Annotated in this window: 54 protein-coding genes (2 of these 54 only partly in view); 30 read left to right on the top strand and 24 right to left on the bottom strand. The window is 66.2% G+C overall.

Going from position 1 to position 56078, the window contains the following annotated elements:
• Together C6Y53_RS18045 and C6Y53_RS18040 are read left to right on the top strand one after the other, a co-directional pair.
• A protein-coding gene (locus tag C6Y53_RS18045) for an SPFH domain-containing protein (RefSeq protein ID WP_106473690.1) crosses the window boundary here: on the top strand, positions 1 to 408 show its 3' end. It extends 705 nt beyond the left edge of the window; only the last 408 of its 1113 coding nucleotides appear in the window; its start codon lies beyond the left edge, outside the window; the stop codon is at positions 406 to 408.
• A gap of 10 nt (positions 409 to 418) precedes the next feature.
• Positions 419 to 1513, top strand: coding sequence for a TFIIB-type zinc finger domain-containing protein (locus tag C6Y53_RS18040; RefSeq protein ID WP_106473689.1), 1095 nt, complete (start codon positions 419 to 421; stop codon positions 1511 to 1513).
• A gap of 52 nt (positions 1514 to 1565) precedes the next feature.
• On the opposite strand, the gene C6Y53_RS18035 is transcribed toward C6Y53_RS18040, so the two are convergent.
• From C6Y53_RS18035 to C6Y53_RS18025, 3 genes are all read right to left on the bottom strand, one after another.
• Positions 1566 to 2147, bottom strand: coding sequence for a retropepsin-like aspartic protease family protein (locus C6Y53_RS18035; protein ID WP_106473688.1), 582 nt, complete (start codon positions 2145 to 2147; stop codon positions 1566 to 1568).
• A gap of 53 nt (positions 2148 to 2200) precedes the next feature.
• Positions 2201 to 2818: a MarC family protein gene (locus C6Y53_RS18030; protein ID WP_106473687.1), complete on the bottom strand. Its 618-nt coding sequence runs from the start codon at positions 2816 to 2818 to the stop codon at positions 2201 to 2203.
• Between the two features lie 193 nt (positions 2819 to 3011).
• A complete protein-coding gene (locus C6Y53_RS18025) occupies positions 3012 to 4856 on the bottom strand; it encodes an ABC-F family ATP-binding cassette domain-containing protein (protein WP_106473686.1) in 1845 nt (614 codons plus the stop codon).
• A gap of 156 nt (positions 4857 to 5012) precedes the next feature.
• Between C6Y53_RS18025 and ndk the strand changes: the two genes are divergently transcribed.
• The 9 genes from ndk to C6Y53_RS17980 all read left to right on the top strand — a co-directional run bounded on the left by ndk (position 5013) and on the right by C6Y53_RS17980 (position 14240).
• Positions 5013 to 5435, top strand: a complete 423-nt coding sequence (gene ndk / locus C6Y53_RS18020; RefSeq protein WP_106473685.1) for a nucleoside-diphosphate kinase — start codon at positions 5013 to 5015, stop codon at positions 5433 to 5435.
• Between the two features lie 126 nt (positions 5436 to 5561).
• A complete protein-coding gene (locus C6Y53_RS18015; RefSeq protein WP_244614880.1) occupies positions 5562 to 6785 on the top strand; it encodes a cytochrome P450 in 1224 nt (407 codons plus the stop codon).
• A gap of 57 nt (positions 6786 to 6842) precedes the next feature.
• On the top strand, positions 6843 to 7517 hold the full coding sequence (locus C6Y53_RS18010; protein ID WP_106473684.1) for a nitroreductase: 675 nt from the start codon (positions 6843 to 6845) through the stop codon (positions 7515 to 7517).
• Positions 7518 to 7539: 22 nt separating this feature from the next.
• Positions 7540 to 7977, top strand: coding sequence for a D-aminoacyl-tRNA deacylase (gene dtd, locus C6Y53_RS18005; RefSeq protein WP_106473683.1), 438 nt, complete (start codon positions 7540 to 7542; stop codon positions 7975 to 7977).
• Complete coding sequence (locus tag C6Y53_RS18000) at positions 7977 to 9083, top strand: DUF4147 domain-containing protein (RefSeq protein ID WP_106473682.1); 1107 nt, start codon at positions 7977 to 7979, stop codon at positions 9081 to 9083. The genes dtd and C6Y53_RS18000 overlap by 1 nt, the downstream gene beginning before the upstream one ends.
• 147 nt (positions 9084 to 9230) lie before the next feature.
• Complete coding sequence (locus C6Y53_RS17995) at positions 9231 to 10814, top strand: ABC transporter substrate-binding protein (protein ID WP_211299422.1); 1584 nt, start codon at positions 9231 to 9233, stop codon at positions 10812 to 10814.
• Position 10815: 1 nt separating this feature from the next.
• Complete coding sequence (locus C6Y53_RS17990) at positions 10816 to 11772, top strand: ABC transporter permease (RefSeq protein ID WP_106473681.1); 957 nt, start codon at positions 10816 to 10818, stop codon at positions 11770 to 11772.
• Between the two features lie 12 nt (positions 11773 to 11784).
• A complete protein-coding gene (locus tag C6Y53_RS17985; RefSeq protein WP_106473680.1) occupies positions 11785 to 12603 on the top strand; it encodes an ABC transporter permease in 819 nt (272 codons plus the stop codon).
• The gene (locus tag C6Y53_RS17980) at positions 12603 to 14240 is read left to right on the top strand and encodes an ABC transporter ATP-binding protein (RefSeq protein WP_106473679.1); all 1638 of its coding nucleotides are present in this window, start codon (positions 12603 to 12605) and stop codon (positions 14238 to 14240) included. Before C6Y53_RS17985 ends, C6Y53_RS17980 begins: the two co-directional genes overlap by 1 nt.
• A gap of 9 nt (positions 14241 to 14249) precedes the next feature.
• Here the strand turns inward: C6Y53_RS17980 and C6Y53_RS17975 are convergent, their stop codons facing one another.
• Positions 14250 to 14864 (bottom strand): lysozyme inhibitor LprI family protein, encoded by a 615-nt coding sequence (locus C6Y53_RS17975; RefSeq protein ID WP_149615557.1) that lies wholly within the window; start codon positions 14862 to 14864, stop codon positions 14250 to 14252.
• 143 nt (positions 14865 to 15007) lie between these two features.
• On the opposite strand from C6Y53_RS17975, the gene C6Y53_RS17970 reads away from it, so the two are divergent.
• A complete protein-coding gene (locus C6Y53_RS17970; protein WP_106473678.1) occupies positions 15008 to 15844 on the top strand; it encodes an alkaline phosphatase family protein in 837 nt (278 codons plus the stop codon).
• Between the two features lie 6 nt (positions 15845 to 15850).
• Here the strand turns inward: C6Y53_RS17970 and C6Y53_RS17965 are convergent, their stop codons facing one another.
• The 5 genes from C6Y53_RS17965 to C6Y53_RS17945 form a co-directional block, all read right to left on the bottom strand.
• Positions 15851 to 16774: an alpha/beta hydrolase gene (locus C6Y53_RS17965; RefSeq protein WP_106473677.1), complete on the bottom strand. Its 924-nt coding sequence runs from the start codon at positions 16772 to 16774 to the stop codon at positions 15851 to 15853.
• Positions 16775 to 16789: 15 nt separating this feature from the next.
• Positions 16790 to 18685: an acyl-CoA synthetase gene (locus tag C6Y53_RS17960; RefSeq protein WP_106473676.1), complete on the bottom strand. Its 1896-nt coding sequence runs from the start codon at positions 18683 to 18685 to the stop codon at positions 16790 to 16792.
• 139 nt (positions 18686 to 18824) lie between these two features.
• A complete protein-coding gene (locus C6Y53_RS17955) occupies positions 18825 to 20636 on the bottom strand; it encodes an ABC transporter transmembrane domain-containing protein (protein WP_106473675.1) in 1812 nt (603 codons plus the stop codon).
• Positions 20637 to 20779: 143 nt separating this feature from the next.
• Positions 20780 to 24256 (bottom strand): transcription-repair coupling factor, encoded by a 3477-nt coding sequence (mfd, locus tag C6Y53_RS17950; RefSeq protein ID WP_106473674.1) that lies wholly within the window; start codon positions 24254 to 24256, stop codon positions 20780 to 20782.
• A 10-nt stretch (positions 24257 to 24266) separates the two neighbouring features.
• Positions 24267 to 24788: a component of SufBCD complex gene (locus C6Y53_RS17945; RefSeq protein WP_244614879.1), complete on the bottom strand. Its 522-nt coding sequence runs from the start codon at positions 24786 to 24788 to the stop codon at positions 24267 to 24269.
• A gap of 124 nt (positions 24789 to 24912) precedes the next feature.
• Here C6Y53_RS17945 and hemB point away from each other — a divergent pair, with 124 nt between their 5' ends.
• Both hemB and C6Y53_RS17935 read left to right on the top strand, forming a co-directional pair.
• Complete coding sequence (gene hemB, locus C6Y53_RS17940; protein ID WP_106474185.1) at positions 24913 to 25911, top strand: porphobilinogen synthase; 999 nt, start codon at positions 24913 to 24915, stop codon at positions 25909 to 25911.
• Between the two features lie 174 nt (positions 25912 to 26085).
• Positions 26086 to 28389, top strand: a complete 2304-nt coding sequence (locus C6Y53_RS17935) for a M10 family metallopeptidase (RefSeq protein ID WP_149615556.1) — start codon at positions 26086 to 26088, stop codon at positions 28387 to 28389.
• Positions 28390 to 28409: 20 nt separating this feature from the next.
• Here C6Y53_RS17935 and phaR read toward each other — a convergent pair whose 3' ends face one another.
• The 3 genes from phaR to C6Y53_RS17920 form a co-directional block, all read right to left on the bottom strand.
• A complete protein-coding gene (phaR, locus tag C6Y53_RS17930; RefSeq protein ID WP_106473673.1) occupies positions 28410 to 28970 on the bottom strand; it encodes a polyhydroxyalkanoate synthesis repressor PhaR in 561 nt (186 codons plus the stop codon).
• Positions 28971 to 29112: 142 nt separating this feature from the next.
• Positions 29113 to 29556, bottom strand: coding sequence for a phasin, PhaP (locus C6Y53_RS17925; RefSeq protein ID WP_106473672.1), 444 nt, complete (start codon positions 29554 to 29556; stop codon positions 29113 to 29115).
• Between the two features lie 126 nt (positions 29557 to 29682).
• Positions 29683 to 31491 carry a PHA/PHB synthase family protein gene (locus C6Y53_RS17920; protein ID WP_106473671.1) on the bottom strand — a complete coding sequence of 603 codons (1809 nt, stop codon included), beginning with the start codon at positions 31489 to 31491 and terminating at the stop codon, positions 29683 to 29685.
• 118 nt (positions 31492 to 31609) lie between these two features.
• Between C6Y53_RS17920 and phaZ the strand changes: the two genes are divergently transcribed.
• The gene (gene phaZ, locus C6Y53_RS17915; protein WP_106473670.1) at positions 31610 to 32890 is read left to right on the top strand and encodes a polyhydroxyalkanoate depolymerase; all 1281 of its coding nucleotides are present in this window, start codon (positions 31610 to 31612) and stop codon (positions 32888 to 32890) included.
• 4 nt (positions 32891 to 32894) lie between these two features.
• Positions 32895 to 33485, top strand: coding sequence for a DUF6151 family protein (locus tag C6Y53_RS17910; protein ID WP_244614878.1), 591 nt, complete (start codon positions 32895 to 32897; stop codon positions 33483 to 33485).
• 88 nt (positions 33486 to 33573) lie between these two features.
• Here the strand turns inward: C6Y53_RS17910 and C6Y53_RS17905 are convergent, their stop codons facing one another.
• The 3 genes from C6Y53_RS17905 to C6Y53_RS17895 form a co-directional block, all read right to left on the bottom strand.
• A complete protein-coding gene (locus tag C6Y53_RS17905) occupies positions 33574 to 34188 on the bottom strand; it encodes a hypothetical protein (RefSeq protein WP_106474182.1) in 615 nt (204 codons plus the stop codon).
• A 19-nt stretch (positions 34189 to 34207) separates the two neighbouring features.
• The gene (locus tag C6Y53_RS17900; protein WP_106473669.1) at positions 34208 to 34633 is read right to left on the bottom strand and encodes a VOC family protein; all 426 of its coding nucleotides are present in this window, start codon (positions 34631 to 34633) and stop codon (positions 34208 to 34210) included.
• Between the two features lie 69 nt (positions 34634 to 34702).
• Positions 34703 to 35446, bottom strand: coding sequence for an alpha/beta hydrolase (locus tag C6Y53_RS17895; protein ID WP_106473668.1), 744 nt, complete (start codon positions 35444 to 35446; stop codon positions 34703 to 34705).
• Positions 35447 to 35651: 205 nt separating this feature from the next.
• On the opposite strand from C6Y53_RS17895, the gene thrS reads away from it, so the two are divergent.
• From thrS to C6Y53_RS17870, 5 genes are all read left to right on the top strand, one after another.
• Complete coding sequence (thrS, locus tag C6Y53_RS17890; RefSeq protein WP_106473667.1) at positions 35652 to 37631, top strand: threonine--tRNA ligase; 1980 nt, start codon at positions 35652 to 35654, stop codon at positions 37629 to 37631.
• Between the two features lie 217 nt (positions 37632 to 37848).
• A complete protein-coding gene (locus C6Y53_RS17885; protein ID WP_106473666.1) occupies positions 37849 to 38151 on the top strand; it encodes a BufA1 family periplasmic bufferin-type metallophore in 303 nt (100 codons plus the stop codon).
• 90 nt (positions 38152 to 38241) lie between these two features.
• Complete coding sequence (gene bufB / locus C6Y53_RS17880) at positions 38242 to 39099, top strand: MNIO family bufferin maturase (protein WP_106473665.1); 858 nt, start codon at positions 38242 to 38244, stop codon at positions 39097 to 39099.
• A complete protein-coding gene (locus tag C6Y53_RS17875; protein ID WP_106473664.1) occupies positions 39096 to 39875 on the top strand; it encodes an HvfC/BufC N-terminal domain-containing protein in 780 nt (259 codons plus the stop codon). Before bufB ends, C6Y53_RS17875 begins: the two co-directional genes overlap by 4 nt.
• Positions 39872 to 40411, top strand: a complete 540-nt coding sequence (locus C6Y53_RS17870; protein ID WP_106473663.1) for a DoxX family protein — start codon at positions 39872 to 39874, stop codon at positions 40409 to 40411. The genes C6Y53_RS17875 and C6Y53_RS17870 overlap by 4 nt, the downstream gene beginning before the upstream one ends.
• 7 nt (positions 40412 to 40418) lie before the next feature.
• Here the strand turns inward: C6Y53_RS17870 and C6Y53_RS17865 are convergent, their stop codons facing one another.
• From C6Y53_RS17865 to C6Y53_RS17850, 4 genes are all read right to left on the bottom strand, one after another.
• Positions 40419 to 40850: a CAP domain-containing protein gene (locus C6Y53_RS17865; RefSeq protein ID WP_106473662.1), complete on the bottom strand. Its 432-nt coding sequence runs from the start codon at positions 40848 to 40850 to the stop codon at positions 40419 to 40421.
• A complete protein-coding gene (locus C6Y53_RS17860) occupies positions 40850 to 42190 on the bottom strand; it encodes an 8-oxoguanine deaminase (RefSeq protein ID WP_106473661.1) in 1341 nt (446 codons plus the stop codon). Before C6Y53_RS17860 ends, C6Y53_RS17865 begins: the two co-directional genes overlap by 1 nt.
• Before the next feature lie 182 nt (positions 42191 to 42372).
• A complete protein-coding gene (hisN, locus tag C6Y53_RS17855; RefSeq protein WP_106473660.1) occupies positions 42373 to 43164 on the bottom strand; it encodes a histidinol-phosphatase in 792 nt (263 codons plus the stop codon).
• Positions 43165 to 43221: 57 nt separating this feature from the next.
• Entirely contained in the window at positions 43222 to 43605 is a 384-nt protein-coding gene (locus tag C6Y53_RS17850; RefSeq protein WP_106473659.1) for a helix-turn-helix domain-containing protein, read from the bottom strand.
• Positions 43606 to 43947: 342 nt separating this feature from the next.
• Between C6Y53_RS17850 and C6Y53_RS17845 the strand changes: the two genes are divergently transcribed.
• Positions 43948 to 44940, top strand: a complete 993-nt coding sequence (locus C6Y53_RS17845; protein WP_106473658.1) for an NADPH:quinone oxidoreductase family protein — start codon at positions 43948 to 43950, stop codon at positions 44938 to 44940.
• Here the strand turns inward: C6Y53_RS17845 and C6Y53_RS17840 are convergent.
• Positions 44914 to 45801, bottom strand: a complete 888-nt coding sequence (locus C6Y53_RS17840; protein WP_106473657.1) for a LysR family transcriptional regulator — start codon at positions 45799 to 45801, stop codon at positions 44914 to 44916. The two genes, C6Y53_RS17845 and C6Y53_RS17840, sit on opposite strands and share 27 nt — an antisense overlap.
• 121 nt (positions 45802 to 45922) lie before the next feature.
• Here C6Y53_RS17840 and C6Y53_RS17835 point away from each other — a divergent pair, with 121 nt between their 5' ends.
• From C6Y53_RS17835 to C6Y53_RS17825, 3 genes are all read left to right on the top strand, one after another.
• Positions 45923 to 46144, top strand: a complete 222-nt coding sequence (locus C6Y53_RS17835; RefSeq protein ID WP_106473656.1) for a YjiS-like domain-containing protein — start codon at positions 45923 to 45925, stop codon at positions 46142 to 46144.
• A 162-nt stretch (positions 46145 to 46306) separates the two neighbouring features.
• A complete protein-coding gene (locus C6Y53_RS17830) occupies positions 46307 to 47044 on the top strand; it encodes a Bax inhibitor-1/YccA family protein (RefSeq protein WP_106473655.1) in 738 nt (245 codons plus the stop codon).
• A gap of 133 nt (positions 47045 to 47177) precedes the next feature.
• The gene (locus tag C6Y53_RS17825) at positions 47178 to 48944 is read left to right on the top strand and encodes a tetratricopeptide repeat-containing sulfotransferase family protein (RefSeq protein ID WP_106473654.1); all 1767 of its coding nucleotides are present in this window, start codon (positions 47178 to 47180) and stop codon (positions 48942 to 48944) included.
• A gap of 3 nt (positions 48945 to 48947) precedes the next feature.
• On the opposite strand, the gene C6Y53_RS17820 is transcribed toward C6Y53_RS17825, so the two are convergent.
• On the bottom strand, positions 48948 to 50525 hold the full coding sequence (locus tag C6Y53_RS17820; protein ID WP_106473653.1) for a bifunctional metallophosphatase/5'-nucleotidase: 1578 nt from the start codon (positions 50523 to 50525) through the stop codon (positions 48948 to 48950).
• Between the two features lie 131 nt (positions 50526 to 50656).
• On the opposite strand from C6Y53_RS17820, the gene C6Y53_RS17815 reads away from it, so the two are divergent.
• The 4 genes from C6Y53_RS17815 to arsC are packed head-to-tail and all read left to right on the top strand — an operon-like array spanning position 50657 to position 52816.
• Complete coding sequence (locus C6Y53_RS17815; RefSeq protein WP_106473652.1) at positions 50657 to 50995, top strand: DUF952 domain-containing protein; 339 nt, start codon at positions 50657 to 50659, stop codon at positions 50993 to 50995.
• Positions 50992 to 51423 (top strand): DUF1330 domain-containing protein, encoded by a 432-nt coding sequence (locus C6Y53_RS17810; RefSeq protein ID WP_106473651.1) that lies wholly within the window; start codon positions 50992 to 50994, stop codon positions 51421 to 51423. Before C6Y53_RS17815 ends, C6Y53_RS17810 begins: the two co-directional genes overlap by 4 nt.
• Positions 51420 to 52478, top strand: coding sequence for a quinone-dependent dihydroorotate dehydrogenase (locus C6Y53_RS17805; protein ID WP_106473650.1), 1059 nt, complete (start codon positions 51420 to 51422; stop codon positions 52476 to 52478). Before C6Y53_RS17810 ends, C6Y53_RS17805 begins: the two co-directional genes overlap by 4 nt.
• The gene (gene arsC / locus C6Y53_RS17800; protein ID WP_106473649.1) at positions 52475 to 52816 is read left to right on the top strand and encodes an arsenate reductase (glutaredoxin); all 342 of its coding nucleotides are present in this window, start codon (positions 52475 to 52477) and stop codon (positions 52814 to 52816) included. The genes C6Y53_RS17805 and arsC overlap by 4 nt, the downstream gene beginning before the upstream one ends.
• A gap of 71 nt (positions 52817 to 52887) precedes the next feature.
• Here arsC and lpdA read toward each other — a convergent pair whose 3' ends face one another.
• Positions 52888 to 54282 carry a dihydrolipoyl dehydrogenase gene (lpdA, locus tag C6Y53_RS17795; protein WP_106473648.1) on the bottom strand — a complete coding sequence of 465 codons (1395 nt, stop codon included), beginning with the start codon at positions 54280 to 54282 and terminating at the stop codon, positions 52888 to 52890.
• A gap of 196 nt (positions 54283 to 54478) precedes the next feature.
• Here lpdA and C6Y53_RS17790 point away from each other — a divergent pair, with 196 nt between their 5' ends.
• Positions 54479 to 54919, top strand: a complete 441-nt coding sequence (locus tag C6Y53_RS17790; protein WP_106473647.1) for a hypothetical protein — start codon at positions 54479 to 54481, stop codon at positions 54917 to 54919.
• A 32-nt stretch (positions 54920 to 54951) separates the two neighbouring features.
• On the opposite strand, the gene C6Y53_RS17785 is transcribed toward C6Y53_RS17790, so the two are convergent.
• Positions 54952 to 55530: a DUF924 family protein gene (locus tag C6Y53_RS17785; RefSeq protein ID WP_106474181.1), complete on the bottom strand. Its 579-nt coding sequence runs from the start codon at positions 55528 to 55530 to the stop codon at positions 54952 to 54954.
• A 146-nt stretch (positions 55531 to 55676) separates the two neighbouring features.
• Positions 55677 to 56078: the end of an MFS transporter gene (locus tag C6Y53_RS17780; RefSeq protein WP_106473646.1), read on the bottom strand. Its footprint extends 870 nt past the window's final position; 402 of the gene's 1272 nt are visible here — the last part of the coding sequence; the start codon falls outside the window, past its right edge — the gene reads right to left on this strand; its stop codon occupies positions 55677 to 55679.

The following is a 56078-nucleotide window of genomic DNA, read 5'->3' as shown; positions in this document are numbered from 1 at the left end:
CTGGCCGGCGATCTCGGGCGTTTCACGCAATATTCCGCCGCCGAGGCGATGACGGCCGCGGCACGCAACCCGTCGGGCGGCGGAATGGCCGCCGGGCTGGGTGCCGGAATGGGCATGGCGATGGCGCAGCAGATGGCATCGCCCCAGGCCGGCCCCTGGGGCGCCCATCCCGCGCAGGCCGCCCCGCCGCCGCCACCGGTGGTCGAACATGTCTGGCACATCGCGGCGGACGGCCAGTCGCAAGGGCCATTTTCCAAGGCCCGGCTGGGCCGGATGGTCGCCGGAGGCGACGTGACCCGCGACACCTATGTGTGGACGCCGGGACAGGACGGATGGAAACCCGCGGGCGACGTGCAGGAACTGGCCCAGCTCTTTACCATCCTGCCGCCGCCGCCGCCCGGCACATAGTCCGGTCGCCATGCCGGTGACCACCGAGGAACACCGTTTCCCCTGCGACACCTGCGGGGGCGACTACCGGTTCGACCCCGCGCAGGGGGCGCTGGTCTGCGCCCATTGCGGACAGGTCCAGCAGGTGGCCTCCGGCCCGTGGCAGGGCGGCCGGCTGCGCGAGATCGATTTCGACGCCGCCGTCGCCGATCGGCTGCCCGAAACCGAGATCGAGGAAACCCGGGTCATCACCTGCCCCAACTGCGCCGCGCAGGTCGAGTTCGACCCCGACACCCATGCGGCCGAATGCCCGTTCTGCGCGACCCCCGTCGTCACCGACACCGGCACCCACCGCCACATCAAACCGCGCGGCATCCTGCCCTTTGCGCTGACCGAAGCTCACGCGCATGAGGCGATGGGCAACTGGCTGGGCCGATTGTGGTTCGCGCCCTCGGGCCTGAAACGCTATGCCCGCAAGGGGCGCCGGATGCAGGGGATCTATGTTCCCTACTGGACCTTCGATGCGCGCACGCGGTCGAATTATCAGGGCGACCGGGGAACGATCTACTACGAGACCCGCATCGTCATCCAGAACGGCAGGCGCGTGCGCCAGCAGGTTCCAAAGATCAAATGGAGCCGGACCTCCGGGCGGGTCGCGCGTTCCTTCGACGATATTCTGGTGCTGGCCTCGCAGTCGCTGCCAAAGGTCTATACCGACGCGCTGCAGCCCTGGGACCTGCCGGCGCTCGAACCCTACCAACCGGAGTTCCTCGCCGGGTTCCGCGCCGAGGCCTATACGGTCGAGCTTGGCCACGGCTACACCGAGGCGCGCGATGTCATGGGCCGGGTGATCGAACGCGACGTACGGTTCGATATCGGCGGCGACCGCCAGCGCATCCTCGCCATCGACACCGAGGTGAGCAACGTGACCTTCAAGCATATCCTGCTGCCGATCTGGCTGGCCGCCTACAAGTATCGGGGCAAGACCTACCGTTTCGTGGTCAACGGCCGCACCGGGCAGGTTCAGGGCGAACGCCCCTATTCCACCCTGAAGATCGTGCTGGCGATCATCGCCGGGCTGTTCATTGCGGCGATGTTCGGGGCCCTTGCCTCGGGCGGCGGCTGACACCGGCTGCAGGGCGTCTGTGGTCGCGGTTGGCGATCCGCAGCACCCGGTGTCAGCGTGTCAGCACCAGCGCGCCGCCGCCGATCTCGATCCGGCCCCAGCGTTGCAGATAGGACATGCCCAGCAGCGACTCGTCCATCTCGCCTTCGTTCACCGCGGCGGGCACGCCCCGGTCGCGGATCGGACCCAGAGCGATGTCGTCCAGCACCACCGGCGCGGTGCGGACGGTGCCATTGGCCGTGTTGGCCCGCCCGCTATAGGCCAGGTCACCGGGGGCGATCCCGACGCGCTCGGCATCTCGCCGGGTCAGCACCACCTGCGAGGCGCCGGTATCGATCATGAACCTGACCGGCGTGCCATTGACCTCGAGCGTCAGGTAGTAGTGGCCATCGCGGGCGCGCGGCACCTCGACCCGGTTGCCCTCGGTCACGGTCGCCAGGCTGGGTTGCACGGTTCCCCGGATGTCGTCCCACAGACCGATCGCCGCGATCGTGCCCAGGAAGATCAGCCCCCAGGCAATCGCCTGCTGGGCGAGCCTGCCCAGGTTGCGGCGGTTCTGGACAAAGGCCCAGGACAGCAGCACCGCCCCCAGCAGGAGCAGATAGACCAGGTTACCGATTTCGATATTGCTCATGGCGTTCCCGCAGTGCCGACATGGTCCCGATATGGGGCCGCGCGCTGGAAATGTCAGCCCGCAAAGCCATAGGCACGCAGCCCGTCCAGCACGAATTGCACCGCCAGCGCCGCCAGCAACATCCCCAGCAACCGGGTGACGATGTTGATCCCGGTCTTGCCCAGAAGCCGCTCCATCATGCCCGATGCCAGGAACAGCGCCAGCACCAGCACGAGGACGCTCAGCATCACCGCAATGACCAGCGCCAGCCCCTCGATCCCCGGTTTCTGCCCCGACAGCAGCACCATCGACGCAATCGCCCCCGGCCCCGCGATCAGCGGGATCGCCAGCGGAAACACCGATGGATCGGGATGTTCTTCCTCCTCGGCGCGATCCTCGCGCCGCTTGCTGCGCCGGTCGAACAGCATGTCGAGCGCGGTCAGCAGCAACAGGATGCCGCCCGCGACCCGGAACGCGGGCATCGATATCCCGACGAAGTCCAGCACCGCCTCGCCAAAGGCGGCAAAGATGGTCAGCAATATGGCGGCGGTGATACAGGCCCGGATGGCGATGGACCGGCGCAGGGCCGCATCCATGCCATGGGTCAGCGCCAGATACAGCGGCGCCAGCCCCGGCGGGTCGATGACAACGAAGAGCGTCACGAAGGCGGTGATGAAGAACCCGGTATCCATTCCCTGATGACATGCCACGCGCGGCCCGGCGATGCCAGAAATTCCTGCGGATGCAGGCGCAGGGTGACCGATGTCCCTCGAAAATTGCAGATCATCGGCCCTGACGGCCCCGGCAGGGATCGCGCCGTCGCCGATCCAATCCCCAGCCATTTCGAGCCGGATCAACATGGATGGGCAACGGGCCGGACAGTCGTCAGCCCTCGGCGGCCTCGAGCTTTTCCAGCGCCCGCATCCACAGCGTTTCGGCGCGGTCCAGGCCTTCCATCACCTCGGCATACTTGCGCTGCCAGACCTCGGCCTCGGCCTGCCTGCCATCTTCGTAGAGCGCCGGGTCGGCCAGTTTCTCGGCCAGTCGGTCGCGCATGTCGTTGAGTTTCTCGACGCGGGCCTCGCTCTTGCGGACCTCGCCCCGCAGCAGCAGCAACGTATCGCGGGACGGGCGCCGGGGTTTCGGTGTCTCGCGTTTCGGCGCCGGTTTGTCGCGGCTCAGCAACTGGGCGCGATAGGCTTCGAGATCGCCATCGAACGGCCGCACCGTGCCCCCGTCGACCAGCCACAGCCGGTCGGCGACGAGGCTCAGCAGGTGCATGTCGTGGCTGACCAGGATCACCGCGCCGGAATAGGCGGTGAGCGCCTCGACCAGCGCCTCGCGGCTTTCGATATCGAGATGGTTGGTCGGTTCGTCGAGGATCAGCAGATGCGGCGCGTCGATGGTCGCGATCAGCAGCGACAGCCGCGCCTTCTGCCCGCCCGACAGGCTGCCCACCACGGTCTCCGCCTGCGCGGCGCCCAGTCCGAACCCGCCCAGCCGCGCCCGCAGCCGGGCCGGCGCCTCATCGGGCCGCAACCGCCGCAGATGATCGATCGGCGTTTCGTCCACATGCAACTCGTCGACCTGGTGCTGGGCGAAATAGCCGATCCGCAGCTTGCGCGACCGGACCAGTTTGCCCGCCATCAGCGGCAACCGGTCGGACAACAGTTTCGACAGGGTCGATTTGCCCTGCCCGTTCCGCCCCAGGAGCGCGATCCGGTCGTCCTGGTCGATCCGCAGGTTCAGCCGCGCCAGCACCGGCGTGTCGCCATAGCCGGTGACGCCGCCCTCCATGTGGATGATCGGCGGCGACAGTTCCTCGGGTTCGGGGAAACTGAACGCCCGCAGCGCTGCCTCCTGCGGGGTGGTGATCGGCTGCATCCGCGCCAGCGCCTTGATCCGCGACTGGGCCTGTTTGGCCTTGTCAGCCTTGTAGCGGAACCGGTCCACATAGGATTGCAGATGCGCCCGCCGCGCCTCCTGCTTCTTGGCCATCGCCTCGGCCAGCGCCAGTTTCTCGGCACGCGCGCGGGCGAACTGGTCATAGGGCCCCTGGTAGAGCGTCAGCTTGCGATCCTCCAGGTGCAGGATCGCACCCACGGCGCGGTTCAGCAGGCCGCGGTCATGGCTGACGATGATGACCGTATGCGGATAGCGGGCCAGGTAGCTTTCCAGCCACAGTGCGCCTTCGAGGTCGAGATAGTTGGTCGGTTCGTCCAGCAGCAGCAGGTCGGGCTGCGAGAACAGCACCGCCGCCAGCGCCACCCGCATCCGCCAGCCGCCCGAGAAATCAGAACAGGGCCGTGCCTGCGCGGCATCGTCGAATCCCAGCCCCTTGAGGATCGACGCGGCGCGGGCCTCGGCCGACCAGGCGTCGATATCGGCCAGCCGCGTCTGCACCTCGGCGATGCGCGCCGGATCGGTCGCGGTTGCGGCCTCGGCCAGCAGCGCCGCGCGTTCCGTATCGGCCGCCAGCACCGTGTCCAGCAGCGACACATCCGAGGATGGCGCCTCTTGCGCGACGCCGCCGATGCGGGCGCGGCTGGGCAGGGTAACCGACCCGCTTTCCAGCGCCAGTTCGCCCCGGATCAGCCGGAACAGCGTGGTCTTGCCGGTGCCGTTCCGCCCCACCAGGCCAACCTTGTGGCCGGTCGGGATCACCGCCGACGCCGCTTCGAGCAACGGACGGCCGCCGACCGAATAGGTGATGTCATCGATACGCAACATGCGGGCGGTGTGACGCAGGGCCGGGGCACTGTCAATCGGGTCCGAAACGCCCTTCCCAAGCGCCGCCCCCCATGTTACGCGGCGCGCGGCATTGACCGGCGGGGCCGCCCGCCGCCACGAACAACCAGACGCAACCAGCCCCGAAGGAGATACCCCATGGCCCTGGAACGCACCTTTTCGATCATCAAGCCCGACGCCACCCGCCGCAACCTGACCGGTGCGATCAACGCCAAGCTGGAAGAAGCCGGCCTGCGCATCGTCGCCCAGAAGCGGATCCACATGACCAAGGCACAGGCCGGCAAGTTCTACGAGGTCCACGCCGAACGTCCGTTCTATGACGAACTGTGCGATTTCATGTCCTCGGCCCCGGTCGTGGTGCAGGTTCTCGAAGGCGACAACGCCATCGCGCGCAACCGCGAAGTGATGGGCGCGACCAACCCCGCCGACGCGGCACCGGGCACCATCCGCGCCGAGTTCGCGGAATCGGTCGGCGAAAACTCGGTTCACGGCTCGGACGCGCCGGAAACCGCCGCTGTCGAGATCGCCTATTTCTTCTCGGGCATCGAACTGGTCGGCTGATCCGGCCGATCCTCGCCATTGCCGCAAGGGCCGTCCCGCGACCGGGGCGGCCCTTGTCCTGTGTTGCTCTGCCGTTGACAGCCCGCCCGTCCTGTCCAAACGTGAACGCGGGAGGATGACGATGTGATGAACGGCGAGATGCGCGATATCGCGACGGGGTTCGACCTGGCCGCGCCGCCCGAGGGCTTTGCCGACAACCCGTTCCCGGTCTATGACGCCCTGCTGAACCATGCGCCGGTGCTGCGCCAGCCCGATGGATCGGTGCTGCTCTGCCGTCACGCCGATCTCGACCGGATCTATCGCGACACGACGCTTTATTCGTCGGACAAGACGGCGGCGTTCGGGCCGAAATTCGGGGCGGGCTCGCCGCTCTTCGAGCATCACACCACGTCGCTGGTGTTCAACGACCCGCCCCTGCATACGCGGGTGCGGCGGATCATGACATCGGCGCTGACGCCGCGGGCAATCGCACGGATGGAGCCGGGGCTGGTCGCGGCTGTCGATGCGCTGCTGGACGGGATGCAGGGGCACGGCAGCGTCGATCTGATCGAGGATTTCGCCGCCTCGATCCCGATCCAGATCATCGGCAACCTTCTCGATGTGCCGATGGCCGAACGCGGGCCGCTGCGCGACTGGTCGCTGGCCATTCTGGGCGCGCTTGAACCGGTGCTGAGCGCGGCGCAACTGGCCCGCGGCCATGAGGCGGTGCGGGAATTCACCGCCTATCTGCGGGATCTGGTCCGCCGCCGCCGCGCCGCGCCCGGCGACCCGGAAACCGATGTGCTGACGCGCCTGATCCGGGGTGACGGCGCGGACGGGCAATTGTCGGAAACCGAATTGCTGCAGAACTGCATCTTCATCCTGAATGCCGGCCATGAAACCACCACCAACCTGATCGGCAATGGGCTGGCGCTGCTGCACGACCACCCGGACCAGAGGGCCCGCCTGCTCGCTGATCCGGCGCTGATCACGCTGGCGATCGAGGAATTCCTGCGGTTCCGGTCGCCCAACCAGCTTGGCAACCGCGAAACCACCGCCCGGGTCAATATCGGCGGGCTGGACATCGCGCCCGGCACCAACCTGCATCTGTGCATCGGCGCGGCCAATCGCGATCCCGCGGTGTTCGACGATCCCGCGCGGCTGGATGTCGGGCGCAAGCCCAACCGGCATCTCGCCTTTGCCGCCGGTCCCCATGTCTGTGTCGGGCTGACGCTGGCACGGATGGAGGGGCGGATCGCGATCTCGCGGTTCCTGGACCGGTATCCCGGATTTGCCCTGCGCGACGGCCGCGTGCGCGGCGGGCGCCTGCGGTTTCGCGGCTACGCGGCGCTGCCGGCCGATCTCGGATAGATCCCCTTGCGGCCAGGCCGGAGCCCGGCCATTGTGCGCGGCAATCCGGGAGGCCCCATGAACGACCCACGATCCGAGCTCGACAGGCTGATGTCCCGCCGCTGGTCCTGCCGCGCATTCCGCCCCGATCCGGTGCCGCGCAGCCGGATCGAACGCATCGTGGAAACGGCGCAGAAAGTGCCGTCCTGGTGCAACGCGCAACCCTGGCAGCTGGTGATCACCAGCGGCGCCGAAACCGAACGGTTGCGCGCGGCCCTGATGCACGAGGCCGAAACCGCTGCGCCGTCGCCCGACCTGCCGCACCCGGACCGCTATGCCGGCATCTACCTGGACCGGCGCCGGGAAACGGGCTGGGCGCTTTATGACGCGGTCGGCGTCCGCAAGGGCGACCGCGCCGGGTCGGCCCGGCAGGCAATGCGGAATTTCGCGCTGTTCGACGCCCCCCATTGCGCCATCATCACCGCGCCCCGCGATCTCGGTGCCTATGGCGCGGTGGATTGCGGCGGGTTCGTCACCGCCTTCACCCTGGCCGCCGCGGAATGCGGCGTGGCGACCATCGCGCAGGCGGCCGTGGCGTCCCATGCGCCGTTTCTGCACCGCCATTTCGACATTCCCGATGACCGGCTGATCATCTGCGCGATTTCATTTGGTTACGCCGACGAGGTTCACCCCGCCAACAGGTTCCGCACGACCCGCGCCGATGTGCAGGACGTGGTGGACTGGCGCGGATGAAAGCAGATCGAGGAGCCCCGCCATGCGTGCCCTGATACAACGGGTCAGCGAAGCCTCTGTCACCGTTGACGACCGCATCGTCGGCCGCACCGGGCCGGGCCTGCTGGTTCTGGTTTGCGCCATGCAGAGCGATACCGAGGCCGAGGCCGAACATCTCGCCGCCAGGATCTCGAAGCTGCGCATCTTTCGCGACGATGCCGGCCGCATGAACCGGTCCGTGCTGGACGTGGGTGGCGGGGCGCTGGTGGTCAGCCAGTTCACCCTGGCCGCCGATACATCGCGCGGCAACCGCCCCGGGTTCTCGGCCGCCGCCGCGCCCGAAGATGGCAACCGGCTCTACGAACATTTCGCGGCTGCACTCGCCCGGCTGGGCCTGCCGGTGGCGACCGGCGAATTCGGCGCCGACATGGCGGTGGCGCTGGTCAATGACGGGCCGGTGACGATATGGATCGAAACGTGATGACGGATCTGCGCGACAGCGCCCGCGCCATCTGGCGGGCGGGTGTGGCGGCGGTGGACGGCCATGCCGCGACCGCCGCCGCGCTGGACCGCCAGCCGCGCCCCGACGCGGTGCTGGCGGTGGGCAAGGCAGCCGGAGCAATGGCGCGGGCCGCGCTCGACAGGTTCGGCCCGCTGCCCTGTCTCGTCGTCACCAAGGACGGCCACGGGGCGGGACTGCCCGATGCTGTCGACCTGATCGAAGCCGCCCATCCGGTGCCGGACGCGCGCAGCCTCGCCGCGGGCCGCGCGCTGCGCAAGGCGGTCGCGGCAATGGCACCCGGATCGCAGCTGTTGCTTCTGGTCTCCGGCGGCGCCTCGGCGCTGGCCGAAGACCCGGTGTCGGGCTACGGGCTGGCGGATCTCGACGTGCTGAACCGGCGCCTGCTGGCATCGGGCATGGATATCGGCGCGATGAACACCGAGCGGCGCAAGCTGAGCCGCATCAAGGGCGGCGGGCTGCTGGCGGGGTTTCGCGGGGCGCGGGCGACGGTGCTGGCCATATCGGACGTGCCAGGCGACGATATCGGCGTGATCGGCTCGGGCATCGGCGCAAGTCCCGCGTCGGCGGCCTTCGTCTCGGACCTGCGCATCGTGGCCAGCAACGCCACCGCCCGCGACGCCGCCGGACGCGCCGCCACCGCGGCGGGGTTCCCGGTGCTGAGCAATGCCGAAAGCCTGCATGACGACCTGAACGCGCTGGCACCCGCGATCGGGGCACGGTTGCGCGACATGCCGCGCGGGGCGCTGATCCTGGGAGGGGAACCCACCGTGGTTCTGCCCGACAATCCCGGCCGCGGCGGGCGCAACCAGGCGCTGGCGCTGGCGCTGGCACGCGAAATCGCGGGCATCGGAGACCTGGTGGTCGTCGTCGGCGGCACCGATGGCAGCGACGGGCCGACCGACGCCGCAGGCGGCGTGATCGATGGCGCGACATGGACACCCGGTGCGGAAACGGCGCTGCTGCAAGCCGACAGCGGCCCGTATCTGGAGGCCGCGAACGCGTTGCTGAGAACCGGACCTACCGGCACGAATGTCATGGATCTGATGGTGGCTCTGAGGGGCTGAACCGGGCTCTGCCCGGGCCCGATCCGCCGGCCGGCGCCGCGGACCGCCGGACTTTCCTGCTTGCCCATATGCCGGAAATGCGCGACCCTTTGGGGGATCAAGCAACAAAATTGCGTTCCAAACGCTGTAAGGATACGGGAGATAAGCATGCAAGATCAGATCAAGTTCCTCGCCGGCCATGCCATCGCCGGCAAGATGAGCCGCCGTGAATTCCTGAACCGCGCCGCCGCGCTCGGCATCGGCGCGATGACGGCCAACACCCTTCTGGCGCGGGCCGCCCATGCGCAGGAGCCGGTCAATGGCGGCACCATCCGCATGGCGCTGCAGGGCGGTTCGACCACCGACAGCCTCGACCCGGCGCTGACCACCAACACCGTCGGCCTGATGCTGATCCGCATGTGGGGCGAACCGCTGGTGGAACTGGACGATGACGGCGGCATCACGGGCAAGGTGGCCGAGAGCTTCGAAGGTTCGGAAGACGCCGCCACCTGGCGTTTCCGCCTGCGCAGCGGCATCACCTTTTCCAACGGCCAGGCGGTCACGCCCGAGGACGTTGCCGCCACGCTGGCGCGCCATTCCGACGATGAATCGAAATCCGGCGCGCTCGGGCTGATGCGCGATATCGAGAATATCCGCGTCGACGGGTCCGATATCGTGATCGAGCTCAAGACGCCCAATGCCGACCTTCCCTACCTGATGTCGGACTATCACCTGGTGATCCAGCCCGGCGGCGGCAAGGAGGCACCCGACGCCGCCATCGGCACCGGCCCCTATGTCCTGAAGGACGTGGACATGGGCGTGCGGTTCGTTGCCGAGAAGAACCCGCATTACTGGGGCGACCTCGGTCATGCCGATACGCTCGAACTGCTGGTGATCAACGACGACACCGCGCGGGTCGCGGCGCTGCAGTCCGGCCAGGTGGACCTGATCGACCGGGTGCCGCCGCGCACCGCGGGGCTGGTGGCGCGGGCACCGAATATCGACGTGCACCAGACTTCGGGACCGGGGCATTATGTGTTCATCATGCATTGTGACACCGCGCCCTTCGACAACAAGGACCTGCGGCTGGCGCTGAAATACGGCATCAACCGGCAGGAACTGGTGGACAAGATCCTGTCCGGCTACGGCTCGGTCGGCAACGACACCCCGATCAACGCCTCGTATCCGCTCTATACCGAACTCGAACAGCGCGCATACGATCCCGACAAGGCGGCGTTCCATCTCAAGCAGTCCGGGCATGACGGGCCGATCCTGCTGCGCACCTCGGACAACTCGTTCCCCGGCGCGCCGGATGCGGCGGCGCTGTTCCAGCAAAGCTGTGCCGCCGCCGGCATCAATGTCGAGATCAAGCGCGAGCCCAATGACGGCTACTGGTCCGAGGTCTGGAACAAGCAACCGTTCTGCACCAGCTACTGGGGTGGCCGTCCGACCCAGGACCAGATGTACACCACCGCCTACCTGTCCACCGCGGACTGGAACGACACGCGGTTCAACAACGAACAGTTCGACCAGATGCTGCTCGCCGCCCGCGCCGAGGTCGATCAGGCCAAGCGCAAGCAGATCTATGCCGACATGGGCCAGATCCTGCATGACGAAGGCGGCCTGATCTGCCCGATGTTCAACGATTTCGTCGAAGCCACCAGCACCCGCGTTGCCGGTTTCACACCCGGCATCAAGGGCCAGGTCCTGATGAACGGCTATGCCCCCCATCGGATGTGGGTAACGGGCTGATATGTCCCAGATCGCGAAACTACTGGCTCAGCGCGTCGCGCTGAGCCTGATCCTGTTGTTTTTTGTATCGATCCTGATTTTTGCCGGAACCATCATCCTGCCCGGCGACGTGGCGCAGTCCATTCTCGGCCAATCCGCCACGCCCGAGGCGCTGGCCAACCTGCGCGCCGAACTGGGCCTGAACGAGCCCGCCCTGACACGGTATTTCAGCTGGTTGGGCGGCGTGCTGCACGGCGACCTGGGCACCGCGCTGACCAGCGGCCAGGACATCGCCGAGAACGTGGGCAAGCGGCTCGGAAATACCCTGTTCCTGGCCTTCTGGGCGGCGATGGTATCCGTCCCGCTGGCGATCTTCCTCGGCCTGCTGGCCGTGCGCTATCGCGACCGCTGGCCGGACAAGCTGATTTCGGCGGTCACGCTGACGGCCATATCCATCCCCGAATTCCTGATCGGCTATGTGCTGATGTTCTTCGTCGCGGTGAAACTGGGCTGGTTTTCCTCGGTCGCGATGATCAACGACACGATGACGCTGGGCCAGAAGCTCTATGTCATCGCGCTGCCGGTCGCGGTGCTGACGCTGGTGGTGCTGGCGCACATGATGCGCATGACCCGCGCCGCCATCCTCAACGTGATGCAATCCTCCTATATCGAAACCGCCGAACTCAAGGGGCTGAGCCTGTTCAAGGTGATCTACCGCCACGCCTTTCCCAACGCGATCGCGCCGATCGTCAACGTGGTGATGCTGAACCTCGCCTATCTCGTCGTCGGCGTCGTCGTGGTCGAGGTGGTGTTCGTCTATCCCGGCATGGGCCAATATCTGGTCGATCACGTCGCCAAGCGCGACGTGCCGGTGGTGCAGGCCTGCGGGCTGATCTTTGCCGCCGTCTATATCGGCCTGAACATGGTCGCCGATATCGTGTCGATCCTCGCCAACCCGCGCCTGCGGCACCCGAAATAGGAGGGCGGCGAGATGTTCAGAAACATACCTGTCTCTGCCCTGATCGGGCTCTTCTTCATGGCGCTGTATTTCCTGATGGCGATCTTCGCGCCGCTGCTGGCGCCCTATGGCATGGCCGAGGTGGTCGGCGATGTCTGGGAACCCCGCTCGGCCGAGCACCTGCTGGGCACCGACAGCATCGGACGCGACCTGCTGTCCCGGATGATCTATGGCGGGCGCACGACCATCTGGATCGCGACCGCGGCCACCATCCTGTCCTTTGTCACCGGCTCGGTGCTGGGCCTGCTGGCCGCGGTGCTGGGCGGTTGGGCCGACCAGGCGATCTCCCGCTTCGTGGACCTGATCATGTCGATCCCGACCCTGATCTTTGCGCTGGTGGTCCTGTCGGTGATGCCGGTCACGGTAACCATCCTGATCATCGTCATGGGCCTGCTGGACAGCACCCGCGTCTATAGGCTGGCCCGCGCCGTCGCGGTGGATATCAACGTGATGGATTATGTCGAGGCGGCCAAGTTGCGCGGCGAGGGGCGGCGCTGGATCATCTTCCGTGAAATCCTGCCCAACGCCCTGTCGCCGCTGGTGGCGGAAATGGGGCTGCGCTTCATCTTCGCGGTGCTGTTCGTGTCCACCCTGTCCTTTCTCGGCCTCGGCGTGCAACCGCCCGAGGCCGACTGGGGCGGGATCGTGAAGGAAAACAAGGAAGGCATCGTCTATGGCATTCCGGCGGCGCTGCTGCCCGCCGTGGCCATCGCCACGCTGGCGATTTCGGTCAACCTGGTGGCCGACTGGATCCTGAACCGCACCACCAGCCTGAAGGGAGGACGCGGCTGATGTCCGACATGCTGCTGAACGTCCGCGACCTGAAGATCGGCGCCACCGTCTATCCGCCCGGCGAAACGCCGCGCAGGATCGAGATCGTGCACGGGGTGTCCTTTGATCTGGAAAAGGGCAAGGTGCTTGGCCTGATCGGCGAATCCGGTGCCGGCAAATCCACCATCGGCCTGTCGGCGATGGGCTATGGGCGCGGCGGCGTCGAGATCACCGGCGGCGAGGTCTGGGTCAATGGCCGCGACATCCTGCGCGGCGGCCTGAAAGGGCTGCGCGAATTGCGCGGGGCCGAAGTGACCTATGTGGCGCAATCCGCCGCGGCATCCTTCAACCCCGCCAAGAAGCTGATGGAGCAGGTCACCGAAGCCGCGATCCATCACAGGCGGTTCTCCCGCTCCGAGGCCGAGGCCCGCGCGGTCGAGCTGTTCGACAAGCTCGGCCTGCCCGACCCCGAACATATCGGCAACCGCTATCCGCATCAGGTTTCAGGCGGGCAGCTGCAGCGGGTGATGACCGCGCTGGCACTGTGTCCGCAGCCCGACCTGGTGGTGTTCGACGAACCCACAACCGCGCTGGACGTGACCACGCAGATCGACGTGCTCAAGGCGATCAAGGAAGCGATCAAGGATACCGGCGTCGCCGCGCTCTACATCACCCACGACCTTGCCGTGGTGGCCCAGGTCAGCGACGACATCATGGTGCTGCGGCAGGGCGAAACGGTGGAATACGGATCGGTCCGGCAGATCATCGAAGACCCGCACGAGGACTATACCCGCGCGCTGGTCTCGGTGCGCTCGATCGAGCACGAGGAAAAGCCGCCCTCGCCCGACCCGGTGCTGACCGTGCGCGGCGTCACCGCCCGCTACAAGGGGCTGAGTTTCGATGTCCTGCAGAACGTGAATGTCGAGGTGCATCCGGGCCAGACGCTGGCCGTGGTCGGCGAATCCGGGTCCGGCAAATCGACGCTGGCGCGGGTTATCACCGGTCTGCTGCCTCCGCGCGAAGGCGAGATCGAATTTGCCGGGCGCAGGCTGTCGCCCGGGCTCGACGGGCGCGCGCGCGAGGATCTGCGTGAATTGCAGATGATCTACCAGATGGCCGACGTGGCGATGAACCCGCGCCAGACCGTGGGCACGATCATCGGCCGGCCGCTCGAATTCTATTTCGGCCTGCGCGGCGCCGAGAAACAGACACGCATCCAGGAATTGCTGGACGAGATCGAACTGGGCGACGGTTTCCAGGACCGCTATCCGGCCGAATTGTCAGGCGGACAGAAACAGCGCGTCTGCATCGCCCGCGCCCTGGCCGCCAGGCCGCGGCTGATCATCTGCGACGAGGTGACATCGGCGCTCGACCCGCTGGTGGCGGATGGCATCCTCAAGCTGCTGCTCGACCTGCAGAAGATCGAGGACGTGGCCTATCTGTTCATCACCCATGACCTCGCCACGGTGAAGGCGATCGCGGACAGCATCGCGGTGATGTATCACGGCAAGGTGCAGCGCTACGGCCCCAAGAGCCAGGTGCTGGCGCCGCCTTTCGACGACTATACCGACCTGTTGCTGTCCTCGGTCCCCGAGATGAAACTGGGCTGGCTGGAAGAGGTGCTGGACCACCGCAGGATGGAAAGCGCCGGGCACTGAGCCCGGCGGTCAGTCCCGCTGCGTCAGAACGCAGTCATATTCGGTTCCGTCCGGGTCTGGCTCGCGATAGGTGGCCTCATCGTCCCGGATCCAGATCGAACGGCCGAAATCGCCCTCGTAGCGGGTGCCTGTTTCAGACGGTGACAGCACGCCGGTATCGATACTGTCGCCGCGTTCGAACCGGATACCGGGCAGTTCGGTGTCAAAGAACATCGTGACCACCTCGTTCGACGGGTTTCCGCCACAGGCCCAGAATTCCGTGCCGGTGGGTTCCTGCATCAGCCAGAAGGCGACCAGCCGGGCCTCGCGGCGCAGATAGGCGTCGGCCACGCAGGCGCGTTGATCCGCCGCTTTCCAGCATTCGTCGCGGCCCTTGATCCAGCCGCGCTGCATCGCCTTGAGCTCGGTCACCGCCTCCTCCGCGCCCGCGTCCAGCCCCTGTGCCAGCCCGACCGCATCGGTGAAGCGCCCGGCAAGGCGGCGATCGAGTTCGGCCAGCCCGGCATCCTCGCAGACCAGTTGTTCCGCACCGCTTTGTGCCTTGGCGCAATCGAACGACGGCCCCTCATCCGCCCATGCCAACGGCGCGGCGAGGCACAGCAAGGTGGCGATATACTGGCGCATGGGCTTTCTCCGTCCATAGTCATCCGCGATACCGGCCTCGCGGACAGGAAAAAAATCTTGCGGTCACGGCCCCGGTCGCATTTTCGATTGCCAGCACGCCGTGCCGTGGCTTTGATGCGCCCATTGCATGACGAGAGGCCGCAATGCCGAACAAGCTCCTTCTGATCATACTCGACGGCGTGCCGTGGCGCAATTTCCGCCGTCTGTTCGGCAATCTCGAAGGCTGGGTCGAACGCGGCGAGGCCCGGGTCTGGAAACACCGGTCGGTGCTGCCGTCGATCTCGGCCAGCTGTTATGCGTCGTTGCATACCGGCGTGACACCGCAGGACCATGGCTGCACCGGCAATGGCAACGTGTTCCGGCTGGCGCAGCCGGACGTGTTCTCGCAGGTGCGCGCGGCCGGCGGCGTGACCGGCGCGGTGGCGCATTCCTTCTGGTCCGAGTTCTTCAATCGCCACCCGTTCGATCCGGTCCGCGATATCGAATATGACGAACCGGACAGTTCCACCATCAACCACGGCCGGTTCCACACCATGACTGGCTATGGCCACGACAACCAGATGACGCCCTGCGACCTGGACCTGTTCGCCACGCTGACCAGCCTGTGCGCGCGCCATTCGCTGACCTACGGGCTGCTGCACACATGCACGCTGGACAGCATGGGGCACCGGTTCTTTCACGATTGCCGGGAGATGGACCATGCCTGTTTCGTGATGGATGAAATGCTGGCGCCCTTCATCCCGCGCTGGCGGGCGATGGGCTACGAGGTGATCGTGACCGCAGATCACGGCCAGGACGCGCGCGGGCATCACGGCGGGCGCGACCCGCTGCAACAGGAAACCGCGCTCTATTATTTCGGCCCTGCGGACGGGCCGGCGCCGGAAACGGTGATCGAACAGCTCCAGCTGGCGCCGACGATCCTGTCGCGCCTCGGTGCGCCGGTGGCCGACACGATGCGTGCCGATCCGTTCCTGCGCTAGCGCGGCTCAGTCATAGGGCCAGATCCCCTGCCCCAGCGCCTCGATGGCGATCTCGATCCGCTCGAAGCTGGCATGCGCGCGCGCCACGGTCGTGCGTGCCCGCAGGTAGCCATGCACCAGCCCCACCTCGTTGATCCACTGCGCCTTGCCGCCCGCGGCGATGATCCGGTCGCGATAGCTGCGCCCATCGTCGCGCAGCGGGTCGCAGTCGGCGGTCACGATAACCGTGGGCGGCAGGCCGCTGAAATCGATGTCCTGCAACGGCGCATAGGTCGGGTCGCCCCGGGGTTCGTCGCCGTGATAGCGCATCGCGCGGTAGAATTTCAGATCCGCGACCGTCAGCAGCGGCGCGTTGGCGTGGTCCGCGTAAGATCCGCCCTGCATCGGGCCGCCGAGCCCCGGATAGATCAGCACCTGCCCCAGCACCGACCCGAGCCGGCCACGGGCATGGTGCGACACTGCGGCCGCGAGGTTGCCGCCGGCGCTGTCGCCGGCCAGCACCATCGGCACGCCATATTCCTCCGCCGCCCATTGCGCCGCCATCCACGCATCCTCGAACTGGGCCGGGTGGCGATGTTCCGGGCAGAGCCGGTAATCCACCGACACCACCCGGAACCCGGTCATGGCGCAGATCTCGGCGCAGATATCGTCATGGCTGTCGAGCCCCCCGACGAGGAAGCCGCCGCCGTGGAAATAGACCACGGTCCGGGTGGGATCGCCCGCGGAATAGACCCGGACCGGCACGCTGCCGGCATCGCGATCGCCGGCCGTGACGCCGTCGGGATAACCCTGGTGAAAGGCGCGGCACATCTCGTCATAGACGCGGCGCTGATCCGCGATCGGGAACGCCACCGTGTCGTCGGGGTAATACGCCCCGGTCGCGCGGATGAAATCCCAGGTTTCGGCGTCGATCAGCTGATCGTAGTCCATCGCCGTGCCGCCCCGTCAGGCCACCCATTCCCAGGGCCGCGTGAAATCGCCCAGAACCCTGGCCACGGCATCCTTGTCGGCGCCGTTGTCGGCCACGCGTGCCACCAGCCCGCGTTTCTTGTCGTCGATCACATGGTCGACCCGCGCCGCAAGTCCCGCCTGTTCCAGCGCCGCGTCATAAACGCGGATGATCGCCTGTTTGCGCAGGTCCGGCTTGAACACCTTGCCGACCGCGGTCTTGGGCAGTTCGTCCACGATCGTGATGTGTTTCGGCCGTGCCGCCCGTTCGTGAACGTGGATATTGCAATACTCGATCAGGGCCTCGGGCGTGACGGTGGCGCCATCGACCAGTTCCACGAAGGCGCAGGGCAGTTCGCCGGCACGCGCATCGGGCTGACCGATCGCACCGGCAAAGGCGACCGCGTCATGGCCGAGCAGCGCCTCTTCGATTTCTGCGGGGTCGATATTGTGGCCGCCGCGGATGATCAGGTCCTTGGACCGGCCGGTGATCCACAGGTAGCCGTCGCTGTCGATCCGGCCCAGATCGCCGGTGCGCAGATATTTGTCGTGGTAGAACAGGTTCGCGTTCTTTTCGTCCTCGGTATAGGTGTGACCGGCATAGACGCCGGGGTTGGCGATGCAGATCTCGCCGATCTCGTCGATGGCGCATTCGACCGGCCCGGGCCCGTCGGGCGATCCCTTGTAGATCTTCACATCCGTATAGGGAAACGGAATGCCGATCGAGCCGACCTTCTTTTCGCCATCGACCGGGTTGCCGGAGACGAGACAGGTGGCCTCGGTCAGCCCGTAGCCTTCGATGATGGTCACGCCGGTCGCTTCCTCGAAACGGCGGAACAGTTCCAGCGGCAGCGGGGCCGATCCGGAAAACGCCTTTTTCACCGTCGAGATATCGGCATCGACCGGGCGCTGCATCGTGGCCGCGATGGCGGTGGGCACGGTGGCGATGAAGGTCGTCTTCCAGCGTTCGTTCAGTTTCCAGAAATTGTCGAACACCCCCTCGCCGCGATAGCCCTGCGGGGTGGGAAAGATCACATGGCACCCGCAATAGACCGCCGCCATCAGCATGACATGGCAGGCCATGACGTGGAACAGCGGCAGCGGACACATGATGTTGTCCTCGGCGGTCAGCAGCAATTCGCCCCCGACCCACCCGTTATAGACCATGCCGGAATAGAGGTGCTGCGCGACCTTCGGCATCCCGGTGGTGCCGCCGGTATGGAAACAGAACGCAACCCGGTCGCCCGGCGAATCCTCGAAATTCAGTGCCTTGGGCTGCTTTTCCAGTTCCTTGTTGAAGTTCAGGTAATCCGCATGGGCCAGGTGTTCGCGATCCTCGAACTTTGGCCGGATCAGCGGCACGATCCAGCTTTTGGGCGGGGTGAGATAACGGTTCAGGTCCACCTCGAGCACGGTGGTGACCTTGGGCGCGTGCCGCACCGCCTCGGCCACTTTCTGGGCCACGTCGGTTTTCGGGAACGGCTTGAGCGTCACCACCACCTTTGCCCCCGTTTCCCGCAGGATCGACGCGATCTGTTCGGGTTCCAGCAACGGGTTGATCGGGTTGACGATCCCGGCCACGGCGCCGCCCAGCAGCGCCAGGATGGTTTCGTTGCAGTTGGGCAGCACATAGGCGACCACGTCCTTTTCGCCGACGCCCAGCGACCGGAACAGGTTGGCGGCCTGACTCACCTTGTCCTTGAGCGTCGCCCATTTCAGCGTTTCCGCCTTGTCCGTCGGGCCCGAGAGTATCTGGAAGCTGAAGGCGTCATAGTCGGGAAAGCGCGCGGCGGTGTTCGACAACATCTGGTAGAGCGTCCGGGGAACGTCTCGCGCCTCCCAGGGCATTTCGTTCTCGATGGCGTCACGGTCAGCCACGGTTGCGATCGACATGTTCAGATTCTCCCCTCATCGCCCATTTTTCGGGCGGGCCTTGATTTCAGCCAAGATGAAAGGAATTGCGCGTTCGCGCAAGCACGCGAACCATGATAGCGCGTGTCAACGTCAAGGTGACGTTGCGCCAGCCCCGGCGCTATTCGGCGGCGACGCCTTCGGTGAACTGCATCCGCGCCAGCCGGGCATAAAGACCGCCCTCGGCCACGAGCTGGTCATGAGGTCCGGTGGCCACGATGCGGCCCTGGTCCATCACCACGATGCGGTCGGCCTTTTTCACCGTCGCCAGCCGGTGCGCCACGATCAGCGTGGTGCGCCCCCGCGCCAGCCCGTCGACCGCGTTCTGCACCGCGCGTTCGCTTTCGGCGTCCAGCGCGCTGGTCGCCTCGTCCAGCAGCAGGACCGGCGCGTCGCGCAGTATGGCCCGCGCAATCGCGATCCGCTGTTTCTGACCGCCCGACAGCATCACGCCGCGTTCGCCCAGCGGGCTGTCATAGCCATCGGGCAGCGCCGCGATGAACTCATGCGCGGCGGCGGCACGGGCGGCGGCCTCGACCTGTTCATCGGTGGCGTCGGGCTGCCCGAACCGGATATTGTCGCGGGCCGAGGCGGCAAAGATCACCGGATCCTGCGGCACCAGCGCGATCTCGCGGCGGAAATCGTCGCGCGCGAGCGCGGTCAGCGCCTGACCGTCCAGCCGCACCTGCCCACTGTCGGGGTCGTAAAACCGCAGGATCATCTGGATGATCGTGGTCTTGCCCGCCCCGGACGGGCCGACAAAGGCCACGGTTTCCCCCGGCGCGACGGTCAGCGACACGTCGTTCAGCGCCGCCGTGTCGGGCCGCGACGGGTAGTGGAAGAACACGCCGTCAAAGGTGATCTCGCCCCGGACCGGGCGCGGCAACGCGGCGGGTGTTTCCGGGTCGCGCACGCTGTCGCTGGCCTGCAGCAGCTCGACCAGCCGTTCGGTCGCACCGGCGGCGCGCTGCAATTCGCCCCAGATCTCCGACAGCGCGGCCACCGCGCCGGCGACCATGACCGAATAGATCACGAACTGGATCAGCGTGCCTTCGGTGATCGCGCCCGCGCGCACGTCATGCGCCCCCATCCAGAGCACCCCGACCACGCCGGAAAACACCAGGAAGATCACGATCACGGTCATCACCGCGCGGGTGGTGATGCGTTGCAATGCCACGTCATACGCGGTTTCGGTGATGCCCGCGAACTGGCTGCGGCTGGCCCCTTCATGGGTAAAGGCCTGCACCGTCTGCACCGCGCCGAGCGCCTCGGCTGCGTTGCCCGACGAGGCGGCAATCCAGTCCTGGTTCTTGCGGCTGATCGCGCGCAGGCGCCGTCCCAGCACCAGGATCGGCACGATCACCACCGGCACCAGCAGCAGCACCAGCCCCGCCAGCTTGGCCGACGTGAGCAGCATCAGGGCCATACCGCCGAGGAAAATCAATATGTTGCGAAGCGCAATTGACGCGGACGACCCGAGCACGGACTGGATCAGCGTGGTGTCGGTAGTGATCCGGCTCAGCACCTCGCCGGTCATGATGTTCTCGTAGAACTCCGGGCTCATGCCGATGACCCGGTCGAACACCGCCTTGCGGATATCGGCCACCACCCGTTCGCCCAGCCGGGTCACCAGCGCATAGCGCAGGCCGGTTCCGAGCGCGAGCAACAGCGCGATACCCAGCGCGGCCATGAAATAGACGTTGAGAAGGTCGCCATTCTCGACCCGGAAATTGTCGACCACCCGCCGCACCGCCAGCGGCAGCGTCAGCGACACCCCCGCCGTCAGCGTCAACGCCCCCAGTGCCGCCAGCACCAGACCGCGATAGGGGCGCATGAAGGGCCAGAGCGCGCGCAGCGTGCTCAGACGGCGCGACCCTTCGCGTTCTTCCTGTGCGCCGGGGGCGGAGGACTGCGGGGAACGGGATCTTCTCATGATCGGTCCTTCTCGGGTCGGGGCGTTGCGGCAAGACCGGGCGTCACCGCCTGCTTCCCGCGCCCGTTCTCATGGCCACCCAGACGGGCGGGGTCAAGCCATTGCCTGCCCCCGGCCCGGATCGAACCCTGCTTTCGGCGCCTTCAGCGGCGGCTTTCCGAGGCCGCCTTGCGGGTTGCTGCCACCTTCTCGGCCAGGTCGCGGGCAATCGCGAAGGCGCCCTTGATCTTGTCGCTGCCCTTGCGCCAGTCGCGGCGGATGACGATGCGATTGTCGCGCACCTTCGCCAGCCCGTCCTGGGCGCGGATGAATTCGACCAGCCCCTCGGGCGAGGCAAACTTGTCGTTGTGAAAGCGAATTGTCGCACCCTTCGGCCCGCCATCGAGCTTGGCGATGCCGGCCCGCTTGCACATCGCCTTGATGCGCACCACCAGCAGCAGCGTGTTGACCTCTTTCGGCAGCTTGCCGAACCGGTCGATCAGTTCGGCCGCGAACCCTTCCAGTTCCACCTTGGTCGACAGGCCCGACAGGCGCCGGTAGAGGCCCAGCCGCACATCGAGATCGGGCACATAATCCTCGGGGATCAGCACCGGAACGCCGAGGTTGATCTGCGGCGCCCACTGGTCGTCGGCGTCCGACAGCCCTTCCATTTCGCCGGCCTTGATCTTGGCCACCGCCTCTTCCAGCATCGACTGGTAGAGCTCATAGCCCACGTCGCGCATCTGGCCCGACTGTTCCTCGCCCAGCAGGTTGCCCGCGCCGCGAATGTCGAGATCCTGCGAGGCCAGCGTGAACCCCGCGCCCAGCGTGTCGAGACTGCCGAGGACGCGCAGCCGTTTTTCCGCCGCCGGCGTCAGCGGGGCGCGCGGCCGGGTGGTCAGATAGGCATAGGCGCGGGTCTTGCTGCGCCCCACCCGGCCCCGGATCTGATAGAGCTGCGCCAGCCCGAACATGTCGGCGCGATGCACGACCATGGTGTTGGCGGTGGGGATGTCGAGGCCGCTTTCGACGATGGTGGTGGCCAGCAGCACGTCGTATTTGCCGTCGTAGAACGCGTTCATGCGCTGGTCGAGTTCGCCCGCCGCCATCTGCCCATGGGCGACCACATAGGTCAGTTCGGGCAGCTGTTCCTTGAGGAATTCCTCGATCTCGCGCAGGTCGGTGATGCGCGGCACCACATAAAAGCTCTGCCCGCCGCGATAATGTTCGCGCAACAACGCCTCGCGGATGGTCACCGCGTCGAATTCGCTGACATAGGTGCGGATCGCCAGCCGGTCGACCGGCGGAGTGCCGATGATCGAAAGGTCCCGCACCCCCGACAGCGACAGCTGCAACGTGCGCGGGATCGGCGTCGCGGTCAGCGTGAGAACGTGGATATCGGTGCGCAACGCCTTCAGCCGCTCCTTGTGGGCAACGCCGAAATGCTGTTCCTCGTCGATCACCAGCAACCCGAGATTGGCAAAGCGGATCCCCTTGGCCAGCAGCGCATGGGTGCCCACCACGATGTCGACGGTACCCTTTGACAGGCCGTCGCGCGTTTTCTGCGCATCGCCCGACGACACGAACCGCGACAACTGGCGTACATTGACGGGAAAGCCGCGGAACCGTTCGGCAAAGCTGGCATAATGCTGCCGCGCAAGCAGCGTGGTCGGCGCGATCACGGCCACCTGCATTCCCGACATCGCCGCAACGAAGGCGGCACGCATGGCCACCTCGGTCTTGCCGAACCCGACATCGCCGCAGATCAACCGGTCCATCGGCGTGCCGGCGGTCATGTCGTCCAGCACATCCTTGATCGCGTTCAGCTGATCGTCGGTTTCCTGATAGGGAAACCGCGCCGAGAAGCTCTCCCAGGCGTGATGTTCGGGTTCCAGCACCGGCGCGCTGCGCAGGGCGCGTTCGGCGGCGATGCGGATCAGCCGGTCCGCGATTTCGCGGATACGTTCCTTGAGCTTTGCCTTTTTCGCCTGCCACGCGCCGCCGCCCAGCTTGTCCAGCAGCCCCTCTTCGTGGCCATAGCGCGACAGCAGCTCGATATTCTCCACCGGCAGGTAGAGCCGCGCGCCGTCGGCATATTCCAGGCTCAGGCATTCATGCGCCGCCCCCGCCGCCGTGATCACCTCGAGCCCGTGATAGCGCCCGATGCCGTGATCGACATGCACCACCAGGTCGCCCGGTGACAGCGATTGGGCCTCGGTCAGGAAATTCTCGGCCCGGCGGCGCCGGCGCGGAGCGCGGATCAGCCGGTCGCCCAGCACATCCTGTTCCGCGATCACCGTCAGGCGCCCGTCCGCCAGCGGCCCCTCGAACCCGTGTTCCAGCGGCCAGACCGCGAGATGCAGCCCGCGTTTGCCGATCCGCGTGCCGTCGGTTATCGGCACCGTCTCGGCCAGCCCCTCGTCTTCGATCAGCCCGGCCAGCCTTTCCCGCGCGCCTTCGGAATACGAGGCGATGACGACCGGCCCCGCCTCCATCCTAGCTTTAAGGTGATCGGCCAGAGCACCGAAAAGGCTTATGTTTTCCTGTTGGCGCTCGGGTGCGAAATTGCGGCCGATCCGCCCGCCCGCATCCACCACGCCGGGGCCAGAGGCCTGCGGCAGCGGATGGAACTGCACCGCCCGGCGCCCGGTCAGCGCGCCCGCCCAGGCATCGTCGTCGAGATAGAGCTGCCCCGGCGGGACCGGTTTGTAGACACTGTCGAGGGTCGATTTCGACCTCAGCGCCAGCTTGCGGGTCTCGTATTGGTCGGCGATCCCCTCCCAGCGCGACAACCGCGCGGGGGTAAGCTGGTCATCCAGCGTAACCGTCGCATCGGGGACGAAATCGAACAGGGTTTCCAGTCTTTCGTGAAAGAACGGCAGCCAATGTTCGACGCCCTGATGCTTGCGGCCCGCGCTGACCGCCTCATAGAGCGGATCGTCCGTGCCCGCCGCCCCGAACTCGATGCGGTAGTTCTGCCGGAAGCGTGTAATCGCGGCGTCATCGAGGATCACCTCGGAGACTGGGGCCAGTTCCACCAGGTCGAGCTTTTCGGTCGTGCGCTGGGTGGCCGGGTCGAACCGCCGCGCACCATCCAGCACATCCCCGAACAGGTCGAGCCGCACCGGCCCGCCCTCACCCGGCGGATAGATGTCGATGATGCCGCCCCGGATCGCATAGTCGCCGGGCTCCATCACCGTCGGCGCCTGCGCAAAGCCCATGCGCACGAGGAAATCCCGCAACGCGGCTTCGTCGATCTGGTATCCGACGCGGGCGGTGAACGCGGCATCGCGCAGCACATCCCGCGCGGGAACCTTCTGCATCGCGGCATTGAGCGTGGTCAGCAGCACGAAGCGCGGCGGCATCCCGTGCACCAGCGCGGCCAGCGTCGCCATGCGCCGCGCCGCGATCTCGGGATTGGGCGACACCCGGTCATAAGGAAGGCAATCCCAGCCCGGAAAATCCATCACCGGCATGTCCGGGGCAAAGAAGGCGAGCGCCGCGCGCATCGCCGCCATCCGCTTGTCGTCCCGCGCGACATGCAGCACCGGGGCGCCGCTCCGTACCGATTCGTCGAGGATCAGCCGCGCGTCGAACCCTTCGGGCGCGCCGCCCATGGTGATGTGTTTGGGATCGTTCATCGCCGTCTCCTCAGCCGCCCAGCACCGAGGTGGACAGGATGTGATAGGTGCCCCACATCGCGGTCAGGAAGATCGACACCGCACCGATCACCTGGGTCCTGATCCGGTGCCATGACAGCCGCCGGTGAAGGGCCGTGCCGGTCGTACCCTCGTTGGCGATGCGGTGCGCGGCGGACAGGCTCATCAGCCACACCAGCGTCAACGGCAGGCCCATCAGGAACAGCGCCTGCGCCAGTTCCAGATCATAGCCGAACCCCAGAACCGCGAGCCCCGACAGCAGGAAACTGCCGAGCGCGGGCAGCCAGATGCCGCCGGCCCGGCCGGCAGCAAGCAGCCGGTTCACGTTGACGCGGGCAACCGCCTCGAGATCGGCCTGGGCCTGCCCACCCATCCGCTGGGCCCGGCGGACCAGATCGAAGGGTATGCCCAGCACCCAGTAGCTGGCCGACGACCACATCACGGCCAGCCCGATCCAGTACCAGAGGCTGGAAAAGGATCGCATGTCGATCAGCCCGAAAATCGAGATATTCACGCGCCCTCTATCCGCCTTTTCGCCAGTCCTCGCAAATCCGCGCGGCAGGCGCGGCATCCGACACCCTTGCGGGTGGGGGTTTTCCATGCCACCCAAGGCGCAGTTCTGCAAGAAGGCAAGCGCCATGAAACCCACCGTCGCCCCCTTCCCCGCCGCCCGCCTGCGCCGCACGCGCCAGTCGCCGGCGATCCGCGCGCTGGTGCGCCAGTCCAGCCTGTCGGTGGATGACCTGATCTGGCCGATCTTCGTGCGCGCGGGCGAGGACATGGAGGAACCGGTGCCGTCGATGCCCGGTGTCGTGCGCCGCACCGTCGACCGGGCGGCCATCGCGGCGACAGAGGCCGCCGCGCTCGGCATCCCGGCAATCTGCATCTTTCCCTATACGGCGCAGGACGACCGGACCGAGGATTGCGCCGAAGCCTGGAGCCCCGACAACCTGTCGAACCGCGCCATCCGCGCGATCAAGGCCGCAGCGCCCGATATCGCGGTGATGACCGACGTGGCGCTCGACCCCTACAACATCAACGGCCATGACGGGTTCGTGGTCGATGGCGAGATCATCAATGATGAAACCGTCGAGGCGCTGGTCAGGATGACGCTGGCGCAGGCCGAGGCGGGTGCCGACATCATCGGGCCGTCGGACATGATGGACGGCCGGATCGGCGCCATGCGGGCCGCGCTCGAGGCGCAGGGCCACCGCAACGTGATGATCCTGTCCTATGCAGCGAAATACGCGTCCGCCTTCTATGGCCCGTTCCGCGACGCGGTGGGGGCGTCGGGCGCGCTGACCGGGGACAAGAAGACATACCAGATGGATCCGGGCAATTCGGACGAGGCATTGCGGCTGGTCCAGCGCGACCTGTCCGAGGGCGCGGATATGGTGATGGTCAAGCCGGGAATGCCCTACCTCGACATCTGCCGCCGCGTGAAGGACAGTTTCGGGGCGCCCACCTTTGCCTACCAGGTGTCGGGTGAATACGCGATGATCCGGGCGGCGGCGCTCAATGGCTGGATCGACGGCGAAAAGGCGATGCTCGAAAGCCTGCTGGCGTTCAAGCGGGCCGGATGTGACGGCATCTTGAGCTATTTTGCGCCCGAGGCCGCAAGGCTGCTGAACGGCTGATCTTCGCCCGATTGCCGGCCATATTTTGCCCGGATGATCTGGTCGCCTGTGGGCGGGCGGCGGCTGACTGGACGCGCATGCGCCGCGTGGACTAGGATTTTCATCGCTGGAACCCGGCCCGGCGAATGATGGCCGGGGCGGCATGGCCGATCGATCAAAGGGGAGCATCCAGGCATGAGCGGAACAGGTCATACCACGTTCCGGGTGTCACCGTCCGGCGACCCGATCATCGACGGCATTCTGTGGGACACCGCCTGGAGCGACCCGGCGATCACCTATTCCACCCCCTCCGGCAGGGCCGAATACGGATCGTTCTATGGCGAAGGTGAACAGGGGGGCCTGTTCTCGCTGTCGTCGCGGATGAAGGCGACGGTTGATTTCGCGCTGAGCGCCACGCGCGGACCGGTTGCTGCCGCCGGGTTCTCGGTCGAAGGGTTCACCGGCGTCAACATCAATTACACCTCCGCCGCAAATGCGCATATCCGCATCGCCCAGACCAGCCGCGATCCACATAATTTTGGCACGGCCTGGACCTATCTGCCGTCGACGGGCGCCGAAGGCGGTGATGTCTGGCTGTCAAATGTCCTTGAGGATTTCAGCACCCCGCGCGCGGGCAACTATGCGCATCACAGCCTGATCCATGAAATCGGCCACGGGCTGGGGCTGGATCACGGCCATGTCAGCGGCGCTTTCGGCGCCTTGCCCGCCGCGCGGGACAAGATGGAATATTCGCTGATGACCTACCGCGCCTATGCCGGTGATTCCGCGTGGTCATATTCCAATGAAACCTGGGGTTATGCCCAGACCTGGATGATGGCGGATATCGCGGCGCTGCAATATCTCTATGGCGCGGATTTCAACACCAACAGCGGCAATACGGTTTATTCATGGGTGCCGGGTTCAGGGATCACGCGGGTGAACGGCGCCACCGCGATCAACCCCGGCAACAACCGGATCTTTGCCACGATCTGGGATGGCGGCGGCACCGACACATACGACCTGCGCGCCTATACCAAGGCTGTTTCGGTGGATCTCAATCCCGGCGGCCATTCGTTGTTCTCCACCGGGCAACGGGTTCGGCTGAAACCGAACGATGCGGACGGGCCGGCGAAATACGCCGCCGGCAATATCTACAACGCCCTGCTCTATCAGGATGACACCCGGTCGCTGATCGAAAACGCCATTGGCGGTTCGGGTTGGGACACGCTGAAGGGCAACGCGGCCGCCAACCGGCTCAACGGCAATGCCGGCAACGACAATCTATACGGGCGCGCGGGCAATGACGTGCTGATCGGCGGCGCGGGCGGCGACCATCTCAACGGCGGGAGCGGGATCGACCGGGCAAGCTATTCCAGCGCCAGCACGGGCGTGCGGGCGGATCTCTATGCGCCATCCCGAAACACCGGCCACGCCAAGGGCGACAGCTATGTCTCCATCGAGGATATCTATGCAACCGCCCGCAACGATACCCTTCATGGCGATGGTGGCGCCAACACGATCTGGGGCGCGGATGGCCATGACCGGATCGTCGGCCGGGCCGGTGCGGACAGGCTGATCGGCGGCAATGGCAACGACAAGCTGGATGGCGGTTCGGGTGGGGACTGGCTGAACGGCGGCAACGGTTACGACCGTGCGGTCTATTACGGCGCGCCTGCCGGGCTCCGCGCCGACCTGCAATCGCCGGGCACCAATACCGGCCACGCCAGGGGCGATCGCTATGCGGCAATCGAGGAGATTTCCGGATCGAACTATGGCGACTATCTGCTTGGCAATGGTGGCGCCAACCTGATCTGGGGCGCGGACGGCCATGACCGGATCGTCGGCCGGGCCGGTGCGGACAGTCTGTCCGGCGGCAATGGCAACGACAAGCTGGATGGCGGTTCGGGCGGGGACTGGCTGAACGGCGGCAACGGTTACGACCGCGCGGTCTATTACGGCGCACCCGCCGGGCTCCGCGCCGACCTGCAATCGCCGGGCACCAATACCGGTCACGCCAGGGGCGATCGCTATGCGTCGATCGAGGAGATTTCCGGGTCGAACTATGGCGACCGTCTGTTCGGCGACCGTGGCGCCAACACGATCTGGGGTGCAGACGGCCACGACCTGATCGGTGGCCGGGGCGGTGCGGACTGGCTTTCGGGCGGGAACGGGAACGATCTGATCTATGGCGGCGACGGCAACGACCGGCTCTCGGGCGGCAACGGCAACGATCTGGTCCACGGCGGCAGCGGCAACGACCATCTCACGGGCGGCAACGGTTTCGATACTTTCGTGTTTGACCTGTCGTCGGGCAAGGACACCATTGCCGATTTCCGGCCCGTCGACACGATCAGGATCACGGGAGGGGCAGAACGCCTGTCCGATCTGAACTTTACCGATACCGCCGCCGGGCTGCTGGTCGAGTTTGCCAGCGTCGATATCTTCCTGAACGGCCTCGACCGCGCCGATGTAACAGCGGCGAATTTCGATTTCTTCTGATCCGGTCCGGCTGACCCCGGCTATTTCAGCTTGGACAGCTTGTCCTGCAATTCGGCCAGCTGTTTCTTGATCTCATCGAGATCTTCCGACGCTTCCTCGGCCGTGGGTTCGCCGATGTCGCGGGACGGCCCCGACCAGCCTTCGGCCAGTCCGCCCGTCATGGCCTTGAGGAATGCCTGCTGCTGCGCCTGCAGCGCCTCGAACCCGGGGATCTTGGTGATCGGGTTCATCGCGCTCATGCTTTCGACCATCTTGGACTGGCTTTCCCGCAGCATGTCGAAACTCGATTGCAGGAAATGCGGCATCATCCCGCCGCCGGGTATCATGTAGCTGCGCACGAGATCGTTGAGCACCGTCACCGGCAGCACGTTTTCGCCCTTGCTTTCGTGGTCGGCAATGATCTGCAGCAGGTATTGCCGCGTCAGGTCGTCACCGGTCTTGAGGTCGACGATCTTCACCTCGCGCCCGTCACGGATGAAGCCGGCGATATCGTCGAGCGTCACATAGTCGCTGGTCTCGGTATTGTAGAGCCTGCGGCTTGCATATCGCTTGATAAGCAGCTGTTTTTCCTCGTCACCCAACTCGCCGTCCTCCGCTCATGTCTGCATCGCAGAAAAAGACTATGCGAGCGCAGAACAAAAGAAAAGGGCGGGCCTCGCGGCCCGCCCTACGCGATTGCACCATTCGGGAGGAGGGAAGGTGCAGCTCGGCGTATATCCTGCCTTACTTGGCAGCGGCCTTCTTGGCCACGTTGGTCACCTCTTCGGTGGCCTTCTTGACGGCGGCGGTGGCGTCTTCCGCCACGTCCTTGCCTGCGGCCATCAGCAGTTCGACGGTTTCGGTCTGGGCCTTCTTGGCAACTTCGGCGTATGCGGCCAGGTTCTCGGCCGAAACTTCTGCCGATGCCGACACGAAATCGGTCACGGCCTTGGCATAATCGGCCGGCTCGGCCTTGGCCTTGGCAACATCGCCCAGCTTGGCGATGGTGTCCTTGGTCCACTTGTTCGAGATCTCGGCCGACTTCTCGGCGGCGGTCAGCGCAACGGCTGCCAGCTTCTCGTTCAGCGTCGCGGTGGTCTTGAACGTGTCTTCAAAGGCGGTCATGTCGACCGGGAACGCGCCCATGAAATCTTTGAGGGCGGCGGTGTAGTCTTGGGTCTTGGCCATCTTAGCAATCCTTGTCAGCGGTTCGGGACAACCCCGGTTTTATCTGTGCCACAAATCTAATGCTGCGCCGCCGCATTACAAGAGTTTTTTTCTGCACCGCAGCATTTTTCCGCCTACCCTGTGTTTTCAAAGGCTTGCTTTCTTCTTCACATAGCTTCCCGGCGCCGGTTCGAGCACCGGATGCTCAGAATCACCCGGCATTTGGGGCGCGGGAACCTTCTTGCCCGAGCGTTTCGACAACCATTTCTCCCAGCGCGGCCACCACGATCCTTCGTGAAAATCGGCGCCGTCGAACCATGCATCCGCCGGCAGCGACAGGTCGGTATTGGTGTAGTGGCCATATTTGTTCTTGCTGGGCGGGTTGACGATGCCCGCGATATGCCCCGATTGCGACACGATGAAGGTCTTGTTCTTCGAGCCCATCTTCTGCACGCCGCGATAGCAGTCCTTCCAGGCGGCGATGTGGTCGGTTTCGCAGGTCACCGCGCAGAGCGGCACATCCACGTCCGATACCTTCAGCCTGTGCCCCATCAGGTCGAACCCGCCTTCGGCGAAATCGTTGCTCTGGCACAGGCCGCGCAGATATTGCACCGCCATCCGGCCCGGCAGGTTCGCCCCGTCCCCGTTCCAGTAGAGCAGATCGAAGGCGGGCGGCGTTTCACCCATCATGTAGCTGCGGATCGCCGGCGTATAGACCAGGTCCTTCGACCGCAGATACGAGAAGGTCCGCGCCATCAGGTAGGATTGCAGAACCCCCTTGCGCTTGACCTCGGTTTCTATGCCGTCGATGAAATCATTGCTCAGGAACGGCGTAAATTCGCCCTGATCGGAAAAATCGGTCAGCGCGGTAAAGAAGGTGGCCGACTTGATCGAATTGTCGCCGGTCTGTTTGAGCAGCGACAACACCAGCGACAGCGTGGTGCCGGCGATGCAATAGCCCACGGCGTTGACCTGGGCCGATCCGGTGATGGCCTTCACCTCGCGGAATGCGGCCAGGTAGCCGTCCTCGATGTAATCCTCCAGCCCGGTATCGCTGTATGACGTGTCGGGGTTGATCCAGCTGACCACGAACAGGGTATAGCCCTGTTCGGTCACCCATTTTATCAGGCTGTTCTGCGCCTTCAGGTCAAGGATGTAGAACTTGTTGATCCAGGGCGGAAAGAGGACGATGGGCACCTCGCGCACCTGGTCCGTGGCCGGCCTGTACTGGATCAGTTCCATCATCCGGTTGCGATAGACCACGTCCCCCGGCGTGGTGGCGATGTTGCCGCCGATCTCGAATGCCTTCTCGTCGGCCAGGCGCACGACCAGTTCGCCATCGTTGGCTTCGAGATCCTTGACCAGATTTTCCAGCCCGTCCACCAACGACTGGCCATCGGTTTCCAGCGCGCGTTCGAGCGCATCGGGGTTGGTGGCCAGGAAATTGGTCGGCGCCAGAAGATCGGCGATCTGGTCGGCGAAATAGGACAGCCGGCGTTTTTCCTTCTCGTCCATACCCTCGATGGACTGCACCGCGTCGCGCAACGCCGCCGCATTGGTCTGGTATTGCTGCCTGACGAAACTGAAAAACGGATGCGTATCCCACAGCGGGTTCGAGAACCGCCTGTCCGCGGGGCCCTCGTTCCCGGCCTCGTCCGTCGGGCAGCCGATCAGCGTCTTTTGCGCCTCGGCGAAATGCAGCACCGATTTCGACCAGAATTCGACCTGCTGTTCGAGCAGCCGGGCCGGGTTGCGAAGCGCCTCATTCCAATAGGATAGGGCCGCCCTGGCAAACAATTCCTGATTCGGACCGTCCAGCGCGGGGTTGTGGCCGGTCTTGTTGGACATCACCCCCACCAATCGCCTCGACAGGACCTCGACTTTTCCTAGGTTTTCCATCAACCGGTCGAGATGTTCCTTCGACATCTCGCCGGAGCCGCCCTGGGTAGTTGTCATTTGAAATGTTCCCCAATAACCTCGCCGCCACGCAGCAACCATCATACGTCGCCACGTTCGGGAGGCAAAGCGGCGAATGGTCCGTCTCCGGGCGGACGCCAACAAGTAGGTAACCCGAATGCAGTACATGATGAGCTACGACCTGATGGAGACCTATCGCAACACCAACCAGTGGTTGGGTGCCTCGGCGCTGGCGATGGCCTCGTATCCGGTCTTTTCGATGGTGCCGAACCCGGCCCTGAACTGGATGGCGGCCTGGGGCGAAGTGACCGAGCGCACGTTTCAACGGATGGTGGTCAAACCCGACTGGGGCATCCGCACCTTCACCTGCAAGGATGGCAAGGACCATCTGGTCGACATAGAAACGGTCGTCGAACGCCCCTTTGGCGATCTGGTCCATTTCAACGTCGCGGGCCGCGAAACCCGCCCGCGCAAGGTGCTGCTGGTGGCACCGATGTCCGGCCATTACGCCACGCTGCTGCGGTCGACGGTGAAAAGCCTTCTGGTCGATTGCGAGGTTTATGTGACCGACTGGCACAACGCCCGCGACATCCCGGTCTCGGCGGGCAAGTTCGATATCGAGGACTACACGCTCTACCTGGTTGATTTCATGCGCGAGATGGGTCCCGACACCCATGTGATCGCGGTCTGCCAGCCGGCCCCCCTGACGCTGGCGGCCACCGCCTACCTGGCCGAGCAGGACCCCGATGCGCAGCCGCGCACCCTGACCCTGATCGGCGGGCCGGTCGACCCCGATGCCGCCGCGACCGACGTGACCGATTTCGGCCGCCGGGTGACGATGGGCCAGCTCGAACGGTTCATGATCCAGCGTGTCGGGTTCAAATATCCGGGCGTGGGGCGCAAGGTTTATCCGGGGCTGCTGCAGCTCTCGTCGTTCATGTCGATGAACGCGGAACGCCATGCCAATGCCTTTTCCGACCAGATTTCGCGTGTGATGCGCGGTTTGGCCTCGGATCACGATGCCCATAACCGGTTCTACGACGAATACCTGGCGGTGATGGACATGACCGCGGAATTCTATCTCTCGACGGTCGAGCGGGTGTTCAAGAACCGGGAAATCGCCCGCAACGTGTTCGTGGTCGATGGCCACCAGGTCGATATCGGCAAGATCACTAATGTCGCCGTGATCACCGTCGAAGGCGCCAAGGACGACATCTCGGCCCCCGGCCAGTGCATCGCGGCGCTGGATCTGTGCACCGGTCTGGCGGATGACAAGAAAGCCAGCCATGTCGAGCCCGGCGCCGGCCATTACGGCATTTTCGCCGGCCGGTCCTGGCGCGACAATATCCGCCCGCTGGTGCTGGATTTCATCGACGCCAACAGCGGCGGGCCGACCCGCAGGCCCGGCAAGGCCGCCAACCGCAACGCGGCCGCCTGATCCCGTGGCCCGCCGGCGCAAGGGCAAGGGGCCGCTGGGCCTGTCCTGCCGGTGCGGCGGCTTTCACGCCACGCTCTCGGCGGACGGGCTGCGCGCGGCAACCCATGTGACCTGTCAATGCGCCGACTGCCGCGCGGCGCATCTGCATTTCCACCAACCCGATCCCGCTGGCGAAGGCGTGCATGTGCTGCAGACCACACCCGATGCGCTGACCATCATTTCGGGCGCCGACAAACTGGCGGTCATGCGGCTTAGTCCAAAGGGGCTGTTCCGCTGGTATGCATCCTGCTGCAACACACCGCTGTTCAACACGCTCGCCAGCCCGAAACTGCCATTTGCGGGGATCGTGGCGGATCGGTTCGACGATATCAACGCCCTCGGACCGGTGGTGGTGCGGGCGCATATCCCGAAACAGGGCGGCGGCTATCGCCACGAACATTACGCGCGGGCCGGCTGGGGCATCCTTTCACGCATGATCGCCGCGCGCCTGTCCGGGCGCTGGCGTCATAGCCCGTTCTTCGACATCGAAACCGGAGAGCCAACCGGCCCGGTCACGGTGCTGACCAAAGAGGCCCGCGCGGCGCTCAGTCGCTGAAGTTACTGCCCGGGTCCGGCGGCAGGACCGGGGGCCAGCCCCCGGACCCCCGGAGTTTATCCGGCAAGATGAAGGATGGGCCGATCCTTTAGGGAGGGGCGATGCCCCGGAAAGGCGGGAAATCCGCATGGCGGACGCGGCGCATCGCCGGGGATGCGGCCGGGGTCTCGCCCGCGCGCAGCAGGCAGCCGCGCGGCGCGATATAGCTGTCGATGCGCCGGAGCGGTTCGGGCCGCCAGACCAGGTTGAACGCGCAAAGTTTCGGGAAGAACCAGATCTCGGAGTAGTCGAGGTGATCGTGCAGCCACCAGGCCAGGTCGCGCCAGTCCCGCCCCTGGGCATATTGGTCGGCGAACCAGGGGATCACCACGGACGCGCCGGCGATCCGGTCGGCCCCGCGCCCGCGATCCCAGATATGGCATTCCAGCGGGTGATCGTTGCGGGCACAGTTGAGCCCATGGGCATTGCCAAACGCATTCAGCGATGCCGAGCGATAGCCCGAGCGCACGGCCATCCGGCCAAAGGTTTCCTGCAGCGGGTCCATCAGCGTCTCGCAGAAGGCCCGGCCGCAGTCTATCGCCAGGTCCGGATCGTCGGGTATGTTCGCGAGCGCATGGAAGCCGGCGATTTCCGAATAGAGGAAGTCACGCATGAAGAAATGCCTGGAAAGCCTTACGCGGCCGAGGTTTTCCAGCCCCCGCATGCTGCCGGGGCGGCGCATCTCAATAGCCGTCCCAGCGGAACGCCCCGTCCGGCCCCAGCGGCGAGAAAGGATTGAACGCCACCTCCCAGACATGGCCGTCCGGGTCGCGGAAATACCCGATATGGCCACCCCAGAACACGTCATGGGCCGGTTTGAGGATTTCGGCGCCGGCGCCCTCTGCCCGCGCCAGCACCTGCGCCACCTCGGCTTTCTCGCGGCAGTTGCAGGCCAGCGTCATCGCCCCATGGCCAAGATCCGCCATGTCGAGCCCCATGTCGCGCGCGAGATTTTCCAGCGGGTAGAGCCCGAGCGTCTGCCCCAGCAGGTCATAGGTGATGATGCCCTCGGGCGTGTCCACCCGCCGCCACCCCAACGCGTCGTAGAACGTGCTTGCCCGCGCCAGATCGCGCACGCCCAGCGTGATCAGGCTCACCCGTTGATCCATTGCGTCCTCCCTTCCCCTGTGGCCGGGACCGCGCCATACCGCCGGCCCCGGCCCTGCCCTGACCCGGTGTCAGGACAGGATGTCGTCGATCGCGGCCTCGATCAATGTCAGGCACGGCCCGTCCGAGAACCGATGATCGGCGTCCTTGACCAGCAGCAACCGCATGTCGTCGCAATCGGCATGGTCGAGCAACCGCAGGGCGGTTGCGGTCGAAACGGCCGTATCGGCGGTGCCCTGCAGGCAGCGGACGGGAAACGGCAGCCGCAGCGGATCGCGCAGCACCAGCCGGTTGCGCCCGTCCTCGATCAGGCGGCGGGTGATGATGTAGGGCTCCATGTAATCCGACGGCATCTCGACCTGGCCGTCACGGTCCAGCGCCGTTTTCTGATCCTCGGTGAACCGGGCCCAATAGCCGTCCTCGGTAAAATCCGGCGCCGCGGCGATGGTGACCATGCCCGCGATGCGTTGGGGTCGCGCCCGCGCCAGCAGCAGCGCCTGCCACCCCCCCATCGAGGACCCGACCACCACCAGCGGCGCCCCGGCCAGGCCATCGACAGCGGCCAGGACATCCTCGTGCCAGTCGCCGATGCAGCCGACCTCGAAAGAGCCTGAGCTTTCGCCATGTCCGGAATAGTCGAACCGCAGATAGGCCCGCCCGCGCGCCCGTGCCCAGGCCTCGAGATGCACCGCCTTGGTGCCTTCCATGTCGGATTTCAGCCCGCCCAGAAAGACGATGCACGGCCCCTGCCCTTCGGTCCGGTGATAGGCGATGCGGCGGCCCTGCGGCGTATCGAGAAAGGTAGTGGCGGTCATGTTCGGCCCTTCGATGGTCTGGCGCGATCATGGCCGCAGCCGCCGGGGGCTGCAACGGCATTGTCATGCCCGTGATCGCCCCCGTGGTTGCCCACGAGATCGCCCCCGTGGTTGACATGGCCCGCCCGTCTGGTCAAAAGACGCCGCACGACATACCCGCAACCGGGCGTTCCGTGGGCGCCAAACCGACGAGGAGAGCCAGAACATGGCCCAGATTTCCCTGACCTTTCCCGATGGCAATATCCGATCCTTCGAGGCCGGCGTGACGCCTGCGCAGGTGGCCACCGACATTTCGACCTCGCTGGGCAAGAAGGCGGTCTCGGCAACGGTGAACGGCGCCCATTGGGATCTGCAATGGCCGATCGGCGACGACGCGACCATCGCCATTCACACGATGAAGGACGAACCGCAGGCCAATGAACTGATCCGCCACGATTTCGCCCATGTGATGGCCCGCGCGGTGCAGGAGATCTGGCCCGCCACCAAGGTCACCATCGGCCCGGTCATCGAGAACGGCTGGTATTACGATTTCGACCGCGACGAGCCGTTCACGCCCGAGGATCTCGGCCTGATCGAAGCGAAGATGAAGGAGATCGTCAACAAGCGCGACCCGGTCACCACCGAGGTCTGGCAACGCGCGCGCGCGATCGACTATTACAAGGCCAACAACGAGCCCTACAAGGTCGAGCTGGTCGAGGCGATCCCCGAGGGCGAGGACCTGCGCATGTACTGGCACGGCCACTGGCAGGATCTGTGCCGCGGCCCGCACCTGCAGCATACCGGGCAGTTGCCGGGCGACGCGTTCAAGTTGATGAGCATTGCCGGCGCCTATTGGCGCGGCGACAGCAACCGGCCGATGCTGCAACGTATCTACGGCGTCGCGTTCCAGAACCGCGACAAGCTGAAGGCCCATCTGCACATGCTGGAGGAGGCCGCCAAGCGCGACCACCGCAAGCTGGGCCGCGAGATGGACCTGTTCCACATGCAGGAGGAAGCCCCCGGCCAGGTGTTCTGGCACCCGAACGGCTGGACGGTCTATACCACGCTGCAGGACTACATGCGCCGCAAGCAGCGCGCCGGCGGCTATCGCGAGATCAACACGCCGCAGGTGGTGGACCGCAAGCTGTGGGAAGCCTCGGGCCATTGGGAAAAATACCAGCACCACATGTTCCTGGTCGAGGTGGATGAAAGCCGCGATGGCGAAACCGACGATGCCAAGGCCCGGAACCGCGACCAGACCCGGATCAACGCGCTCAAGCCGATGAACTGCCCCTGCCATGTGCAGGTCTTCAACCAGGGGCTCAAGAGCTACCGCGATCTGCCGCTGCGGCTGGCCGAGTTCGGATCCTGCGCGCGGTTCGAACCCTCGGGCGCGCTGCACGGGATCATGCGCGTGCGCGGCTTTACCCAGGACGATGCGCATATCTTCTGCACCGAGGACCAGATCCAGGAGGAATGCGCCCGCTTCATCGACTTCCTCGCCGATGTCTATCGCGAACTGGGATTCGAGGATTTCGAGATCCGTTTTGCCACCCGCCCCGAGAAACGGGTGGGATCGGACGAAAGCTGGGACCATGTCGAGGGTGCGCTGGAAAAGGCGATCAAGGCGGTGGGCCGCGACTATGTGCTCGAGCCGGGCGACGGGGCATTCTATGGGCCCAAGCTCGATTTCTACCTGACCGACGCGATCGGACGGGTCTGGCAATGCGGCACCTTTCAGGTCGACCCCAACCTGCCCGAACGGCTGGGGGCCAGCTATGTCGGGGCCGATGGCGACCGGCACCGGCCCTACATGCTGCACCGGGCCTGTCTCGGGTCGTTCGAACGGTTCATCGGGATCCTGATCGAGAACTGGGAAGGCAAGCTGCCCTTCTGGCTGGCGCCGCGCCAGGTGGTGGTCGCGTCGATCACCTCGGAGGCCGACGATTATGTGGCCGAGGTCGTGGCCGAGCTGCAAAAGGCCGGGGTGCGTGCCGAGGCGGACACGCGGAACGAAAAGATCAATTTCAAGGTCCGCGAACATTCCGTCGGCAAGGTGCCGGTGATCCTGGCCGTCGGCGCCCGCGAGGTCGAGGAACGCACCGTGACGTTGCGCCGGCTGGGCGAGAAACGCACCCGCGTCGAGACGCTGGCCGATGTAACAAACGCGCTCAGCCGCGAGGCCACGGCGCCCGACCTGCTGTAACATTTGCCGCGATATACCCTGAAAACGGCCTCCTGACGGGGGCCGTTTTGTTTCAGACCTGCATTTCTGGTTGTTTTTCAGGGCGCAGCGCCTGAAACCTGTGTCACGCCGGCTGATACGGACGTGAGACACGGGGTCGTGAATTCTGCCCGTGCCGCGCCCGGTTTACTCTGCCGATACCGATAGACCACGATCCACCTGAGGGAGAACCAGACAGATGTCGAATACCGCAAAGACCCTGGCCGTCGCCAGCGCCGTTGCTGCCGCGCTCGCCAGCCACGCCACCACCGCCTCGGCCCAGTCCAAGGAAAAATGCTATGGCGTGTCGATGGCCGGCCAGAACGACTGCGCCGCCGGTCCCGGCACCACCTGCGCGGGCACGTCGACCGTCGACTACCAGGGCAACGCCTGGAAGCTGGTCGATGCCGGAACATGCGCCGAGATCGACCTGCCGGCGATGGCCGACGGCACCGAACGCAAGGGGTCGCTCAGCGCGCTCGAACGCGACCTGCCGGCCTGATTGCGGCGGCACACAGGGGATGGTCGGGACGGGCCGGTTGCCCGGCGACCGGCGCATTCCGATCCAACCCCGCACGAGAAAGTTGCTGCCATGCTGGACGCGGCCGAAAAACGTGACCGCCTGCCCGATGCCCCCGGCGTCGGCTACAAACCGCAGCATTTCGCGCGGATCATGGCCGATCCCGGCGCGGTCGGCTGGCTGGAGATCCATGCCGAGAACTACATGGGCGATGGCGGCCGCCCGTTGGCGCAGCTTCGCGCGCTGGCCGAACGGTTCCCGATCTCGGTGCACGGGGTCGGCCTGTCCATCGGCGGCGAAGGGCCGCTCGATGCCGATCATCTGGCGCGGCTGAAACGCCTGCTGGGCTGGTTGCAGCCGGCCAGCTTTTCCGAGCATCTGGCATGGTCCACCCATGACAGCCATTTCCTGAACGACCTGCTGCCCCTGCCCTATACCGGCGCGACGCTGAACCGGGTCGCTGAACATATCGACCGGGTGCAGGATGTCGTGGGCCGCCGGATGCTGCTGGAGAACCCTTCGAGCTACCTGGTCTTTGCCGAAAGCACATGGTCCGAGCCCGATTTCCTGGCCGAGGTGGCACGGCGCACCGGGTGCGGCCTGCTGCTGGACGTGAACAACGTCTTCGTCTCGGCTACCAATCTCGACTTCACCCCGCATGGCTACATCGATGCCTTTCCCCTCGATCTTGTCGGCGAGATGCATCTGGGCGGCCATGACGAGCAATCCGACGACCATGGCGCGCCGCTGCTGATCGACAGCCACGGGCGCGAGGTCGCCGATCCGGTCTGGGCGCTGCTCGACCATACACTCGACCGATCCGGCCCGCGGCCGGTGCTGATCGAATGGGACACCGACATTCCCGACTGGCCGATACTCGGGGCCGAGGCCGCGCGCGCCGCCGCCGCCCTGCAAAGGGTCGCGGCATGAGTGTCTCGCAGGACAGCATTGCCGCCGCGCTGCTGGATGCCGACCGCCCCGCACCAGAGGGGCTGCGCGATCCCGCCAACCGCCCCGCCGGCGCCCGGTTCGATGTCTATCGCAACAACGTGGCGGTGTCGCTGACCGAGGCCATGCTGACCGCGTTCCCGGTCGTCACCCGGCTGCTGGGCGAAGAGAACATGCGCGGGCTGGCGGGGATTTTCCTGCGCGCCCATCGGCCGGATACGCCGCTGATGATGCATTATGGCGCAGGGTTTCCCGGTTTTCTCGCCGACAGCGCCCAGCTGGCGCATCTGGGCTATCTGCCGGACGTGGCGCGGCTGGAACTGGCGTTGCGCCGCGCCTATCACGCCGCCGACGCCGCGCCGGTGGATACCGGACGGCTGGCCGCGATGAGCCCGGACGAGTTGATGGGCTGCACCCTGTCGCTGGCTCCGGCGGTCGAATTTCTGCGGTCGCGCTGGCCGGTCTTCGACATCTGGCGGTTCAACACGCAGGAGGATGCGCCCCGGCCACGGGCGATGGCTCAGGATGTGCTGCTGACGCGGCCCGATTTCGACCCCGTGCCGCATCTGCTGCCCGATGGCGGTGCCGCATGGATCGCGGCCATCACCGCGGGCCGGTCCCTCGGCGAGGCGCAGGACGCGGCCCTGGCGGTGAGCGCCGGTTTCGATCTCGCACCCCTGCTCGCCCTGCTCCTGCAGGGCGGGGCCATCGCCTCATTCGGCCCGACAGGCCGACCGCCGGGAACCCGGAACCCATGACCCGGCCCCCTGTCGAACCGACACGAACCGGAGCCCGCATCGCGGATCTGCTGCTGCCCACACTGGCCCGGTTCACCTTTGCGGCGGTGCTGATGATCTATTTCTGGTCCTCGGCGATGACCAAGCTCGGCGATGGCCTGTCGGGGCTGCTGCGCCCGTCCGCCGGCGCCTATGTGCAGATCTTCCCCCGGGCGATGGAAGCCGTCAGCTATGACACCTCGCAGCTCGGCTGGTTTCACTGGGCCGTGGTGGTCGCGGGCATGTGGGCCGAATTCATCCTGCCGGCGCTGATCCTCATCGGGCTGTTCACCCGTCTCGGGGCGCTCGCCATGATCGGTTTCGTGATCGTGCAGTCGCTCACCGACATCGTCGGCCATGGCATGAGCGACACCAAGACGCTGGGCGCGCTGTTCGACCGGTTTCCCGACGGCGTGATCATGGACCAGCGCATGCTGTGGATCATGGTGTTGCTGGTCCTGGTGATCAAGGGCGGCGGGCCGCTTTCGGTCGACCGCCTGATCGGCTGGCGCTACTGAGGCGCCGCTAGCGGCACCCGGGTCGGCCCAGCATCATCACCCAGTAATTCCCGTCCACGCGCACCAGGGCAAATTCCGTTGCCTTCCGGCTCAGCATGTTCTTGCGGTGTTCGGCCGAGCCGGCCCAGTCCGACATGACCGCGTCCAGGTCCGCCTGCCCCTGCGCCAGGTTCTCGGCCAGGTAGCAGAACCGATACCCCTGCGCCCGCGCCCGATGCGAGATGAACGATCCGTCACTGCCGCGATGGGACACGAAGCTGTTGCGGGCCATGTCGCGCGCATGGCGCAGCGCGGCGGCCTCGAGCTGGCGGGAATAGGCGACCGGCGCGCGGCCTTTCGCGGACCGATAGGCGTTGAGCGCCTCGATCGCTGCCGGGTTGGCCGCAACCGGGGACGCCAGAAACAGCGTGGCGGCAATCCAATGCAACAGCTGGCGCATCACGTTTTCTCCTTCAGCGCGAGGGCGAGCCGGTTCTGGGTTTCGATCACGCGCGGCAGGTCGATCGTCGTGATTTGGCCATCCGCGACGATCTGGCGGCCTTCGACAAACAGGTGCCTGACCTTCTGCGGACCGGCCAGCAGCAGCGCCGCGCGGTCCCAGCTACCGGCGCTGTCGATGCCCGAAACATCCCAGATCGCCACATCGGCGCGCGCCCCCGGTATCAGGCGCCCGCAATCGGGCCGGCCCAGAACGTCGGCCCCGCCGCGCGTCGCAAGCTCGAGCGCCTCGCGCGCGCTCATCGCGTCGGCACCATGCGCCACCCGCTGCAACAGCATCGCCTGCCGTGCCTCGCCCGCCAGATTCCCGGTGTCGTTGCTGGCTGATCCATCGACGCCGAGCCCGATCTTGACCCCCGCATCGCGCATCGCGCGCACCGGTGCTATGCCGCTGCCCAAACGGCAGTTGGAACAGGGGCAATGCGCGACGCCGGTTCCCGTTTTCGAAAACAGATCAATCTCTTGCGTGTCCAGCTTGACGCAATGGGCATGCCAGACATCTTCGCCGGTCCAGCCGAGTTCTTCGGCATATTGCCCCGGACGGCAGCCGAAGGTTTCCAGCGAGTAGGCGATATCCTCGTCATTTTCGGCCAGGTGGGTATGCAGCATCACCCCCTTGTCGCGGGCCAGCAAGGCCGCGTCGCGCATCAGGTCGCGGCTGACCGAGAATGGTGAACAGGGCGCCAGCCCGACCCGGCACATCGATCCGGCAGAGGGGTCGTGAAAGGCGTCGATCACCCGGATCGCGTCGTCGAGGATCGCGGCTTCGGCCTCGACCAGCGCGTCCGGCGGCAACCCGCCCGCGCTTTCGCCGATGCTCATGGCACCGCGCGTGGGATGGAACCGCAGCCCGACCTCGGCAGCCGCGGCGATGGTATCGTCCAGCCGCGCCCCGTTGGGATAGAGATAGAGGTGGTCCGAACTGAGCGTGCAACCCGACAGCGCCAGTTCCGCCAGCCCGACCTGGGCCGAAACGAACATTTCCTGCGGGCCGAACCGCGCCCAGATCGGATAGAGCGTTTTCAGCCACCCGAACAGCAGCGCATCCTGCCCGCCGGGAACCGCGCGGGTCAGGCTCTGGTAGAGGTGGTGATGGGTGTTCACCAACCCCGGCGTGACCACGCAGCCGCGGGCCTCGACCACCGCGCCGGTGCTGTGCAGATCCTGTCCGACTGCCGCCAGCACGCCGTCGCGGATCAGCAGGTCCGCCCCGGCCAGTTCGCGGCGGGCATCATCCATCGTCAGGATGCAGTCGGCGTTGCGGATCAGGGTTTCGGCCATCTCGGTTCTCCAGACGTCTTCTGGCCCGATTCGGTTGAGGAAGTGTGAGGGCGCCACGACAGAAAAGGGCAAAGGGCTCGCGGCTGCCGGAACCTAGCCCGCGCAAGCCCGGATAGAAACCGGCCCCGCCCGGCATCACCGGTCACGGCGCCGCGATCGGCAGGTTCGCGCCGCCGCCCGCCCTAATAGGCCGACAGGATATCCAGCGCGGCGCGATGCAGGTCGCGATTGGCCGCCGCCAGCACCCGCCCGCCCGCATGAGCCGGCCCGCCCTGCCAGTCGGTGACGATACCGCCGGCGGCCTCGATCACGGCGATCGGCGCCTGGATGTCATAGGCGTTCAGCCCCGCCTCGATCACGAGGTCGATCTGTCCCGCGGCCAGCAGCGCATAGGCGTAGCAATCCATGCCGTAACGGGTTAACCGCACCCGGTCCGCGACCGCCGTGAAAGCCGCGCGTTCGACACCGGTGCCGACCTCGGGAAAGGTGGTGAACAGAATTGCGTCTTCCAGCGCGGCGGTGGCGCGCGTCGACAAGGCGCAGTCGCCATGCGGGCCGGTCATATGCGCGATGCCGGGTGCCCCGACAAACCGTTCGCCGGTATAGGGCTGGTCGATGACCCCCAGCACCGGGCCGTTTGCTTCGGACAGCGCGATCAGCACGCCCCATGTGGGCGTGCCCGCGATAAAGCCACGGGTCCCGTCGATGGGGTCGAGCACCCACATCCGCCCCGATCTGCCCGCCTCGCGGCCGAACTCCTCGCCCCAGATGCCGTCATCAGGGCATCGTGCCGCCAGCACCGCGCGCATCGCCTGTTCGGCGGCGCGGTCGGCGGCGGTAACGGGATCGAAACCGGCGGCCAGCTTGTTTTCGGCCGTCAGTTCGCGATGCCGGAAATAGGGCAGGATGGCCGCGCGCGCCGCGTCGGCCATTTCATGCGCGATCTCGATGTCTGTCAGGGCGTTCGGTGTCATGGCAGGTTCCTGCCATTCCGGCGCCGCCGGTGCAAGCGGCGCCGTCGCCCGTCCCGGTCAGGCGACTTCGCTCAGGACCCGGGCCAGTTCGAACAGGCGCCGACGCTGGTTTTCCGGGATCGCATAATAGGACCGCACGAGGTCGAGCGCCTCCTTGTCCCCCAAGATGTCCGCGGGCACCGTGGTCTCGGCGGGCACCGCTGCCTCGTCTTCCGATACCGGCGCGTCAAAGCCTTCGAAGAAGAAACTGACCGGCACGTCGAGCGCCTCGGCAATATCCCACAGGCGGGACGCGCTGACGCGGTTTGCGCCGGTTTCGTATTTCTGGATCTGCTGGAACTTGATTCCAACCTGGCCGGCAAGCTGCTGCTGGGTCATTCCGATCAGCCAGCGGCGATGCCGGATTCTCTTGCCCACATGAACGTCCACAGGATGGGTCATCGGGGTCTCCTTTCCACTCTACTCGTCACCCTCCGGGTACTGATCGTCGGGGCCCGGTCCCCTCTTTCGTGCTAGTTTCTCGTGCTATGACAGAATTCCCGGTCGAGTTGAACCCGCCCGATTGTCATCGTGGTAGAATACTAGTCCCTTTTCGGTTGAATTCAAGGTTGCCGTTTCACCCTTCGGGTGAAGATCGTCGCAGATGAGCAGAAGTTTCCCTCTGACACCAAGCTGTTCCAACGTTCTGCCGGCGGGCGCAGATTACCACGCGGAATTGTTCCTTCAACCCCTCGCTGCGTTCGACTACCAAGGCGAGACCGGGATCACAGGAAGGCTCCTCACATGCAAACCCGCGCCTACCGCATTGAAACTGCTGGCGGCACGCCGCGGCTGGCGACTATCGACCTGCCCGATCCGGGCCGGGGCCAGGTCCGCATGACCATCCACGCCAGCGGCCTGAACTTTGCCGACCTCCTGACGATTCAGGGCCGCTACCAGGACATCCCCGAGGCGCCGTTCACGCTCGGGATGGAGGCCGCCGGCGAGATCGAGGCGGTTGGGGATGACGTTACGGAACTTGCGCCCGGGGACCGGGTCGCGGTGTTCGGCGGATGCGGCGGACTGGCCGGGGCGGGCCTGTTCGACGCCGCGCGGGTGGTCAAGCTGCCCGATGCGATGAGCTACGAACACGCGGCGGCATTCCTGGTCGCCTATGGCACCGGTCACCTGGCCCTGGCGCGCCGGGCCCGGCTGCAACCGGGCGAAACCCTGCTGGTCACGGGGGCCGCCGGGGGCGTCGGGCTGACGGCGGTCGAGATCGGCAAGCTGATGGGCGCCACGGTGATCGCCCATGCGCGCGGGGCCGACAAGCTCGCGATCGCGCGGGAGGCAGGGGCCGATCATCTGATCGACGACGGTGACGACCTGCGCGCCCGGCTGCTCGAACTCGGCGGGGTGGACGTGGTCTATGATGCGGTGGGCGGCGACGCCTTTCGCGCCGCGTTCCGGGCCTGCCGTCCCGAGGCCCGGCTGCTGGCAATCGGCTTTGCCAGCGGAGAGGTGCCGCAGATCCCGGCCAATCACCTGATGGTCAAGAATCTCGACGTGATCGGCGTCTATATCGGCAATTACCTGAAATTCCGGCCCGAGGCCTTTCGCGACAGCGTCGCCACGCTCTTTGGCTGGTATGCTGAGGGCCGGCTGAAACCGCATGTCAGCCATGTGCTGCCGCTCGACCGCGTCGAGGACGGGCTGGACCTGCTCCGGTCGCGCCGGTCAACCGGCAAGGTGATCATCACGCCCTGCCCCCTAACCCGCTGCCGCCATGCGCCGTGACAGCACACGCGGGCCGGCAAAGCCCTGCCGGATCAGCCCGGCGAGTTCCTCGACATATGGCGCGCCGAACCCTCGACCACCGTAGAGGTTGATCATCTGCACCGGCAGGTCGGGCAACGTGCCGCCGTGATCGATCAATTCCTGGTGCGAAGGCTGCGTGCCTTCCAGCAACACGCCGACCGCCAGGTCGGCGCTGATCGTGGCCTCGACCGTGCGGTCGGAGTCGCTGTCCAGCGCCATGTCCCAATTGGCCCCGGCGTCGTCGAGCGCGGCCCGCGCCACCGGCAGGAAGCTGCAATTTCGGCAGAAGGCGAGCCGCAGCGGCCGGTGCCGCCAGGCCGACCCGTCGCGCGCCCCGACCCAGCGCAGCGGCATCTCGTGGATCGTCTCGGCCCCGTCTCCCGCACCGGCTTCGGTCGTGACGATCAGATCATGCGCCCCGCGCGCGAAAGCGGCCCGCAATTCGCGCGTGTTCGAGGTGACCAGGTTCACCTTGACCCGTGGAAAGGACGCGTTGAACCGTTGCAGCACCTGCGGAACCACCGGATGCACGATGTCATGGGGCACGCCCAGGCTCACCTCGCCCTCGAACGCCTGATCGGTCAGCCGCGCCATCACCTCGTCGTTCAGCGCCACCATACGGCGCGCATAGGCCAACAGCTGTTCTCCGGATGCGGTCAGCGAGATACCCCGGCCCGAGCGTTCCAGCAGGTCCATCCCCAGCAGGTCCTCCAGCCGCTTGATCTGCATCGACACCGCCGATTGGGTCAGGTGCAGGAAACCGGCGGCACGGGTGATGCCGCCGCTGTCGGCAACGGCCACGAAGGAGCGCAGCGTCGTCATGTCCAGATTTCGTATCATCACCGTTCCTGATGCCATCAACCACAATCATTCGTTTTGATGATTTACCGCAAAGGGCCATATTGATCAAGAAACTTGATTCAACAGCGATGATGAATCACGAACGCTTAGGAGACTGAAGATGGCACAGACCGTATCCGCCCCCAACAGCTGCGCCCGTCCTTGTGCCGCCACGCCGCAAGCGGGCGGGTTCCTGCGACGCAGCCTTGCGCTCTGGCACCAGCGCCGGGCGCTGGCCCGTCTCGACGACGACGCTCTGCGCGATATCGGGATCAGCCGGGCCGAAGCCCGGCGGGAGGCACGCCGGCCGGCCTGGGACGTGCCCGACCACTGGCTGCGCTGAAACCGCGCCGCCCCGTTTCTCCGCGCCCAGCCCGATATCGGCGGTTTCGCCGCATATTTCCCGGCGGAAGCGCTTGAATTGCCACCGTCCCTCCCCGATATTCTGTGGGAGAGCTGCCGGCCGACGCCGGCGGCCAGTCCAACTATGAACTGGAGAGTATGGATGGCTGAATTCGACACAATCCGGACGGCTGCAGGCGCGCGCACCGCCCAGATTGATGAGGGCCTGCGCGCCCACATGAACAAGGTCTACGGCACCATGTCCGTGGGCATGCTGGTGACCTTCGCGGTGGCTTGGGCGGTCGGCACCAGCCCGCAACTGCTGGCCGTGTTCCGCGATCCGGTGACGCTGAGCCCCAATATCCTGGGCTGGATCGTCATGTTTGCCCCGCTGCTCATGGTCTTTGCCTTCGGTGCCGCGATCAACAAGCTGTCGACTGCCGGGGCGCAGCTGTTCTTCTACGCCTTTGCCGCGGTCATGGGCCTCAGCCTGTCGTGGATCTTCGTCGCCTTTACCGGCTTTTCGATCGCACAGGTGTTCCTGGTCACCTCGATCGCCTTTGCGGGCCTGTCGCTCTTTGGCTATGTGACCAAGAAAGACCTGTCCGGCATGGGCACGTTCCTGATGATGGGCGTGATCGGGCTGATCGTGGCCTCGATCATCAACATCTTCCTCGGCTCGCCGGCGATCATGTTCGCGATCTCGGTGCTGGGCGTGCTGATCTTTGCCGGCCTGACCGCCTATGACACCCAGAAGATCAAGACCACCTACCTGCAGATGGCCCATACCGGCGATCAGGAATGGCTGGGCAAGGCCGCCATCATGGGCGCGCTGAGCCTCTACCTGGACTTCATCAACATGTTCATGTTCCTGCTGCAACTGCTGGGCAACCGGGAATAACCCGCCCTACGCAGCCGAAACTGCATCGGATCCTGCCACGGCCCGCGCCCTGGCAGGATCTTTTCGTTTCGGCGATCCTTTCCGCGCTGCGGTCGGGCTTGCGCTGCCCGGCGGAACGCGCCACACCAAGCCCATGACGCATCCGCCACGCTCGCCCGACACGCCCGCCGCGATCCTGCAATTGCTGCGGCAGGGCCGCCACAAGGCCGCGTTCAAATCGGCCAGGACGGCGATGCGGCGGCACAAGTCCAATCCCGTCTTTGCCAATCTCGCCGGTATCGCGCTGGGATCAGCCGGGCAACAACGCGAGGCCCTGGGCTATTTCCGCAAGGCGCTGGCGCTGGATCCCGCGTTTCACGACGCCCGCAAGAACCTGGCACAGACGCTGGTGCTGTGCGGCCAGGCCGAGGCGGCGCTGAAACCGCTGACGCGGCTCTGCGCCGACCAGCCCGGCGATGCCGGCGGCTGGTATCTGCTGGCGCAGGCCCGCCTGGCCACGGGCGATGCGGCCGGCGCCGAGGATGCGGCGGGCCATGCCATAGACGCCGACCCGAAACAGGGGCGCGCCCACAACCTGCGCGGCCTGGCCCGGCAACGGCTGGGACGGCTGGCAGAGGCGGTGTCGGACCACGCGGCGGCGCTGCGCCTCAACCCCCGCGACATCGAGGCGATGATCAACCAATGCGCCCCGCTGTCCCGCCTGCTGCGCGACGACGAGGCGCTGGCCCTCGCGCGCCGCGCGGTGGAGGGCGACCCGGCCCATGCCGGTGCACGGCTGGCGCTCGGGGCGCAGCTGATGGCCGCGGGCCGGATGGACGACGCCGCAGTGCAGTATCGGGCGATCCTCGATCATGCGCCGCGCCATGCGCGCGCGCTGGAGCGGCTGGCGGCGCTGGGCCGGGACAGAGATGAAAACACCCTCGCGGCGCAGGTCGCGGCGGCCCTGAAATCGGCCCCCAAAGGGTCGGAGGACCGCGCATTGCTGGGGTTCGCGGCGGCGCGGATCGCAACCCGGCAACAGGACGACACCGCGGCGGCGCGACACCTGAGCGACGCCAACGCGATCATGGCCACCCGCCTGCCCCATGACCGCGACCGCGACCGCGCCCATATCCGCAGCAGTCTGGCCCGGTTCGAACCGGGGATGCAGGTCGCGCCGCACCCGGCCGCCGGGGACGCGGCGGGCCTGCTGCCCATCTACATTCTCGGGCTGCCGCGTTCGGGCACCACGCTGGCCGAAGCGATGCTGGCCGCGCATGGCGATGTCCGCGCGATGGGCGAACGGGCCACGCCCGGCATGCTGCTGGCGCCGCTGATCGAAACCGGCGCCGATTTCGATACCGAGGCGGCGGCCGCCTTTGCCCGTGCCGATCGCGCGGCGCTGCCCGGTACCGGCGGCGCGGGTCACTACACCGACAAGATGCCCGAAAACTACCGGCTGGTGGGGTTCCTGCGCACCGCCTGCCCGGCAGCCCGCTTCATCTGCTTGCGCCGCGATCCGCGCGACGTGGCGCTGTCCATGTGGCGCGAGATCTTCGACGGGACGGCGCTGGCCTATACCTATGATCTCGCCGCCATGGCAGACCGTTTCAACCTGTTCGCCGAAGCCATGCGCCACTGGCACCGCGTCTTTCCCGGCGACATTCTCGACCTGCGCTACGAGGTTCTGGTCACCGACCCGCAAGCCGCCAGCCAGGCCATGGCGCGGCATTGCGGGCTGGAATGGACACCGCAGATGGCACATCCGGAACAGGGGGACGGCGCGGTCCTGACCGCCAGCGCGACCCAGCTGCGCCAGCCGGTCCACGCCCGGTCGGTGGGAAAATGGCGCCAGCACGCGGACATGCTGGCGCCCTTCATCGCAGGGCTGGATCCCGAACTCTGGCCCGAGATCCGCTGACCGTCACTTGCGCGTGATCCGCTCGTCCAGATAGGGCTGATAGGGCGCGTTCGCCGACAGGTATTCCGCCGTCACATCGGCCACATCAGGGCCGAAATCATAGGCGTTCTTGTCGTCGCCCGAGAACATGCTGAAACCGTCCCCGCCATTGCGGACAAAGTTGTTGGTGACCACCTTGTAGGTCGCCGCCGGATCAATCGGCGCGTATCCGTCCGGACCGGCCACCAGGACCTCCTGCACGCGGCCTTCGTTCGGCGCCACCGAGGGATCCCAGACAAATTTCAGCCCGGCAACCTGCGGGAACCGGCCCTTGACTTCTTCAACCTGGCTGACCCCGTTTTCCAGCGCGTCGATCACGACCTGGCCGGTGATCTCGAAGGTGGACAGGGTGTTCTGGAACGGCAGCACCGCCAGCACCTCGCCCATCGTCACCTCGCCCGCGTCGATGCTGGCGCGCAGCCCGCCCGAATTGGCAATCGCGATGGTCACCCCCTGCCCGGCCACCCGGTCCAGCATCGCATCCGCGACCAGGTTGCCCATCTCGCATTCCTGCACCCGGCACACCGACCGGTCGCCTTCGATCGCCGCGCCGCTTTCCGCCACCACCTTGTTGCGGATCTCGTCCAGCGGACCGGCAAGCTCGGTGACCCGCGCCTTGACGGTTTCGTCCTCGGCCACGGCGGCGTCCATCACCAGCGGCTCGCCGGCGGCCGCGGTGACATTGCCGTCATCGTCGAAGGTGACATTCAGTTCGCCCAGGAACCGGCCATAGGCATAGGCCTGCACGATCTGCACCCCGTTCACCACGGTCGGGTAGGGTCCGGCCGCCCGGTCCGAACTGTTCGACAGCAAGGTGTTGGAATGCCCCCCAACGATCACGTCCACGCCGGTGGTGCCGGCCGCGATCCGCTGGTCTTCGACATAGCCGGAATGCGACAGCAGGATGATCTTGTTCACCCCTTCCCCGGTCAGCCTGTCGACCTCGGCCTGCACCGCCCCCACCGGATCGGTAAAGGTGATGTTCGGCCCCGGCGCGGCGATCTCGGGCGTGTCCTGCGGCGTGACGCCGATCAGGCCCAGCTTTTCGCCGCCGCGCTCGATCACCGTCGATTTCATCAGGACGCCGGCCAGGTGCGATTCGCCCGACACGTCGGCGTTCGACATCAACACCGGGAACTCGACCGCATCCATGAAACCGCGCAGCACTTCGGGCCCATCGTCGAATTCATGGTTGCCGACGGTCATCGCGTCATAGCCGAGCGTGTTCATCATCTCGGCCGCGACCTTGCCCTTGTAGTAGGTGTAGAAGAGCGACCCCTGGAACTGGTCGCCGCCATCGACGAGAACCGAATTCTCCGCCCGGTCCCGTGCCTCGCGAATCGCGGTGATCAGGCGGGCGGAACCGCCGAAACATTCGCCATTGGCATTATCGTCGGCGCTGCACCCGCTGTCGTATTTGCTGACCGGCTCGAACCGGGAATGGAAATCGTTGGTGTGCAGGATCGTCAGCGTGTAGTCGGCGGCCGCGGCCCCGGCGGTCATGGCCAGCGCGGCGACGGTGCTGAGCAGGCGGGTTGGCATGGTGTTTCTCCCATTGTGAGCTTTTGGCGCGATGGTGCGATGCAATCCCGCGCCTGTCAATTTGCCTCTGACCCGGGGCCGCCACGGCAAAGCCGCTTGATTCCCCGCGCCGCCCACGGCATCACCGCGCCATGCTGATCTACAAGATTTTCCGCGCCGACGAATGGCAGGCGCTGCAGGCGGCGGGCAAAACCGGCGGGGCGCCGGTCGATCTCGCCGATGGCTACATCCATTTCTCGACCGCCGCACAGGCCGCCGAAACCGCCGCCCGGCATTTCGCCGGCGCGACCGGGCTGGTGCTGCTGGCGGTGGATGCCGATCGTTGCGGCGACGCCCTGAAATGGGAACCGTCGCGCGGCGGGGCCCTGTTTCCCCATCTCTACCGGGCCCTGCGGCTGGGCGACGTGGTCTGGACCCGGCCCCTGCCGCTGGAAAACGGCACCCATGTCTTTCCACCGGAGATGGCATGACCCGCCATGTCGATCCCGACCGCGCCCGGTTCGAGGCGTTCAAGGCGCTCGACCGCGACCAGCCCATCGAGATGCTGAACCTCGTGCGGTTTCGCGACCGCGCCGCCTATCCCGCCGATCACCCGCTGGCCGATGCCGGGCTGACGGGCGCCCAGGCCTATGCGCATTACGGCCGCGAAACCGCACCGGTCATCGCCCGGCTCGGCGCCGTCATCCTCTGGCGCGGCGGGTTCCAGGCGATGCTGATCGGCCCCGCCGATGAAACCTGGGACGAGATCTTCGTGGCCCGCTATCCGACCGCCCATGCCTTTCTCGAAATGGTCACCGATCCGGTCTATCGGCAGGCCGTGGTGCATCGGCAGGCCGCCGTCGAAACCTCGCGCCTGATCCGCTGCGCACCGGCCGAGACCGGGGACATGTTCGGATGAGCCTGGCGGAACGGATCGGACTGGCGGCGATGCACCGGCTGGACCCGGAAACCGCGCATGGGCTCGCGCTCAGGGCGCTGCAACTGGGCCTGGCACCGGCGCCCGGCCCGGTCACGTCGCCGCGCCTGCGCACCCGGCTGGCGGGCCTGGACCTGCCCAACCCGGTCGGCCTGGCCGCCGGGTTCGACAAGAACGCGGTCGCCATCGCCCCGCTGTCCCGCGCCGGGTTCGGGTTCATCGAGGTCGGCGCCGCCACGCCGCGCCCGCAGGACGGCAACCCGCGCCCGCGCCTGTTCCGGCTGGCGGCGGACCGCGCCGCCATAAACCGGTTCGGCTTCAACAATGACGGCATGGAGGCGATTGCCGCACGGCTGGCCGGCCGGCCCCGCGATGCGGTCGTCGGGCTCAATCTCGGCGCCAACAAGGACAGCGCCGACCGCCCCGCCGATTTCGCCCGCGTGCTCGAATGCTGCGGCCCGCATCTCGATTTCGCGACGGTGAACGTGTCGTCGCCCAATACCGAGAAACTGCGCGACCTGCAGGGCAAGGCGGCGCTGTCGGCGCTGCTCGCGGACGTGATCGCACTGCGCGACACGCTGCCGAACCCGGTGCGGATATTCCTGAAAATCGCACCCGATCTGGACGAAGCGGAGCTTGCCGATATCGCCGAGATCGCGCTCGACAGCGGCATCGACGCGGTGATCGCCACCAATACCACGCTGGACCGCGACGGGCTACACGGCCCCCACGTGGATGAAACCGGCGGCCTGTCGGGGGCGCCGCTGTTCGCGAAATCGACCCGCGTGCTGGCCCGGCTCCATCGGTTGACCGAAGGCCGGGTGCCGCTGGTCGGCGTGGGTGGCATCGGGTCGGCCGACCAGGCCTATGCCAAGATCCGGGCCGGGGCATCGGCACTGCAGCTTTACACCGCGATGGTCTATCACGGGGTCTCGCTGGCGGCCCGCATTGCGACCGGGCTGGAAACCCTGCTGACCCGTGACGGTTTTGAAACGGTCGCCGACGCGGTCGGCACCGGAACCGGAGACTGGACATGATCGACTACTGGCACAATCCGCGCTGCTCGAAATCCCGCGCCGGGCTGGCGCTGCTGCAAGACCGCGCCGCCGCTCTGACCGTGCGCCGCTACCTGGACGACCCGCCCACGCGCGCCGAGATCGAAACCGCGCGCGCGGCGCTGGGGCTCGCCCCAATCGACATGATTCGCACCGGCGAAAAGGTGTTTCGCGATCTCGGCCTGACCCGTGACAGCAGCGATGACGCCCTGCTCGACGCGATGGCCGCACACCCGATCCTGATCGAACGCCCGCTGGCCATCCTGGGCGACCGGGCGATCATCGGGCGGCCGCCGGAACGGCTGCTCGACCTGCTTTAGGCCCGCCCCTTCCTCTTGCCGGAAATATCCCCGCCGGAGACAGCGCCCGCCAGGGCGCTCCCCGCATTGCATCACATGTGGATCACCCGATCATAGGCGTCGAGCACGCTTTCATGCATCATCTCCGACAGGGTCGGATGCGGGAACACCGTTTGCATCAGTTCGGCCTCGGTGGTTTCCAGCGTGCGCCCGACCACATAGCCCTGGATCATCTCGGTCACCTCCGCCCCGATCATATGCGCCCCCAGCAACTCGCCGGTTTTGGCATCGAACACGGTCTTGACCAGCCCCTCGGGCTCACCCAGCGCAATCGCCTTGCCGTTGCCTATGAACGGGAACCGGCCGACCCTGACCTCGTGGCCGAGCTCGCGGGCCTTCGCCTCGGAATAGCCCACCGAGGCCACCTGCGGATGGCAATAGGTGCAGCCGGCAATCGATTCGGGGCGCACCGGATGGGCGTGCCGGCCGGCGATCAGTTCCGCCACCATCACGCCCTCATGCGAGGCCTTGTGCGCCAGCCAGGGCGCGCCCGCGATGTCACCGATGGCATAGAGCCCGTCGACGCCGGTGCGGCAGAACTCATCTACCACCACATGCGTCCGGTCGACCGTCACGCCCAGCTTCTCCAGCCCCAGACCCTCGGTGTTGCCGACGATGCCCACGGCAGAGATCACGGTGTCGAAATCATGCTTCTCCACCTTGCCGCCCCGGTCGATATGCGCGGTGACCTTGCCCTTGCCGCGATCGAGCCGGCTGACCATGGCCTTTTCCATGATCGTCATGCCCTGCTTGGTAAATGCCTTCCTGGCAAAGGCCGAGATCTCGGCGTCCTCGACCGGCAGCACCCTCTCCATCACCTCGACCACGGTGGTGTCGGCGCCCAGCGTGTTGAAGAAGCTCGCGAATTCGATCCCGATCGCGCCCGAGCCGATGACCAGCAGCTTGCCCGGCATCCGCGGCGGCAGCAGCGCGTGCCTGTAGGTCCAGACCAGATCGCCATCGGCCTCCAGCCCCGGCAGCTCCCGCGCCCGCGCACCGGTGGCCAGAACGATATTCTTCGCCGTCAACTCCTCGGTGCCCTTGTCGGTCTTGATCGCGACCCTGCCTGTTGCAGGGATCGTCGCCTCGCCCATCACCACGGTGACCTTGTTCTTCTTCAGCAGATGCCCGATCCCGCCCGACAATTGCCCGGCCACACCGCGCGACCGCTTGACCACCGCATCCAGATCATATCCCACGCCCTCCGCCTTCAGGCCGAAATCCTTGGCGCGGTGCATCAGGTGAAACACCTCGGCGGACCGCAGCAGCGCCTTGGTCGGGATGCAGCCCCAGTTCAGGCAGATGCCGCCCAGATGTTCCCGCTCGACCACGGCAGTGCGCAACCCGAGCTGCGCCGCCCGGATCGCGGCCACATACCCCCCGGGCCCGGCCCCGATCACGACAACGTCAAAGGATTTCGAAGACATGGTATCCCCCTCTGGGTCTGGCGGTCGAAAAACTAGTTTACCGTTAAACTATTTTTCCGGGAGCATCAACGCCCCCTCTGGCCGGCGCGGGCGGACAGGGCAAACAGCCGCCACCGGCGTCGCGACGCCCTTTGCAGCTTGGCCACGACCCGCTACCAATGCAACGGAATGCAGAAGAAAACCGAGGAGCCGCCCGATGGGCAGATTGCTGAAGAACCTTGTCCTGGCCTTGCTGAACGCCACGCTGCTTCTGGCGGCCGTCTGCCTGTTCCTGCTGTGGCAATTGTCGAAAACCGTCGACAGGATCGCGGTGGACTTTGCCAGCAACCTGGAAATCGTCGCGCCCCTGAACGATGAGATTCAGACCGTTCGCGACGAGGTCGCCGGGCTGCGGGCAGACCTGGCATCGCTGCAATCCGGCAGCAGCGAACTGAGCGCGGAAGCGCGGGCCAGGATCGGGGCGAGCAGCGCGCGGATCGAGGCACAGCTGGACGAGATGCGCGACAGCCTCCGGGACCTGGCCGGCACTCCGGAACGGCTGGTCGATCACGCGATCACGACCGCCGCCGAATCCTTTGGCGCCAAGGCGGCAGAACTGCGCGGCTGCACCGCACCGGAACCCTCACCCACGTCCTGACCCGGTCGGGTCAGGGCCGGATCAGGGCCGGGTCAGCTTGCCATCCGCAACTCGCGCAGCGTCCGCCCGTAACCGCCATTGGTGACGAACTCGGTCTCGGGCGGCGTGGTGTCGCGATGCAGCGCGTCGTTGCGATAGGGAAACCGGCCGAACTGGCGGATGATCTCGCGATGCGCCTTGGCATGCATGAGATACTGCGCGCCGGTTTCGGGCATCCGTTCGCAGATCAGGCGGATGCAGCGTTCCTGGTCGCACAGGTTCTCGGAATGCATCATCGGCATGTAGAACAGGCTGCGCGCCGGTTCGTCGATCCGCAGATCCCATTTCCGGTCCACCGAAACCTTCGCCGCCGCCAGTGCCGCCCGATCCGTGGCAAAGGCCATCGGCGATCCACGGAACATGTTGCGCGGAAACTGGTCGGTGAGGATGATATAGGCCAGCGCCCCGCTCGGGTAGGTCAACCACAGACCGAACTGCCCGCTACGCGCCGCGTCCCACGCATCCTTGAACCGACTGGTGATTTCGGCGTCCAGTGCCGCATCCTGGGCGAACCACTTGTCGCCCCCCACGTCATCCAACCAGAAACTCAGTACTTCTTCAGGGCCAACCATGAGCATAGCTCCACTCCTAAACGCCCCCCAACTAACAACACTAAAATACTGGAATCTTAGCCAAACCAGTAACTTTTTGCAACAGCTTCGACATGACATGAAACTGTTGCAAACCTGCCCCTGCGTCAGCCTTCCGACTTTGGGCGCTAACGCTCGAATTCGGCGCCCTGTTCATCGAGATCGGTTTCGATCGCGTATTCCTGGGCCAGCTCAACCGCAACGGGTGACCCCGTCGGCACCATCGGTGTCATGATCCCGGTTTCCTCGAGCGGCACGGCCGGGCGGCGCGTGGTGCGATACGCGGCATAACCGGCCAGCGCCAGCAACAGGCAGGCCATGAACAGGAAGAACCCCTGCGGCCCCACCACGCCGTCATCCATCAGCCAGCCATTGATCAGCGGACCAAAGATCGCCCCCAGCCCGTTGATGAACACCAGCCCGGCCGAGGCCGCCGGCATGTCCTGGTGATCGAGATAATCGTTGGTATGCGCGATCAGCAGCGAATAGAGCGGGTTCGAAAGGCCGCCGATCACGATGGCGGCGGTCAG

This window comes from Pukyongiella litopenaei (assembly GCF_003008555.2).
In the GTDB taxonomy this organism is placed as follows: Bacteria; Pseudomonadota; Alphaproteobacteria; order Rhodobacterales; family Rhodobacteraceae; genus Pukyongiella; species Pukyongiella litopenaei.
The sequence above is the reverse complement of the archived record's forward strand: the minus strand, read 5'-3'. Positions and strand labels throughout refer to the sequence as shown.

Coding starts and splice junctions, on each gene's coding strand:
- C6Y53_RS17820 (WP_106473653.1), bottom strand. CDS start 50,525: ATGCCAACCCGCCTGCTCAGCACCGTCGCCGCGCTGGCCATGACCGCC.
- C6Y53_RS17980 (WP_106473679.1), top strand. CDS start 12,603: ATGTCCGACATGCTGCTGAACGTCCGCGACCTGAAGATCGGCGCCACC.
- C6Y53_RS17810 (WP_106473651.1), top strand. CDS start 50,992: ATGACCCGCCATGTCGATCCCGACCGCGCCCGGTTCGAGGCGTTCAAG.
- C6Y53_RS17865 (WP_106473662.1), bottom strand. CDS start 40,850: ATGCGCCAGCTGTTGCATTGGATTGCCGCCACGCTGTTTCTGGCGTCC.
- phaZ (WP_106473670.1), top strand. CDS start 31,610: ATGCAGTACATGATGAGCTACGACCTGATGGAGACCTATCGCAACACC.
- C6Y53_RS17975 (WP_149615557.1), bottom strand. CDS start 14,864: ATGCGCCAGTATATCGCCACCTTGCTGTGCCTCGCCGCGCCGTTGGCA.
- C6Y53_RS17815 (WP_106473652.1), top strand. CDS start 50,657: ATGCTGATCTACAAGATTTTCCGCGCCGACGAATGGCAGGCGCTGCAG.
- C6Y53_RS17850 (WP_106473659.1), bottom strand. CDS start 43,605: ATGACCCATCCTGTGGACGTTCATGTGGGCAAGAGAATCCGGCATCGC.
- C6Y53_RS17900 (WP_106473669.1), bottom strand. CDS start 34,633: ATGGATCAACGGGTGAGCCTGATCACGCTGGGCGTGCGCGATCTGGCG.
- C6Y53_RS18000 (WP_106473682.1), top strand. CDS start 7,977: ATGACGGATCTGCGCGACAGCGCCCGCGCCATCTGGCGGGCGGGTGTG.
- C6Y53_RS17955 (WP_106473675.1), bottom strand. CDS start 20,636: ATGAGAAGATCCCGTTCCCCGCAGTCCTCCGCCCCCGGCGCACAGGAA.
- C6Y53_RS17875 (WP_106473664.1), top strand. CDS start 39,096: ATGAGTGTCTCGCAGGACAGCATTGCCGCCGCGCTGCTGGATGCCGAC.
- C6Y53_RS17885 (WP_106473666.1), top strand. CDS start 37,849: ATGTCGAATACCGCAAAGACCCTGGCCGTCGCCAGCGCCGTTGCTGCC.
- arsC (WP_106473649.1), top strand. CDS start 52,475: ATGATCGACTACTGGCACAATCCGCGCTGCTCGAAATCCCGCGCCGGG.
- C6Y53_RS17825 (WP_106473654.1), top strand. CDS start 47,178: ATGACGCATCCGCCACGCTCGCCCGACACGCCCGCCGCGATCCTGCAA.
- C6Y53_RS17965 (WP_106473677.1), bottom strand. CDS start 16,774: ATGGACTACGATCAGCTGATCGACGCCGAAACCTGGGATTTCATCCGC.
- dtd (WP_106473683.1), top strand. CDS start 7,540: ATGCGTGCCCTGATACAACGGGTCAGCGAAGCCTCTGTCACCGTTGAC.
- ndk (WP_106473685.1), top strand. CDS start 5,013: ATGGCCCTGGAACGCACCTTTTCGATCATCAAGCCCGACGCCACCCGC.
- C6Y53_RS18035 (WP_106473688.1), bottom strand. CDS start 2,147: ATGAGCAATATCGAAATCGGTAACCTGGTCTATCTGCTCCTGCTGGGG.
- C6Y53_RS17790 (WP_106473647.1), top strand. CDS start 54,479: ATGGGCAGATTGCTGAAGAACCTTGTCCTGGCCTTGCTGAACGCCACG.
- hisN (WP_106473660.1), bottom strand. CDS start 43,164: ATGACACCGAACGCCCTGACAGACATCGAGATCGCGCATGAAATGGCC.
- C6Y53_RS18025 (WP_106473686.1), bottom strand. CDS start 4,856: ATGTTGCGTATCGATGACATCACCTATTCGGTCGGCGGCCGTCCGTTG.
- C6Y53_RS17860 (WP_106473661.1), bottom strand. CDS start 42,190: ATGGCCGAAACCCTGATCCGCAACGCCGACTGCATCCTGACGATGGAT.
- C6Y53_RS17995 (WP_211299422.1), top strand. CDS start 9,231: ATGCAAGATCAGATCAAGTTCCTCGCCGGCCATGCCATCGCCGGCAAG.
- C6Y53_RS17985 (WP_106473680.1), top strand. CDS start 11,785: ATGTTCAGAAACATACCTGTCTCTGCCCTGATCGGGCTCTTCTTCATG.
- C6Y53_RS17805 (WP_106473650.1), top strand. CDS start 51,420: ATGAGCCTGGCGGAACGGATCGGACTGGCGGCGATGCACCGGCTGGAC.
- C6Y53_RS17835 (WP_106473656.1), top strand. CDS start 45,923: ATGGCACAGACCGTATCCGCCCCCAACAGCTGCGCCCGTCCTTGTGCC.
- C6Y53_RS17840 (WP_106473657.1), bottom strand. CDS start 45,801: ATGATACGAAATCTGGACATGACGACGCTGCGCTCCTTCGTGGCCGTT.
- lpdA (WP_106473648.1), bottom strand. CDS start 54,282: ATGTCTTCGAAATCCTTTGACGTTGTCGTGATCGGGGCCGGGCCCGGG.
- C6Y53_RS17935 (WP_149615556.1), top strand. CDS start 26,086: ATGAGCGGAACAGGTCATACCACGTTCCGGGTGTCACCGTCCGGCGAC.
- mfd (WP_106473674.1), bottom strand. CDS start 24,256: ATGAACGATCCCAAACACATCACCATGGGCGGCGCGCCCGAAGGGTTC.
- C6Y53_RS18040 (WP_106473689.1), top strand. CDS start 419: ATGCCGGTGACCACCGAGGAACACCGTTTCCCCTGCGACACCTGCGGG.
- bufB (WP_106473665.1), top strand. CDS start 38,242: ATGCTGGACGCGGCCGAAAAACGTGACCGCCTGCCCGATGCCCCCGGC.
- C6Y53_RS17920 (WP_106473671.1), bottom strand. CDS start 31,491: ATGACAACTACCCAGGGCGGCTCCGGCGAGATGTCGAAGGAACATCTC.
- C6Y53_RS18030 (WP_106473687.1), bottom strand. CDS start 2,818: ATGGATACCGGGTTCTTCATCACCGCCTTCGTGACGCTCTTCGTTGTC.
- C6Y53_RS17925 (WP_106473672.1), bottom strand. CDS start 29,556: ATGGCCAAGACCCAAGACTACACCGCCGCCCTCAAAGATTTCATGGGC.
- C6Y53_RS17990 (WP_106473681.1), top strand. CDS start 10,816: ATGTCCCAGATCGCGAAACTACTGGCTCAGCGCGTCGCGCTGAGCCTG.
- C6Y53_RS17870 (WP_106473663.1), top strand. CDS start 39,872: ATGACCCGGCCCCCTGTCGAACCGACACGAACCGGAGCCCGCATCGCG.
- C6Y53_RS17905 (WP_106474182.1), bottom strand. CDS start 34,188: ATGCGGGGGCTGGAAAACCTCGGCCGCGTAAGGCTTTCCAGGCATTTC.
- hemB (WP_106474185.1), top strand. CDS start 24,913: ATGAAACCCACCGTCGCCCCCTTCCCCGCCGCCCGCCTGCGCCGCACG.
- C6Y53_RS17830 (WP_106473655.1), top strand. CDS start 46,307: ATGGCTGAATTCGACACAATCCGGACGGCTGCAGGCGCGCGCACCGCC.
- C6Y53_RS17845 (WP_106473658.1), top strand. CDS start 43,948: ATGCAAACCCGCGCCTACCGCATTGAAACTGCTGGCGGCACGCCGCGG.
- C6Y53_RS17970 (WP_106473678.1), top strand. CDS start 15,008: ATGCCGAACAAGCTCCTTCTGATCATACTCGACGGCGTGCCGTGGCGC.
- C6Y53_RS17895 (WP_106473668.1), bottom strand. CDS start 35,446: ATGACCGCCACTACCTTTCTCGATACGCCGCAGGGCCGCCGCATCGCC.
- C6Y53_RS17785 (WP_106474181.1), bottom strand. CDS start 55,530: ATGGTTGGCCCTGAAGAAGTACTGAGTTTCTGGTTGGATGACGTGGGG.
- C6Y53_RS18010 (WP_106473684.1), top strand. CDS start 6,843: ATGAACGACCCACGATCCGAGCTCGACAGGCTGATGTCCCGCCGCTGG.
- C6Y53_RS17960 (WP_106473676.1), bottom strand. CDS start 18,685: ATGTCGATCGCAACCGTGGCTGACCGTGACGCCATCGAGAACGAAATG.
- thrS (WP_106473667.1), top strand. CDS start 35,652: ATGGCCCAGATTTCCCTGACCTTTCCCGATGGCAATATCCGATCCTTC.
- C6Y53_RS18015 (WP_244614880.1), top strand. CDS start 5,562: ATGAACGGCGAGATGCGCGATATCGCGACGGGGTTCGACCTGGCCGCG.